This is a genomic window from Helicobacter sp. CLO-3, assembly GCF_001854545.1.
Classification (GTDB): domain Bacteria; phylum Campylobacterota; class Campylobacteria; order Campylobacterales; family Helicobacteraceae; genus Helicobacter_B.
The window spans coordinates 1-47,182 of the sequence record NZ_MLQN01000019.1 but is presented as its reverse complement, the minus strand read 5'-3'; the positions used below and the strand labels follow the sequence as shown (position 1 = coordinate 47,182).

Below are 47,182 nucleotides of genomic sequence, written 5' to 3'. Positions count from 1 at the left end.
AAAGTGGCGAAAAAAGTAAATCAAATGTGAATAAAAGAAACACAAATAAAATGTATTATCATAATGAAGTAAAAATGATAGGAATCTGGGGCAGTTTTGTAGGTGGATTTTGGGGGTAGATTTGGAGCTAGATTCTGGGATTGGATTTTGAGAGATTTTTGGATCAAAATTTGAGCGGATTTTGGATTAGATTTGGGGCTAGATTTTGGGTCAGGTTCTGGTCTAGAATCTAGACGAGATTTTGAGTGATTTTGGAGTTTTTGGTGAGCGGATTCTAGGCGTGGTTTAGTAGATGCTTTTAATCGTCATTGCGAGGATTCGCAGAATCTGAAGCAATCTATTTAGAAAAATTATGATTTTGTGATTTTGGCTATCCTCTGGATTGCTTCGCCTTGCTAACGCAAGTCTCGCAATGACGGAAAGCGCAGGTAGTGGCAAAAATAAATAAAGTAAGTTTCTTTAGCAAAGCGTCAGCTTCTTTGATGATGGCAGGAAATTAGATTCTAGAAAAGCCCAATCAATGGCAATCGAGGGTGCTTTTGTAGTTGTCGCCGTATGAGTAGCTGTCAATAATGCCTTCCCAGCGATAGGATTCTCGTGGCTTTAAATCTAGCTTTACGCTTTTGGTATATGCGGCTTGCGGGAGTAGCGTGTCGCGCAGGGCGACTAGCCTGCTTTGCGCGGGGTTTTCGTGCGTGGAGGTGATGGTTAGCATGCATTCTTTGATAGGCAGTTTGCCTCTGTTTTTTATCTCGACATCAAAGCTAAAACCGCTCGTATAGACAAATGGCGCAAAGCGCGCGTAATTTACCTCGATGGGATAGAGGAAGTGGCGCATCACAAACGCCACGCCAAAGGGCGTCGCGCACAAAATCGCCCCCTGAAGCACAAAGCAAAGCGCGAAAACGCCGCGATAGCGCCAAAAAATGAGCGAGAAAAAAAATACAAACACAAACACCAAGAAAAATAGCATAAATACCGCGCTTTCTGGCAGGGCGACATGCGCGCTTGCGGTGGTGATGAGTGATTTTAGTGTCAAAATCTCTTTCATGCAAGCCCCTTGTTTTGATTTTATCACTTTTTGAGTTAGCTATCTCGATGCCAGCGCATGGTTGGCGATATTTTGTGCTGTTTTGTGATATTTTTTGGTCGTCGTTTTGGGTTTTGGTGCTAATTATATCGTTTGCTAGGCTAATAAGCTTAAATCAAAGCGCGCTTGGGCGAAGCTTTGGCTGTGGTTTAAAGCTTGAATCGCCTTGCATCGCGCTATTTGGCTATTTTGCTTTTATGCTTTATTTGCCTTGCGCTGCGCCTTTTCATCGATGCCGCTAAGCCCAAAACGCCGCGCAAGCTCTTGGGAAATCTGCTCTGGGTGGATGTTGTTATACGCCAGCCCCACCATCACATGATATACCAAATCCGCGCATTCATACACGATTTGCGCCCGGTCGGCGTCTTTTAGCGCGAGCACGACTTCGCCGGCTTCTTCGATGATTTTTTTGCCAAAGGTATTGACGCCTTTTTCATAAAGCGATGCGGTGTAGGAGGTGTCGCCTTTGGCAAATTTGCGCTCCAAAAGCGTGTGGTAAAGCGTGTCGATGACGCCGTAAATGTCGTATGCGAAGGCGGAGTTTGGTTTTGGTACGGGGGTGGCTAAAGTGGTAGAATCCACAGAATTAGCAGAATCTAAATGTGTCGCGTAGTTTTTGGATTCTGCGCCTTCAGATTCTGCCTTTTTAGATTCTACTATTTTAGATTTTTGGCTAGCAGATTCTGCGCCAGCGGTTTTCGCGCCCAAATTCACACCAGAATCCACTTCGCCGATACTTTGAAAAAAGCAGCTTTTGTTTCCTGTGTGACACGCCGCACCCACCTGCTCTACCAAAAATAATAGTGCATCATTATCGCAATCCACAAACGCCGATTTCACGCGCTGTATGTGTCCGCTGGTTTCGCCTTTTTTCCAGATTCTGCCTTTGGAGCGGGAGAAATAATGCATCTGCCTTGTTTGCAGCGTCAATGCGAAGGCTTCTTTATCCATAAAAGCGAGCATTAGCACTTCTTTGCTCGTGGCATCTTGCACGATAGCTGGGATGAGGCTAGATTTTTGCCAATCTAGCTTTGGGACTTCTTGCTGCGCGCCGCTATCTTGTCGCGCGCTTTTTTGTAGTGTGCCATGTAGCGCGTTTTGCTGCGCGCCTTTTTTCAAATCCGCTTGCGCGCTTTGCCCTGCTTCTTGTCGCGAGTTTTGCAAAGCTTACTTGCCTGATATCGAGGAGTTTAGGCGCGGATTTTTGCTATCTACCCATATATTTGGCACAGCGCCGCCGGGTGTCAAGAAAATCTGCGCATCTTTGTTTTCTCTAAGCGCGTCGTTAAACTTGCCTTGCATCTCGATTTGTCGCAGCTCTAGCAGTCTTTGCGATAGGCTTTCGCTCACCAGCTGGTTTGCCCTAGCCTGCCCTTTTGCCTCGATGATCGCGGCATCTGCCTTACCTTGTGAGCGCTCGCGCAACGCACGCGCCTCTTCTTTTGCCTTCTCGGCTTCTTGTTTGGCTACTTGGACTTGCTCGATTTTGTTTTTCACTTCTGGTGGCAAAATGATTTTACGCAGCTCCACAGAATCTAAGCGCACCGGCTTATCGCGGATGGCGTTGATTTTGTTTTGGAAATTGGTAGCGATGAGGTTTGCTATCTCATCTCTTTTGCTTGGAAGCTCCTCGGCATGGTAGTTCCCTATCACGCTTCCCACGACCTCCAAGATTCCGGGCACGATGATGACCTCATCCCAAAGCGTCGTATATTCGCGGATAGTGTCAGAGACTTTGGCGCGGTCCAGCTGGTATTTTAGCGTAAGCTCGATAGCCACATCAAGCCCCAGCTTATCGCGCACTTGGATAGGGACTTTTTGTGCGATGCTTTGGTTATTTTTGCGCTCCATGTCTTCATTGCTCGTGAAATGCAGCGTTTTTACGCGCGTATCCACGATGATGACATGCTCAATCCCGGGGATGAAAAAATGCAAGCCCGCTTCAAGCGGCTGCTTTTGATACGCACCTAGATGCACTTTTATCCCCACTTCGCCAGAGTTTATCACTACAAAAGGTCGCGCCATGACAAAAAGCAGCGCCAAAATCACAACAATCGCAGCGATAGTCACTAGCTTGCCATTTATCATATTTGGCGGGATGTTTAAATTAGCATTAAAAGGATTTTTTTGAGAATCCGAATTTCTGCGCGGCGCGTTGTTGGGACCATCTCCGCGATTGTTGCGATTATCGCGGTCGTTGTTTGGCGCATCTTTTCTGTCTGGTGGCGTTTGATTTTTGCGTTTTAGATGTTCGTTTAGATCGATAGGCATGCTAATCCTTTGCTTAATTTAGTCGATAAAAGTTAGATATTTGGCATATTTTGGATTCTGGATTTTGTCGCCATTTATGAGGCTTGTAAATTCTGTCTGCAAAAGCTTCGTGACAGCGCCTGCACCACCAGAGCCTATGGTGTAGAAATCCACCTCTTTGATAGGCGTGATCTCTGCGGCTGTACCGGTGAAAAACGCCTCATCCGCGATATAAACCTCATCGCGCGTGATATTGCGCTCGATGACTTCGATGCCAAGATCCTTTGCCAGCGCTATGGTGGTGTCTTGCGTGATAGATTCTAGGGTGTAGTCGTGTGGCGGGGTGATGAGCTTGCCATCGCGCACGATGAAAAAGCACTCGCCACTTCCCTCCGCGACAAACCCGCACTCATCCAGCAGCAATGCCTCATCACAGCCACAAGCCAGCGCTTCGTATTTTGCCATTTGCGAGTTTAGGTAGTTTGCCGCAGCTTTTGCTTTACCCATAGTCGAGCGCACTGGATTGCGTGCAAAAGAGCTAGTTTTTACGCGTATGCCATTATTTATGCCATCTTCGCCAAGATACGCGCCCCATTCCCACGCAGCGATTATCGTCTCTACTGGCGCTTTGATATGCGACACACCCATCACGCCATAGCCTAGATACACTAGCGGGCGGATATATACATTGCTAGCAAAATCCGCGCGATTTGCCTTCAATAGCTCGATATGCGCGGCTTTTAGCTCCTCTAGCGAATAAGGGCAATTGATACGCAAAATCTTGCAAGAATTTAGCAATCGTTTGCAGTGCTCATCCAGCCTAAAAATCGCCAAGCCCTTTGGCGTCATATACGCCCTAGTGCCTTCAAACGCCGCATTTCCATAGTGCAAAGTATGACTAAGCACATGCGTAGTCGCATCTTTCCATGCGATTAGTTTTCCATTTTTCCAGATATAGGTAGATTCTTTCATCGGTTGCGCTCCTTGTTTTTGTTGTCGTAGCCTTTGTGCGATGATTTGTTGCTAGAGTTGCGACGATTGCCCCCGCCCTGTGCGCCATGTCCGGTTTGCCCGCCATGTCCGCTTGATTTACTATGTGATCTCGAGCGATGTTTGCTAGCGCTTTCTTTTTTAGATTCTGCTGCTATTTGCTCTAGGCTAGGCATACTAGCGCCTATTTTGTTGCCATCTAGATAATGCGTCAAAAGCTTCAAGCAAAGCTGTGTAGGCTCTGTCTGATCGCTTAGCTGGCTATATGCATCTATCGCTTCATCAGAAATCTTTATATCTAGGATTTTTTGCAGCTTTTGCGCCGGGTCAAAAGGCATCTCAAACAGCTCTAGCTTGCTGCCTATATCATCTTGGATTCTTTGCAGTTCTTTATACTCTAGCGGGCTTACTAGCGTGATAGCCACGCCCTTTTTGCCAGCTCTGCCTGTGCGCCCTATGCGGTGGATGTAGCTTTCTGGGTTTAGCGGGATGTGGTAGTTAAACACATGGCTTACATTACTTATGTCTAAGCCCCTGCTAGCCACATCTGTAGCCACCAGAATCCGCACTTGCTTGTTTTTAAAAGAAGTTATTGCATCGCGGCGCGCGCGCTGGTCTAGATCGCCATGCAGCGCGACAGACTCGTGCCCTTGCGCGCAGAGGAAATTATTTAGCGTGTCGGCTTCTTTTTTGGTGCGCGTGAAAATGATAGAACAAGAGGGATTTTGCGTATCTAGCAGGCGGATTATCGCTTCGTTGCGCTCGCTTTCATTGATGACATAGTATCGCTGCGCTATGTCGGTGTTGGCGACTTCGGTGGGCGTGATTTTGATGCTTGTGGGATTTAGCAGAATCTTATCGGCTAGTTCTTTTATGGGTTTTGGCATGGTCGCGGAGAAAAGCAGCACCTGAATATCTTCTGGCAAATAGCTAAAAATCTCTTCTATATCATCCAAAAATCCCATATCTAGCATCTCATCGCTCTCATCCAGCACGACTATGCGCGGGGCAAATCTCCGCAAGCGATTGTTTTTGAGATGGTCTAGTAGCCTTCCGGGCGTGGCAATCATGATTTGTGGATTTTTATCCAAAAAGCTTATTTGATGCTTGATATTCTGCCCGCCATACACGCAAATCGTGCGCGTATTGCAAAATTTACCCAGCTTAAACGCCTCATCGCTAATCTGCATCGCAAGCTCGCGCGTAGGCGTGATGATGAGCGCTTCTATCTCGCCGCTATTATGCAGGCTGTGGAGTATAGGCAGCACAAAAGCCGCTGTCTTTCCTGTGCCTGTCTGTGCTTGAGCGATAAGATCGCCACCTTTCAAAATTGCCGGGATTGCTTGAGCTTGTATAGGACTTGGCGTAGTGAAGCCTGCTCGCTCCACGCCTCGCAAAACGGGCTTTTTCAGCCCCAAATCAAGGAATGTTTTTTCATCTGACATTATGAGAATCTTTAAAGTTTGATAAAGGCTAATTATACTTTGTGCGGCTTATATTTTGCTTACAGATGCAATATGTGCCGCTTTGGCGATAGACTATTTGGATTCTACTTGACAAATAGAATCCACTAGACTTATGGTATTTGCGATAATCCCTTGACATTGCACTTGTGTGAGATTTTGCGCTCTATCTGGCACGCAGACATAGCGGATATTTTCATGCCCCCATCTGCCTCTATCATAGTCTGCGTATAGTCCTATAGCAGGGATTTTTAGCACATTTGCTATGTGTATCGTGCCGGTGCTTGGGGATATGAGGCAGTCCATTTTCTCAAGCAAAGCCACCAGATTTAGGAGGTTTGCGTCGTTGTGAAACACCGCGATGCGCTCGCGCACATTATTTGGCAGAGAATCTAGCGCACGGGCAAACGACTCCGCCACCGCTGGATAAGTCGCTATCACCACTTTATATGCGCTATTTTGGCTTATGCGCGCGATAAGCTCTAGCCAATACACGAGCGGAAGCGTGTGCGGGTTATTTACATTGAAAGGATTTATGAGGATTAGCTTTGGGCGGTGGCTAGTATGTGATTTGTCAAATAGTGATTTCTCGATAGGGGGGGGGGCAACAAGGCATGCGGAATCCATGCCCGATACACTAGCTTTAGATTCTACAGATTCTGCGCTAGCTTTGCCTGATATTACAAATGCTTTTTCTACGCCATGTTTTGCCAGAAAAACATCCACTTTTTGCTTCGCTTTATCATCTGCATAAAATCTAGCATGCGAGAAATCCACCTCGCCTACGCGCGCTTCATAGATTCTGGGGTTTATCCTGCGAGCAAAATAAAGCAGCAAATCATCATAATGTGTATTGGCGTATTTTGCGCTGGCATATATGGGGATGGTGCGCGTGCGCCATGATAGCAGGCTGATAGCTTTGAGCCCGCAGATGACGCGCCTAGCGCTAGTGGTGAGACAAAATCTAATAAATGCGCTTTTTGCATCAGCGACGATAAGATAATCAAGCGCACAGCTATTTATCGTAGCGATTTGCTCGCGCGATTTGGGGCTTTTGATGCTGGTGTCCGGCTCGCCCATGTCTAGATTCTCATCGATGAAGTCGCATTGTGAGTAAAGATTTTGCGTTATTGCATTGCCAAAAAGCACCAAGCGACAGCGATATATTTGTTTAAGCGCAAAAAGTGCTTTGCAATAAGCCGCGCTCGTCCCAAGCTCTTTTTTGCCACACAAAAATCCTATGGTGAGATTTTTACTATTATTTTGCGTGAGGGGCATTTGGCTCCTTTTTAAATTTTCCAGATTGCCTGTTGATATTGTTTGCTGATTTTGTTTGTGTCAAATCGTGCTTGTATTTTACTTGGTTTTTTAGCATTTTTATTTTTATGATTTCGCCCTTTTTTGACTGCGTGATTATTTTTTGCGTTTTGCGAGCTTTCTTTTGCCGCTGGCGTTGTCTTGCAGGCTTTTGTAGGCGCGATCTTGTTTGTAGTAATCGCGAAGCCTCTCATCACTCCCCAAAGTAAGCGCGTCTGGCTTTTGCGTGCTTAGGGCGTTTTCATAGGATTCTATCTTTTTTTGCACGACTTTGAGCGCTTTTTCATAGCTTTGCAAAGTGGCGATGATCTCGCGTTCTTGAGCCTTTATCATCTCAAGTCGCTGGGGGATGCTGCTATCGCCTAGCTTGCAAAGCTCGACAAACTCGCTGATTTTAGCGATACTCATGCCAGTCTCGCGCATGCACTGCGCCAGCGCCACCCATTGCAAATCGCGCTCTGAAAAATAGCGCACATTGTTTTCATCGCGCTCGATATGTGAAAACAGCCCGCGCTTCGCCCAATACCTAATCGTATGCGCGCTCACACCGGTTAGTTTTTCGACTTCTTTTATCGTGTATGCCATGCTTTTGCCTTGGATTTCTTAGATTTTGATGCATGCACTATCGCACAAAATTTTTATCTACTCACCACCAGCCGACAGAACTTTTGCCGGTGTCTAGTTTGGCAATTTGTGCGAGGTCGGATTCATCAAGCACAAAATCAAAGATATTTAGATTCTCTTTCAGCCGCTCTATTTTAGAGGTTTTTGGTATCGCCACCACACCGCGCTGTGTAAGCCAGCGCAAAGCCACTTGCGCGACACTTTTATTATGCTTTTTGGCGATTTTCATCAGAATTTCATTTGTGAAAAACCCCTTGCGCCCAGAATCAAAAGGACTCCACGACTGCAGCGCGCACCCACCATTTTCACGCATAAACTTTTGATACGCGCTGTGCTGCAAGAAAATATGCGTCTCCATTTGATTGACCGCAGGCATTATCTTGCAGGTTTTGATAAAGTCCAAATACGCCTTTTCTCGAAAATTTGAGATGCCAAGCGCTTTTAGCTTGCCTTGCGCGTAAAATTCCTCCATCGCCCTATACATCGCATCTCTTGATGAAAAATCGCGATGCAACAAAAGCAAGTCAAAATACTCCAGCTTCATCTCCGCCAAAGTCCTATCGATATGGCGCTTCGTCTCTTCATAACTCATATCGCTTGAAAGTTTTGTCATGATAAAAAGCTTTTCACGCGCCACGCCACTTTCACGCAAACCCTGCGCCACCTCGCGCTCGTTGTTATACATTTGCGCGGTGTCAAAGAGGCGATAGCCAAGCTTTGCCGCTTCTTTGACTACGCTGACACCTTGCGCGCCGGTGAGTGCGTAAGTCCCAAGTCCGATGAGTGGCATTTGCACGCCATTATTTAGCGTGATGGATTCTTGCTTTGCGCTAGATTCTGAAGTGCTGGTGGAATCCGCTTTACTAGAATCTAGTTTGCTAGAATCTATTTTGCCAGATTTGCCAGAATCCGCTTTGCCAGAATCTGTTTTAGTAGAATCCGCGCCTTTTGCGCCCAAGCTCGACAATGCCCCGCCAAATCCCAGCACCGCGCAAGCACCCACGCCGGCTTTGATAAAGTTTCTGCGATTATTGGGGTTATTAGAGTTATCGGGATTGCCGAAATTGTCGCGATTATTTGCCTTTTCCATTGTTAAGCTCCTTCAAAATTTTAGATTCTGCGAATTATACGAAACAATGCTTAACATAAATCAAAAAACTTGTATTTTTACCCAAATAACTTATACAACCGCCACGCGCTTTTTCCTATACTTCCGCAAACTAAAGCCAAAGGACACAAAATGAGCGAAAAAATGGTAAAGGGATTTTTGGTATCCAAAACCGACACAAAGGGCAAAATCACCTATTGCAATGACGCGTTTGTGGAGATTTCTGGATTCTGCGAGAACGAACTTATAGGCAAGCCGCATTCTATCGTGCGCCATCCGGATATGCCGCGCGCGGTGTTTGCGTATCTGTGGGAGCATATCACCAAAGGGCGCGAAGTAAATGTCTATGTCAAAAATCTCGCCAAAAATGGTGATTTTTACTGGGTGTTTGTCAATGTCACGCCTTCATTTGATGCGCGCGGGCAAATCATCGGATACTACTCGGTGCGTAGAGAGCCTAGCAGGGAGGGCGTGCAAAAGATAGGCGAGCTTTATGCAAAAATGTGTCAAGCAGAATCTAGCGGCGGGATAAAGGCGGGCGCGCAAGTGTTTGGCGAATTTTTCGAGAATCTTGGCGCGTGCTATGAGGACTTTGTCATGCATTTGCAAGTGGGCGAGAAGCTGGCAGACAAATAAATAGGTGGGCGAATAAATAAGCAATAACATAGCGAGCAAAAATAAATAAAAGGAGCAAAAATGATAATAGCTGTATGGATTTTAGGCGTTGTGTGTTTGGTGCTTTTGGCAGTGATGCTAGAGCAAGGCTATAGGATAAAAATCGCGCGCAATCATATGAAAAAGATTTTGGCGGTCGTCGATGAGATGAATGCGGGGAATTTCGAGCCGCGGATCACGGAGCGCTGCAATCTGGATGTTGGCAAAATTTCGCATGGGATAAATCAGATGCTAGATCAGCTAGAGACTTTTATGCGCGAAACTACAGCGGCGACTAGTAGTGCTAGTAGCACTAGATTCCGCCCATTTCTCACTAGCGGATTGCTGCCAAATCTAGGCAATGTCGGCGCGCAGATAAATAAAAGCGTGCATGCGATACAAACCGCGCTCGCCCTAAGCAAACACCAAAATCTCACCACCACGCTAAGCCAAATAAATGAGAATCTCAAGCAGCAGCGCTTCATGCAAAAAAGCTTCACCACCTCAAACACGCGCCTAGAAAATATGCTAAGCGTCGTAGAATCCACCGCGCAAAAAAGCGAGGCAAACTACAGCAAAATAGCAAGCACGCTAGAAGCGCTCGAGCAAATATCCCAGCTCATCTCCACAAACTCCTCTTACGCTGATGCCATAGCCAAGCGCAGCGAAGAGATGCGCTCTATCGTAAGCGCGATAGATGACATCGCCGAGCAGACAAACCTACTCGCGCTAAACGCCGCTATCGAAGCTGCGCGGGCGGGCGAGCATGGGCGCGGATTTGCTGTCGTGGCGGATGAGGTGCGAAAGCTAGCAGAAAAAACACAAACCGCCACGAAAGAAATCCAAACACAAATCAATGTATTTCAGCAAGATACCAACTCTGTGTATGACAACTCGCAGTCGATGAATGCGCAAATGGAGGCGTTTAACCAAATGATGGGCGATTTCAAAGAGGTGCTGCAAGAGACAATGGAGGGCTCAAACGCTGTAAGCAAGGATGCGAAATCTGTCATCTCTGGCTTGTCTGGGAATCTATTGATGCTTGATTATCTGATTTTCAAAGCAAATGCGTATGATAGGGTGCTAAATGGTAGCGATAGCGAGGGCATCCAAGATGAGCTGGCGGGGCTTTTTGGATGCTGGCTAGAAAATCGCGGGCAAAAACTCTACGCCAATAATGACGCGCTGGCAAATATCATAAGGACGCACCAAATAGTCATAGAATCCGCAAAAGTTGGCGTGCAAAAAGCCTATGACAAAGCGGATGAGGGCGCTGTGGTGCAGGATTTTAAAGCGATGGAAGCGGCTTCAAATGAGCTTTTTGCAAATATTGAGCGTTTGTCTAGCCTCTGGCGCGATAAATAGCCGGGAAATCATGATAGATGTTTGGAGGGGTGGATTTGGGTTTTTGAGTTTAGATTGTAGGTTTTTTGGGCTTTTTGGTTTTGGATTCTTGGTTTTTCATTCTGGATTCTGGGTTTAGATTCTGCTTTTTGGATTTTGCCTTTTAGATTCTAGATTTGCCAAAAGTGCCAAACTCAAACAAAGCGCGCAAGATATGCGCCAAAAGCTAGAATCTATATCCACACACCCGCGCCCGCCTTTTTGCCTTCTCGCCCTCGCACGCGCGCAAAAAGCCACACCACAAAATGCAAGCGCCAAAAGCCAGAATCCACCTAGCTTAAATCTTATTTAGCTTATTTAGCTCATCTATCAAGCAGCTTGCGCCCATCCAAATATATCACACTATCCTCGCTAAAAATATAGATATTTCTATGATATATCGCCAAAATCTCTTGGGTGAAGTCTGATTGCTTGGGCTTTTTTAGCAGGGCGCGGATGTCTTTTTCGCCACCAAAAGGACGCTTTGTATAAAGCAAAGTCGTGTCGCCTAGTGGCTGGGATTTGAGCTGTGATTTGCTGGCTAGCTTTTCTAGCGCTTTTGGTTCGTTTAGGAAAATGAAATGCGCCTCCGCTTCTGGCTCTACATAATCTCTCCCGCGATTGTAGCGCACTCTTCTATCGCTGCCATAAGGCGCTTGTGGCGTTTGGCGCGCTTTTGCCTTGCTAGCATTTGGCGTGGTGCTGTCTTTTGGTATCTGCTCTAGCAGTGATATATCATCCATTTTATAGCTTTTTGCTAGCTCTATGCCTTCTTTTAGGCTTTTTACTTTGGTAATCTGCCCTATTAGTGTCTGCGTTTGCGCTTGCCCGCTATTTTCTGCGCCGCTTTTATAAAGCGCAAAGCTAGTAGAATCTATCGGCTTAGATTCTAGCTCGCTAATGGCTTTTAGCACCGCTTTTGCCAGCGCATAATCTGGCGCATTTTTGCTATCATAGTCCCTGCAAGAGATGATATCATCCGCGCGCACGAAGCCAAAAGGCATGCACTTAATCCCATCTTTATCGCTCGCAAAGCCATAGCAAATTTGGATAAAATCTTTGGATGCGAACTCCTTGTTTTTGAGGGTGTTTTGCGCTGCGGATTCTGCAGGCCTTGTTAGCAGTATGCTATTTGCTGCGTCTATTTTGCTGATATAGAGTGTGTAGAGCATGTTTTTGGCTTTGTCAGAATCGCCTTGCGCAGAATCTATAGAGCCTGTAGAATCTGCAGAATCTTTGGCGATGTCGTTTTTATCAATCTCTTCTTTATCAATAGAATAAATCTCCAAAAACCCTTTACGCACTAGATTCTCGCTCATACATGAGCGCTCGTATAGTTTTTTGTGCGTTTGGGTATCGGTGCTTTGTGGTATAAATCCTGCATTATTTGGTGCTGCATTATTTGGTGCCAATCCCCTGATTTGCGCTGCTGCGTTAGTAGATTTTGACCCTTTGCTACTTAGAGAGACTAGCTTTACCTCAGGCTCCAGCGCCACATGCTCGCCCAAGCTATAATCTAGCGTGATATTTAGCGTCGCTGGGATCTTTAGCATGCCTCTGCTGCGCGCGATAGTCGCAAGGTTGGCACGATCCTCCGCGCTTAGATAATAATCTATCTCTTGACTTATGGGAAGCAGCGGCAAAACGCTAGAATCTGCTAGATAGATCCTCTCATCATCTAAGTTGAACTCTACTTTTATGCTATCTAGATTCTCTAGCGCATGGCTTATGTATGCGCGCTGTTTTATTCCAGAGTATTGATTGTCAAAAAGCGTGAGGTTAGCTTTTGCAAGATTTGCTGGCGTATCTGATAAAGCAAGCGTAGCGCCTTCTACTTTTGGTAAGTTTTTGGAGCTATTTTGCTTATTTATCGTGGATTGTAATTCATTTTCTGCAAAATATCCCAAAAATACACCGACTCATCGCGCACCACTATCGCTTGGTAGAATCTGCCTTTTTTGGATTCTGCCTTATTTTTAGATTCCGCTTGGGATTCTGTTTGCTTGGATTCTGCTCGAGGCCTTGATTTGGATTCTGCTTTGTTTGGCGAAGCGCTATTTTTTTCACCCTCCACATACCCTACCAAAAATATACGATCGCCCAAATAGCTTTCAAACAACACCTCTGGGATTGCCAGCAGCGCCATATTCGCAGTCGTAGCATCTGGCACTATCTTTTTGCCACTCGCTATATCATCGCGCGCTCTTTTAGATTCTGCTGTGCGCGGCAGTATCGCGCTAGAGCTCGCATGCACGCCTTGCAGGATGATTTCAGATTCTAGCAAAGGCTCTTTATAAAGCTTCAGCGCGCTATCACTATGCGCCAGCACCACCTCTTGAAATCCCAGCACATCATCAGGTATATCAGAAGTCGTCCAGCCCCACTGCACGATACCATTCCGCTCATTGCGCCCAAAGCCATAGCGCTTGCTTATTTCTTTGTATTGGCGCGCGCTGGATTTTGCGGGGCTAGATTTGCCTAGACTAGATTCTGCTGGTGACGATTCATCCGGTGACAATTTATCTAGTGATGATTCTTGCGCGCTTATTTTTAGTCGCATGATGTTAACATGCAAAGCGGGGTTTATGACTATATTGGTGCTTTTTGGGGTGATGCAGCGCACTATACCGCTATCATCTGCGATTTTTTGGCTAGAGTCCCCGCAAAGCGAAGATTTGTCGTTTCTGCCACTTCTGTCAAAATGGCTAAATGCAAATACTTGATTTGGCATGATGTAGTTTGGCGGTGGCGTGTTGCCAGACCTTGCGCCGCGATCTGCGAGGAAAAATACCTTATCGCTAGCGATAATCGCGCGCCCATAGACAAAATCTGAAGCGCTAGCCGCACTTGCAAACAGCAAGGCACTTAGCCAAGCAAAGCGCATAAAACGCATAAAGCGCACAAAATATGCGCCTAGCTGGTGTTTTACATATTTTACCACTGCTGGTATTTGTGCTGTTTGTGCTGTTTGTGCTGTTTGTGCTGTTTTTGTCATTTTGGCTACCTTTTTCTAAATGCACTAGATAAAGCCAAAGCGCGATAAACGCGCCCTACCTTAGCATTTCATGCTTTTGCCCTGCACTTGCCGCCCATTCATCCGCGCCTACTCATCCACCGCTTTGAAATGCGCTCGCTTCTCCTCATCCATATATTTGAAATCTATATCAAAAGGCAGCGTGAAAAATACCGGCGCATCGGAGTAGTTTGGATCGATTTTTGTCAGAGGGTTGCCTTTATTTAGCTTTTTTATCACAGATTTTTTGACAAATCCATTGAGCGGCACCCTCCCCTGCTCCACAAGAGAATCCATATACTCATACGCATCCTCTGCGGTTTTTTGTTTGGTGATGCCCTGCATCTGCGGGAAAACTATCACTTGATAAAACTTGCCATCACTGCTAAGCGCCACAGGAAACACGATATCGTCGCTTGATAGCTTATGCAGCGTATCAGAATCCACTTTTGGCAGGGCGTAAAGCGCGGCGTCTTTTTTAAATTTTGGCGCATAGGGCAGCAGACAGCCGACACCTTTGGCAGAAAAACACAGGCTTTTATCATCCATATCCAATATCATACTATCCGACATCCCCCAATACAGCCAAAGCCAAAAAGGCATGCTATCATCATAGCTGCCATCCGCCCACTGCATATTGACCACATATTCAGGCTTGGGAAGAAGCTGGCGCGTCAAAAAGCTGGTGTTATAAGGCTGCATTATAGGGAAATGCCATGCAGGAAAGTGCGCAAAAGTGTCATTGTCATGCTCTGCATAAGGCAGGTTTGACTTCAGCCATACAAACTGCATGTGTAAGCCCACTTCCTCTAGATCGGTGGTGTATCGCTGTGGTGTTTTGGGAGCTTGCTGGGTGATGCTTGCGCTTATGGGTTGTATGGTGCTATTTGCACTTGTGGTGTTTGTGGTGCTTGTGATGATGTTTGCAGCGTTTGTGGTGTTTGTGGCTTGTGGGCGCTGGCCTAATTCTGTGGATTCTAGTGCGCTTGTGGCGAGGAAGCATATCGCGATGCTAAGCGCGCAAGATGTTAATATGCGCGATATTTGCGACATTAATATGTGCTTTGTGAAACATTTTACGCTTTTTACGCCTTTTGCACTTTTTGCGTTTTTTGTGCCTTTTGTGCTGGGGCGGATTTTTGGATATTTGGTTATCATGTTTGCTCCTTTTTGCTTCTTTGGTTTGGCTGGATTTTGCGCTAGCTTTAAGCTGTCAAATTACCAGAATCTAGATTCTGGGTGCTTTGCATGGTTTTGCATAGTTTGGAATCTCAAACGCCAAATCTATGCAAAAAGTCTAGAAAATATCGCTCGCCAAGGCGCGATTTTATCTCGCCACTCATGCGATGCAGCGCGCTTTGGATCTGCAATAAGTGCTTTGTGTTGATATTGACATCCATATCGACGCCACTATTTCCCCCAAAATCTTGCGTGATGGCCAATGCTTTAGCCACATACTCCGCTTCATCAAACGCGCTTAGATTCTTAAAAAACTCTATCGCCACACTTTTGTAGCTAGCAAAATCCTCAAATAATCTATTTGCGCCAACTCCAGCGCGCTCAACCCCAGCGCACTCGGCACCACCCTCGCCCAAAATCTCGCCAAGCGCATGAGAATCCGCGCAGATCTCCTCTATCACGCCGCGCGTGGATTCTAGCTGATTTGCCACTTGCGCTAGCAGGCTAGATTCTGGAGTGCGATAGTAGCGCAGCGCCAGCCCACGCGATTTCGCCACATACTCGATGCGACTCTCGCCCTGCTCCATAGGAAAACTATCCGCCCAAAAGTCAATAATATGCCCATACACCCCGCTATCTACATAACCAGCGAAGAAAAACCTGCCGGAGAGCTCTGGCGCGATAGCATCTATTTTGCGGCGGATTTCTTGCTCATTGCCAAGCCCGCATGCAAGATATATCCAATCCTCGCGCTTTTCTAGAATCTCACAAATCGCGCGCAGATAAGGAGCAGAATCTATTTTGGTAAGCCGCCCTATCACGCCCATGATTTTTTTATCCAGCGGATATTTGGCGCGCTCGGATTCTATGAGCGCAGGCGGAAGTGTGGGTGTGTAAAACTCATCATCCATTTTCACCGGAATCCCATAAAAGCTAAAGCCCTCGTGGATAATCTCGCGCTGATTATCGCAAATATGCGTCATACGCGCATCAATCCCACAAATATCATACACAAAATTGCCATGCGTGTAAAACACCTGCACGCGCGCGCTCCTGCTAGCCAGCAGAAAATCACTGATCCCATAGCCATTATTTGGGCTGATAAGCACTTGCACGCCATCTTTTTGGATGATTTCGCGGAGTGCCAAGGCTTTTTGCAAATGCGAGTTGTAGAATCCTGCTTTGTTAAATCCTAGTCCGATGTCTATGGTTTCTATGTTTAGGCTAGCGATTTTAGCGAGGGGGATAGGGTTATTTTCTGATTTTTCTATGAGGCTCATGCAGTAGATTTTGATCTCATAACGCTTGGCAAATTCCTCATGTGAAAGGAGGTTTTTGAAAAGGCTGTATTCGATTTTGAAAGGGGAGTTTTCTACTATGCGATCGCGCAAAAATCCTATGACGATGCGCTTTTGCTTTTGTTTGGTGGGCTGTTGGGGTTGCTTGGGTTGCTGGCTAGCGGTGGATTCTAAACTAGATTCTAGTCCAGAATCTAGTTTTGGCAGAAATTTATCACTAAATGCCTTATATAGCGGCGTGGTTTTTCTAGAAACTTCATCATTAAACGCGCGCCATTGCTCTTGCGTGCTAAAGCTATTGCCACACATATGATAGATGAAAAACTGCATATACAGCACCTCATCAAGCGCGGATAGTAGTGCAAAATCTGGCGCGCCAGATTCTACGACACCAAGAGATTCCGCGCGCGCTATCATTCTGTATAGCTCGCTTTTCCATAGATCATAGAGGCAAAGCCACTCGCGATTGTTAAACAAATGCGGGATATTCCAAAAAATATGCAGCTGCCAATTGCAAATATTGCGCCGCATGATAGGACTACTCGCGCGCGCAAACGCACCATGAAGTGCTGGCTTTAGCAAAGAAAAGCCGAGTTTGAAAACCTCAAACGCTTCCATGATAAATTTGATGCATTGACTCGCTGGCAGGCTATCTATGCTAGTCAAAAGCATGTTCGTAGTAAAAAACATGAGGCTATCTAGCGGGTTGGTATCTAGCGCGTCGCGTGGCGCGGATGTCGTGTGTGAAGTGGCGCGCGTAGAGCAGGGCGCGGATGGTGCGGACAATATGGATGGTGTGGATTCTGATATGCTAGAATCTAATGCGCTGGCGCTTGTGTTTTGCAGGCTAGATTCTAGTGAGCTAGATTCTAGCGCGCTGTTTGGTGCAGGATTTGCAGAATCTATAGATTCTGGCAAGTCAGATTTTGGCGAGCTAGATTCTGCTATTTTGTCTTTGATTGTCGCGCTTGTTTCACATGGTGCGCTTTTTTGCATGCTAGCAAAAATGCTTCTGCTTTGATGCATCGGCGCGTATAGCACTCTGGCGATAGCACCAAGCTCGGTTAGCATCACCCATTCTTCTGGGCTTGTCATAGTTGCTTGACTTGCAACGCTGGCGTCGCTAGAATCCCGCGCTAGCATTTTATCTGCAAGGCGGATAAATGGCAAAAATCGCTCATCCAGCTCCAAATCCGCCGGCGCGATAAATGCCAAATACAAAAACGCAGAATCCAAAATATCGCCACTATCAAGAATCCCAAAAAGTTTGTCTCGAAAAATGCTAAAAATTTGTATAAAGATATCGTGGTACTGGGATATCTCTCTCAAAAAACTTGCTTGATAGAATATGCTTTGTGGCTTGTTATGAGTATCGCTAGAATCTATATTTTTAGATTCTGCACCAGATGCTGCATTGCGAGAATCTGTGCTGGCATTTTTAGATTCTGCACCACCTTCCACGCCCCCGCCGATAGCCTTGCCCGCTTTACTCGCCTTGCCCGCATTTTCTCTAGCCAAAACTTCGCGCGATTCTGCCACGATAGCACCGATGATGCCAAGCAGCACCGCGCGCAATTCTTGCTTGCTTTTAGCAGAATGCAGCATCTCAAGATATTTTTGCATGATGCGCCTATTTTGTTTTAGGCATTTGTGCTATCAAAACGCCTCTTTTGCGCTAGTTTGCACCGGGACATTGGTGTCTATTAGCCACATATATCCAAGCCCGGTTTGCTGCGCGTATGGCTTCACTTCCGCAGAAATATAGCCAAAATCATAATTCACGCTCACCACCTCGCCCACCGCTATGCCCTCGATAAATATCCCATCTAGCCCGCTGGTGAAAACCTGATCGCCTATGTTTATCTTTTTCCATGAGGGGATGAAATCCGCGGTGATATTATCGCTCGTAAGCGCGCTAGCATGCACGATAGCGGGCACTTTTTCATCACCCACATACACGCTATAGCTGCTTTTTTTGTCGCCATTTAGCAGCCCCATCAGCCGCCCATCCTCCATGATAGCAATGCCTAGCACCTTATTATCCTGCACCACGCCAAAGATTCTATCCTCTGGATAATCTTTCACATCAAAGTTTAGCCACACGCGACTATAATCGCCCATATTCACATAAGAATACGCTCTGGAGGGCAAGAATCTAGCATCATTATAAAACGCCTGCTGTGTGTCAAACACCACGAGATTATCAAGCTCATTTTGCGCGTGTTTTAGCTCTAGCTCTAGTCTTTCATAGTCTTTTAGCTTTTGTTCGTATTCTTCTATGGATTGTGCTTGAGAGATGTATTTGCGATAAGAAAGCGATATGGAATCTTTAGAATCTAGGACAAAAATCTTTATCCCATCGCCCACTGCTGCGATATGTCTTTGCAAAAACTTGCTAGAATCTACAGCGATAAAAACAATCGCTAGCAAAACAACGGCGATTGTCAAAGATTGGTAGCGCATGGGCGTCCCGCCGGCTATTCATAGCGACTGGTATTATGCAGGATGTCTAGCTCTTCGATAGCTTTGCCCGTGCCTTTGGCGACTGCTAGCAGCGGCTCATCGCCGATAAATACCGGTAGCTTAATCGCATCAGAGAGATACCTATCAAGCCCGCGTATAAGCGCGCCCCCGCCAGTAAGCGTGAGTCCATTTTCCACCAAATCGCCCGCAAGATCCGCCGGCACCGCTTCGATGACGCTTTTTACCGCGCCGCTTATCTCGCGCAACTGATCTTTGATAGCCTCGCGTATATCCTCGCTCGTAAGCTCTATGGTGTTTAGCAGTCCGCTTACTTGATCGCGCCCTTTTATCTGCATAGATAGCGGCTGCTCTAGCGGCGCTGCTGCGCCGATTTGGATTTTTATCTCTTCGCCCGCGCGCTCGCCGATGAGGAGGTTGTAATGTTTGCGCACATGATTTACGATAGCCATGTCTAGCTTATCGCCTGCTACGCGGATGGATTTGGATATCACGAGTCCGCCAAGAGAAATGACGCCGATCTCTGTCGTGCCACCGCCAATATCTACGATGAGGCTTCCTTGTGGCTCTTTGATAGGAAGCCCTGCGCCTATCGCTGCTGCCATGGGCTCTTCTATGAGATAGACTTCTCTAGCACCCGCACTCATAGCAGATTCTTTCACCGCTTTGCGCTCCACGCCAGTAAGCCCATAAGGCACGCACACCATGATGCGCGGGCGGATGAGCGATTTGCGGTTATGCGCTTTTTCGATGAAGTAGCGTATCATCTTCTCTGTCACATCAAAATCCGCGATGACGCCATCTTTCATCGGGCGTATGGCTTGGATTCCGCTTGGGGTTTTGCCTACCATTTCTTTGGCTTCATGCCCCACTGCTAGGATCTCGCCATCCCTATCGAAGCGATCCACGCGCACCGCCACGATTGAGGGCTCATTGATGATGATGCCCTGCCCTTTTAGCAACACTATCGTATTTGCTGTGCCTAAATCTATCGCAATATCATGCGAAAACATTCCAATAAGTTTGTTTAACAACACTTCTACGCTCCTTGAACTTTAGATATTTTTTTGCGCTTTAGCACGAGAGGTTTGGATTTGTGCTCGATGCAATCTTTGGTAATCACCACCTTGCAATTACGCATGGAGGGCAAATCAAACATAATATCCGTGGTAAATTCCTCGATGATCGCTCGCAGCCCGCGCGCCCCTGTTTTCCTAGCGATTGCAAGCTCTGCGATTTTCTCCACCGCGCCCTCCTCAAACTCAAGCTCCACATCATCGAGCTCAAAAAGCTTTTGATACTGCTTGATTAGCGAGTTTTTGGGCTTTGTCAGAATCTCTATCATCGCTTCTTTGGTGATAGGCTTTAGCGTGGCGATGATATGCAGCCGCCCGATAAGCTCTGGTATCAGCCCATAGCTCACCAAATCATCAGGCTCCACAAGCTCTAGCACATCCTCGCGCTCATCTTTTGTTTTTTGCGTCTGTCCAAAGCCTAGCGTATTGCTCCCCATGCGCCGCTTGATGATGTCACTAAGCCCATCAAACGCACCACCGCAGATAAATAAAATATTGGTCGTGTCTATTTGGATAAATTCTTGGTTTGGATGCTTTCTGCCGCCTTTTGGTGGGATATTTACCACGCTTCCCTCGATTATCTTTAGCAATGCCTGCTGCACGCCCTCCCCGCTCACATCGCGCGTGATAGAGCGGTTTTCGGAAAGGCGCGAGATTTTGTCAATCTCATCGATAAACACTATCCCCATTTGCGCCTTTTTCTCATCATTCCCCGCTGCTTGATAGAGGCGCGTTAGGATATTTTCCACATCTTCGCCGACATAGCCCGCTTCTGTGAGACTTGTCGCATCAGAAATTGCGATAGGCACATCCAAAAATCGCGCCAAAGTCTGCGCCATAAGCGTTTTGCCGCTGCCTGTGGGGCCTATCAGCAAAATGTTTGATTTGGAAATCTCGACATCATCGCTATTATTCGCGCTTGCCATATTGCTAGCGATTCTTTTGTAGTGGTTATAAACCGCGACAGAAAAGACTTTTTTCGCGCTATCCTGCCCTATCACATAATCATCCAACCTTGCTTTCATCTCTTTTGGTGTGGGGATGTTTTGCAAGGAGAATCTATCGCCATCCAAGCGCTCTTTGGAAGTGCTAGGCATAGAATCCATATCGATGCCTGATTGCGCGATGCTTTTGTATAGCCCGCCTATGCATGATATGCAGATATTGCTACCATTGCGCCCGCCAGCGCCTTGTATGACTTGGTTTGCTTCGCGCTCTTGTCCGCAAAAATCGCAAACTCGCTTCATTCTTTCCCCTTGCGTATTGGAATGCCGCGCTCGGATTCTACGACAAAGCGACAGATATTGGTGATAGATTCTAGCTCTGGGGCAGAATCTAGCTTTTCTTGAGCGAGTGCGCGCATAGAAGTCGCGGCAAAAAGCTCTTTGTAAAGGTGGCTTATCGCATCTATCTCTGTGCTTTCAAATAGCTTTCGCATGCGGTGTTTGTTTAGCCCGCGAATCACAGCGCGATTGCCCTCTGCCATGCAATAAGGCGGTATGTCTTGCGACAAAGCAGAAGCGCCCGCTATCATCGCGCCATCGCCTATACGCACAAACTGATGCACCGGCGTCATCCCGCCGATATTTACATAATCGCCCAACGCGATATGCCCGCCTAGCGTGGCGTTGTTGGCAAGGATGCAGTGATTTCCCACGACGCAATCATGCGCGATATGCACGAATGCCATGAAAAGATTGTCATTACCGATGATTGTTTTGCCGATGCCACCTTCCGTGCCGGGGTTAAACATACAATGCTCGCGGATAGAGTTGCGATCGCCGATGATGAGCTCTACTTTTTCGCCGGCATATTTTAGGTCTTGTGGTATCGTGCCTAGCACGGCGTAGGGGAATATGGTGTTATCCCTGCCGATAGTGGTGTCGCCTAGTATCGTCACGCCATTATAGAGTTTGGTGCCGCTGGCGATTTTTACCCCTTCGCCGATGACGCAAAAATCCCCGATTTCCACGCCCTCATCGATTTGCGCGCCTTTGGCGATGATGGCTGTTTTTGCGATTTTGCTCTGACTCATTGCTAGCCTCGTGCGCTGTTGCTGGCGTTGTCAGCGTTGTCATTATCGGCGACCATCGCTTTTAGCTCCGCTTCGCACACCATTTTGCCATCCACAAATGCTTTGGCATCAAGCGCCCACACCGCGCCTTTGTTTTTGATGACTTCTAGGCGGTATTCGAGCCTATCGCCGGGCACCACTGGCACGCGGAATTTTACCTTGTCTATCGTCATAAAATACACGATTTTGTTCTCCGCAGCAGCCAAATCATCGCCCCACATACTCATAAACGCCAGCACGCCGCCCGCTTGCGCCATGCCCTCAATAATCATCACGCCCGGATATATGGGCTTGTTGGGAAAATGCCCTAGGAAGATTTCTTCATTTATCGTCACATTTTTGTAGCCCTCGATAAACGCATTTGGCTGAAACTTCGTGATGCGATCGACAAGAAGCAAGGGGTAGCGATGCGGAAGGATTTTTTTAATCTGATTTACATCTAGTGTTATGTCTGTCTCTGTCGCTTTTGTGTCCGTCATGGAGTGCCTTTCAACTCGAGAATGCCTTTTTAAATCAAGAAAAAGTGCGCCATTATACATTAATATTTTCTAATTTTTGCTTTATTATGTTTTATTATTGTGATTATTGAGTTTTGGGGTGGGGTTTTGGAGCAAAATTTTGGCTTCAAGTTTTGGAGCTAAAGTTTTGGGGTGGGGTTTTTGGGGTGGGGTTTGATTTGCTGGGTTTGGTTGGCCGGATTTGATTGAATGGGTTTGGTTAGCTGGGTTTAATTTGAGAGGTTGGCAAATTTAGATTCTGCGTTTTTTGATTTTTTGCGTGGGCTTATGGTGTTTATATTTTGCGCTTTTGTTTTGTTGTGGTTTTTGCGCGTTTTGACTCAAAATATTTGATTGACTTTTATATGCTTTTCTAGAATCTTATCCCTAAAAATAGGTGAAATATATTTAAAAAGTGGATTCTAGATAAAGCGGTTTTGCATAGATTCTGCTATCAAAACGCGCTAGAATCTTGTGCTAGATTTTGAGCTAGAATCCATTTGCAAACTTGCGCGCCAGAATCCAAAAGCTAAAATCTAGAATCTAAACGCCAAAACTAGAATCCAAACTCCACAATCTAAACACCAGAATCTAAGCGCGCAAATCTAGCGCGCTGCTTCGGTGATGCAAAATACCTTCTCTTCTTGAAAAAGCGATTTTATCTCCACCTTTAGATTCTGCTCGGTTGGCTTATCTATGATGATGATAGGATTTGTCGTCTCGCTGCCACAAATACAAGCGCGGATATCTAGCTCCACTTCATAGCGTGGCGGATGATACAGCATATCTAGCGCTCTTTTATAGGCACTGCAAGCAAGCTTGTTGAAATCTTTCATACAAATAAACAGCGCATCATCCTTTTTGCCAAAGCCTAGATGTATATGCAAAGCATCAGAATCTGATTTTTCTACTTTTTCTGATTTTTCCACTTTTTTGGATTCTAGTCCAGAATCTAGCGCATTTGTATCTCTAAAACCTTGCAAATGTGCGGGAGAATGTGCGGACGAATATGTGGGCGAATTTGTTGGCAAATATGCTGGCGGATTTAGCAGATTTGCTCGTGCATTGTTTGGTATTTTTACGCTAGTTTTTATCCAGACGATAGCGCCGACCCTAGCACTCCTGCTATCAGAATGCGCCAAAATATAGCTAGGTATCACAGCATCATTATAAGAGATTTTACCCCATAGCAGACGATATATCCGCATTTTTCTCTGCGTCAGTATATAGTCCCTGCCATTTCGCTCCAAATGATTGCGCTTATCAAATGTCTCTTGTCGCTCCTCGATGCTCCCGGGCAGTGCGCGCCGCCCTATCTCGCTTATGGATTCTAGGCTAAATCGCTCTTGCTTCTCGCGCTGCTTGGTAAGCGCGTATTTACACCCGCAATAATTTTGGCGATAGAGATTATCCTTTTTGGCTAGCTCATTTTGACGCTGCACGCCGCCATTACTGCGGACATTTATCTTGATAAAATCCAGTCCATGCATCTGCGCTATTTGATCGCCTTGCTGATAAAGCACCTCTTGCTCTTTCATGGGGCTTGAGAGCAGAGTCGTGGTAAATCTCTGCTCGCCAAGCTCTAGCGCGATTTTTGCGCTTTCTTCTAGGCGGATATCAAAGCATCGCACGCATCTATCGCCCTTCTCCGGCTCATTTTCCAATCCGCGCACGCCTTCACACCAGCTCGTATCATCGTATTTGCCTTCAATCAAGCTAATGCCTAGCATCTCACAGCTTCTACGCACATCACTAAGCCGCAGGTCATGCTCGCTTTTTGGATGTATGTTTGGATTGTAGAAAAATCCGGTAAATTTCTCACCCGGAAACTCCTTCTGCAATTCGCTCAAAAAATAATGACTATCCACAGAACAGCAAATATGCACTAGCATTTTTAACCTCTTTTGTCGTTTTTATCATTGATGAAAAATACATACGCGCTGACACCACCTATCAAAACTGCCAGCAAAAACACCAGCAAAAATATTTCCAATGGCTCCATTTTCTCTCCTTTTGTGATTTGGTTTGTGGTTTGTTTATGGTTTTGTTTGTGACTTTGTTTGGCTTTTGGATTCTAGCTTTTGTGCGCTTGATGGCAGAATCTAGATTCTACCATTTGGCATAAATCCGCTGGTATAAATCCTGCGCTAGATTCTGGCTTCATATTTACTGTCACAAAATCCAAACACCAGAATCCGATACCAAATCAAGCGCAGAATCTAGCATAAAATCTGACACAAATCTAATCATAGTTTCATGTGAAACATTACATCAGAATATCGCACCAAAATCCAAATGCACCACAAATATTTTTTAGCCGCCTTAAACACATCTAACCAAACTTAGACATTTTCAGCCACCGCAAATATTTCAAGCGCATCGCCCAAAGCATTCTCATACTCCAACTTTTTCTTTGGCGAGCTTTTTCTCCCGCAGCTGTCCGCACGCCGCTGAAATATCCAAACCTTTGGATTCTCTAATAGTAGCAAGCAAGCCCTTAGATATCAAATAATCCGCAAAATCTTTGACCTTTTTCTCATCCGGGCGACCAAACTTCGAGCCAGTATGCGGGTTAAACAAAATCAGATTCACCTTCGCCTTGATGCCATTTAGTAGCTTTAGCAGTTTTTTTGCGCTCGCTAGATCATCGTTTAGATCCTTTATCACTAGGTATTCAAACATCACCCTTTTGCGCGCATCGATGGGAAACCGCCGCACCGCATCGATGATGCTCTGTATATTATACTCCTTGTTTATAGGCATAAGTTTCGAGCGTAGCGCATCATCCACCGCGTGCAGAGAGATAGCCAGCTGCACGCCTAGATTCTCCTCACCCAGCCTATCGATATGCGGACTCACGCCGCTAGTAGAGATCGTCTGCCGCTTGGGCGATATGGATAAGCCATTCAAGTCAGCGATGATTTGTATCGCGTGCGTCAGATTCTCAAAATTATTCAGCGGCTCGCCCATACCCATATACACTATATTTACTCGTTTTTCTGGTGCGAGGTTGTTGCGCCTTTTTAGCTCGAGCACCTGCTCGACTATCTCGCCGGATTCTAGATCGCGGACAAACCCGCCCTTCGCTGTCGAGCAAAAAGCACAGCCCACCTTGCAGCCGATTTGACTAGAGATGCAGAAGGTGTATTTTTCACTCTCGATGATTTTGCCCTCACTATCGAGCTTTTTATCGCGCATTTTTAGAAACACACTTTCAAATGTATGTCCATCTCGCGTTTGGAAAAGATATTTTTTGCTGCCATCTTTGCTTTCTTCTAGCGTGGCTAGAGTCAGATTCTGCGCGCTAAACTCCTGCGCCAACATCTCGCGCAAATCTTTTGGCAGATTTTGCATAGCGGTGAAATCTTTCTCATAGCGCACATAAGCCCAGTGATAAATCTGCTTGGCTCGATACTTCGGAATCTTGCGCGCGGCAAGGATGGATTCTAGCTCGGCGACGCTGTAGCTATAGATATTTTTTGCCATCGATATACTCTTCTAGCTTGGCTTTTGCTTTGGCATGGTTTAGCAGAAAATCGCGATGTGCGTTTTCATTGCAATAATTAGTGATACAAAACACGCCCAAAGTCGGGATGTTAAATTCTTGCGCCACACGCAAAACGGCAAAAAATTCCATATTTTCTAGCAGGATTCCAGCGCTCGTCATTTTGTTGGAAATATTGGGATTGGTCGTGATGTAGTTGGAGGAATTTACCAGCACTTCAGAAATGCTCTCCAATGTTTCCCGTGAAACAGCTTGATTTTCTATCGCGATGCAATTCTCCAGCGGCGTATAACACTCGCCAGACAAAAACCCGCTCTCTATCTGCGTAGCCTGCTTACTCGCGCACAAAGAAAGCAGCGGCAAATCATAAGAATACGCACCCGCCGTGCCGATGAAAGTCAGCTTCTCGATAGACTCTCGCAAACACAATCGCGTAAGCCCGATGCTAGCTTCCACCAGCCCCACGCCTATGGGTGTCGCGTATTTGATAAATTCATTTCGTCCCGCACAAATCAGCATATCAAGCCCTTTTAGATTCTGGTATTTTAGTATTTTGCCGCGCTTTGGATTCTGACATTTTGGATTCTCGCACCTTAAAATTTTGACATCTTTGGATTTTCTCATTCCAAAATTTTTTCATTTTTGGATTCTCGCGCTAGATTCTCACAGGGATGCCACGAGAATCTAGATAGCGTTTCAAATCCGCTATCGTGATTTCATTATTATGAAAAATGCTAGCCGCAAGCGCAGCATCCGCCACATCCATCTCAAAAACCTCCGCAATGTGCTCCATTTTCCCTGCACCACCAGAAGCGATGATAGGCAGACTCACAGATTCTCGCAACTGCGTCAGCGCATCGATATCATAGCCATTTTTCGTGCCATCAGTATCCATGCTCGTAAGCAGAAACTCGCCCGCGCCTTTATCCTCGCAGATCTTCGCCCATTCGCACATCTCTATACCTGTGTTTTCCCTGCCACCTTTTATATAGACTTCTTTTTTGGTGTGATGGATTTTTGTAGAGTTGGCTTGCGCGCCTCCATTTCGCCCACCTTGCAAAGCCCCCTCCCAATTTTCACTCCTCACATCGATAGCTATCACCACGCACTGCGAGCCAAATCGTTTCGCCGCCTGCTCGATGAGCTCTGGATTTTTTATCGCGGTGCTATTGAGGCTGATTTTATCCGCGCCCGCATCAAGCAGCAGATACATATCATCAAGCGTGCGTATGCCCCCGCCGATAGTCAGCGGTATATACACCTCTTTGGCGATATTTCGGATGAGATCAGCGATGATCTGCCGATGCTCAAAAGTCGCCGTGATGTCTAGGATCACGAGCTCATCCGCGCCCGCATCATTATAGAGCTTTGCTAGCTCTAGCGGATCGCCCACATCTTGCAAACCGACAAAATTCACCCCCTTGACGACCTTGCCATTTTTGATATCAAGGCATGGGATGATGCGCTTTGCTAGATGATTCATTGATGCCGCTCCTTTGCTGTCGCTCTATGATTTGCCGCTAGATTTTATAGATTCTTACCAAGTGCGGATTCTCGCGTAAATTTTGGCATAGATTTTCGCGCAGATTCTCTCGCGGATTCTCGCTGGGCTTTAAAATTATGAAATCATACTTATTATTTACAAATAATTAATGAAAAACTCGATACAATACGCGATATTTATTTGGCAAGCTTAAATTATTTGCCATATTCAGATATCAAAATCTTAAAATAGATTTACAAAACAAAGGTTGTATTTTTGCAAGCCAAAAAGAAATTCGGGCAGAATTTTTTAAAAGATCCTTTGTATCTGGATAAAATCCTCCAAGTGAGCTCCGAGCTGCTGCAGCATCGCAAGCTAGTAGAAATCGGCGTTGGTTTGGGTGATTTGTCAGAGCGGCTATTGCAGATCTCAAGCCTTACCACCTATGAGATTGATGCCGATCTGTGTTCTTTTGTGTTGCGGCGGTTTTCATCGCGTATTTTTCCGCACACTTTTAGCCTCGTGCAAAAAGATGTCCTATCTATCCCGCTAAACGCGCTAAATGCAAGCGCTGGCGCAGAATCCAAAAATATGGATTCTAAAAGCCTAGAATCTAAAGTGGAATCTAAACATTCGGATTCTGGCGCGCCAAACAAAGCGGAGCGAGAATCTCAAAGCATGCAAGAAGTGTATGCATGGCTGGCGGATGAACCCTATATCCTCGTGTCAAATCTGCCATATTACATAGCCACGCGCATCGTGATAAATCTGCTAAAAGATCCGCTATGCGAGGGCTTTGTGGTGATGACGCAAAAAGAGGTCGCGCTGAAGTTTTGCGCGGATGAGGGGCAGAGCGAGTTTTGCGCGCTTAGCGTGCTGGCACAAAGTGTGGGCGAGACGAGGCTGCTTTTTGAAGTGCCAAAAGAGGCGTTTGAGCCGATGCCAAAGGTGACTTCTGCGGTATTTTCTCATAAAAAATACGCTTCAAAAGCGCCGTGCGATTGTGCGATGCAAAGCATGCGAGTTAGCCAAGCTAGCATAAATAGCGCGCAAGATTTTACGCAAAAAGGCGAGATAAACGCGACTAGCCAAATGGAGCAAAAAAGCCAAAAAAGCAAGGCTGGCAAAAATAGCGAAACTAGCGAAAAAGGCGAAGTGGAGCGACAAAGCGGAGCGGAGCTAATAAGCAAAGCGAAGCTGGCAAGGCAAGGCAAAAAAGCAAGTGAGGTTAGCGAGGCGAGCAAAACTAGCAAAACGCGCGAAACAAACGCTTGGCAGATTTCAAATAGCTTTGAAAATATGCTAAAAGCGGCATTTTCCGCACCACGCAAAAAACTGCTAAACAATCTTGCAAGCCGCTATGACAAAGCGACGCTAGAATCCATTTTTGCGCGGCTAGATATCGCGCCAAATACGCGCCCGCATGAGCTTAGCACACAAAAGTATCACCAAATACACAACCAAATAAAGGAAAGAAAATGAACGAAAACACACCAAACAACACAGCAGAAAACCAAGGCGCGCCAGAGAAAAAGCGATTTTTTGGCAATCGATTTGGCGGAAGCAGAGATAATCAAGGTAGAGATAATGGAGGCAGAGATAATCGAGGCAGAGACAATCAAGAAGCCAACCGAGAATCTAGAGATTTTGGCAAAGATGCAAATAGAGATTCTAGCAAGGATTCTAGGCGCGATTTTGGCAGAGACAATCGAGAGGGCAATCGAGAATCTAATAAAGAAGGCAACCGAGAATCTAACAGGGAATTTGGCGGCGGGTATCAGCAAAATCCGCAAAACTCACAGCACGCGCAACGCAACCACAACCAGCGAAATGGCTACAAAAACGCGAACAACACGCACAACGCGCATTCACCAAACACCCGCGCACCACAGCAAAACCACGCGCCACAAAATATGACGCAGAATCCAAGCGCCCAAAATCCAAATATGCAAAATCCAAACGTACCACAAAACGCGCAAGATTCTGGCGCGCCAAAACAGCGCCGCATGTTTCCTAGACAAGGATTTAGCGCGCCTACATACGACACGCCAGAAGGTGCGCGCGAAGTGCAAGGGATCAATGAGCGCGGCAATCTCGCATTTCACAAAGATTTGAAACGGGGCGTAGAGACCAACACCAGAATCCAAAAAAACAGCCTAAACCCGCACAACAAGCTAAACCTAGACACCAAAGCAAAAGTGAAAATCACGCCACTTGGCGGGCTTGGCGAGATCGGCGGAAATATGATGGTGATGGAGACGGAAAACTCCGCGATTATCATTGATGTGGGGATGAGCTTCCCGGAAGAAAATATGCATGGCGTGGATATTTTGATCCCTGATTTTCAATACCTTGAAAGCATCAAAGACAAAGTCGCTGGCATCGTCATCACGCACGCGCATGAAGACCACATCGGCGCTGTGCCCTATCTTTTCAAAAAGTTTCAATTCCCCCTTTATGGCACGCCGCTCGCACTTGGCATGATAGGCAATAAATTTGATGAGCACGGGCTCAAAAAATTCCGCTCATGCTTTCGCGTGGTGCAAAAGCGCCAGCCTATCAAAATCGGCGAGTTTGAAATAGAGTGGATACATATCACACACTCTATCATAGATTCTAGCGCGCTTGCGATACAAACAGAAGCGGGGCTTATCATCCACACCGGCGATTTCAAAATCGACCACACGCCTATCGACAACCTTCCTACAGATTTGCACCGCTTGGCGCATTATGGCGAGCAGGGCGTGATGCTATTGCTAAGCGATTCTACCAACTCGCATAAAAGTGGCTGCACGCAAAGCGAAGCCGTCGTAGGACCTACTTTTGACTCTCTATTTAAAAACGCCACCGGGCGCGTGATAATGAGCACCTTTAGCTCAAATATCCACCGCGTGTATCAGGCTATCAGCTATGGGCTAAAATATGGGCGCAAAGTCGCAGTGATAGGGCGCTCTATGGAAAAAAACCTCGACATCGCGCGAGAACTTGGCTATATCGAGCTTCCGAGCAATATTTTCATCGAAGCGCATGAGATAGAAAAATACCCAGATCATGAAGTGCTGATAGTCACCACCGGCTCACAAGGCGAGACGATGAGCGCGCTTTATCGCATGGCGACAGATGAGCATCGACATGTCAAAATCAAATCCACTGACCTAGTCATCCTCTCTGCCAAAGCGATCCCGGGCAATGAAGGCTCTGTCTCTGCGGTGCTAAATTTCCTCATGAAAGCGGGCGCTAGCGTGGCATATCAGGATTTCAGCGAGATACATGTAAGCGGGCATGCCGCGCAAGAAGAGCAAAAGCTGATGCTACGCCTCACCAAGCCCAAATTTTTCCTCCCAGTGCATGGCGAGTATAACCATGTCTCAAAGCACAAAGACACCGCGGTAAAATGTGGCGTGCCGGAGAAAAATATATTGCTTATGGAAGATGGCGATCAAATCGAGGTAAATCCAAGCTTCATGCGAAAATGCGGCAATGTCAAAAGCGGCAAGGTTTTCATCGATAATCAAGTGAATAAACAAATCGATAATGCCACCGTGCAAGACCGCCAAGATCTCGCAGAATGTGGGCTTGTGAGTATCGTGGCGTTTATCAACAAAGCCGAGCAAAAAATCCGCTCGCTAGAAGTGGAAATGATAGGCGTGGTGAGTAGCGAAGAGGTAAAAGAAGTCAAAGATGAGATAATAGGCACGCTAGAAATGGCGGTGCGATCAGCGCGCAAAGAGCTTTTCAACGACAAAAAGCAAATCGAAGCAGAAGTGCGAAACATCGTGCGAAAGCTCATATTTAAGCGCATGAAAAAATATCCGGCGATTTTGACGCATATTTTTACGGCGTAGATTTTGTGGCTTAAGGGCGCGCAATTGTGGCTTAAAAGGCGTATTTGGCGCGATTCGGTGCGTGTATTTGGGTGCGCTTTTTTTGGCGTGGCTTGATTTGGGCGCTTTGATTTAAACAACAGGCGCGATTTAGATTCTGGCGCTAGAATCTAGAAGTAAAATCCAAACCAGAATCTAAAAGCAAAATCAAAGCGCGCTAATCCCAGCTAGATTCTAAGCGCCCAGCCACAGTCAGAATCCAAACCCAGAATCTAAGGAAAAAAATGCAAAAAGACATTTTCAAAAACCTCTCATTAGATTTTGCCAAAATAGCCGCCGAGACGCTAGAAAAAGAGGCGCAAGAATTGCTAGATTCTGCCAAAAAAATGACACAAATAAACTGGCAAGAAATCATCAAAGCCATACTAGAATCTAGCAGCAACGGCGGCAAGCTCATCGTGTGTGGCGTAGGCAAAAGCGGGCATATCGGCAAAAAAATAGCCGCCACGCTCGCAAGCACGGGCACGCCTAGCTTTTTCCTCCACCCCACAGAAGCGCTGCATGGCGATCTTGGCATGGTGGGCGCGCGCGATATTATGCTAGTGATTAGCTACAGCGGCGAAAGTGCCGAAGTGCTAGAAATCATGCCACATCTCAAACGCCTAAGCCGCGCGATAATCACGATGAGCAAATCAAGCGCATCGCCACTTAGCCAAATGGGCGATTATTTCTTGCCGATAGCTATCGGCAAAGAAGCCTGCCCGATAAACGCCGCGCCCATGAGCTCGACAACGCTAACGCTTGCTATGGGCGATGCGCTGGCGGCGTGCCTTATGAAAGCGCGCGAGTTTGACAAAATGGATTTTGGCAGTTTTCATCCCGGAGGTAGCCTTGGCAAAAGGCTTTTCATCAAAGTTTCTGACATAATGCAAAAAGAGAATCTCCCCATAATCGATGAAAGAACGCCGCTAAAAAGCGCGATAATCACGATGAGTGAAAAACGACTAGGAAGCGCGCTCATCACCAAAAATGACAAGCTTGTGGCGATTCTAAGCGATGGGGATTTGCGCCGCGCGATGATGAGAGAGGATTTTGATTTAAACGCGCCAGCGATTGAGTTTGCCACGCGCGCACCAAAGGTATGGCGCGATGAAAGTAAGCTTGCCAGCCAAGCGCTGGATTTCATCGAAGAAAACAAAATCCAACTGCTAATAGTCGTGGATAATGATGATAAAATACTGGGCGTGCTGCACCTACATACGCTCATACACATCGGCATAAAAGGAGATAAAAATGTTTGAAAGGATAAATGAAATCATCGCCAAAATCGAGGAAATCCGCGATGAAATCCAGATTCTGCTAGGCATGGGGAAAATCGATTTTGTGGATTATATCATGATAAAGCGCGGGTCTATGGATATGCCAGAAGAGCTGCAAATGTCGGTGCTAGAGCAGCTAAATGAGCAAGTAGATAGGCTAAAAGAGCAGATAGATAGGCTCAATAAAATCAAACGCGAGATGTTGGTGTTTTAGTTTATTTTGATGATTTTTAGTGATTTGATATTTTTATTTTGTGCGCTTTGTGATTTAGATTCTGGTTTTAGATAAGGTTTAAAATAGGGCAGGGCGGTTAAAATATATTAGCAAGATAAAGTGGCAGAATCTAAAATATTTAAAATCGCTTTAGATTCTGATTAGATTCTGGAGTCTTGGCTAATTTATTTTTATTTTTTATATGATTTATTTTTATTTTGTGCGCGATTTTTATAAAATCCACAAGGAATTTCATGCTTATGCTAAAATCTTTTGCGATTTTTCTGCTTGCGGCGGTTTGTGAAGTGGGCGGAGGGTATCTTGTGTGGCTGTGGCTTAGAGAGGGCAAAAGTGCGTGGATTGGCGTTTGTGGGGGTGCGTTGCTAGTGCTTTATGGTGTCGTGGCGACTTGGCAGGTGGAGGGATTTGCGCGCGTGTATGCGGCGTATGGCGGGATATTTATCGCTGTTTCTATCGCGTGGGCTATGGCGCTAGATGGATTCAAACCAGATATTTGGGATATCATCGGCGGGTGTTTGGCGCTGGCTGGTGCGTGGGTGATAATGTTTGCACCGCGATAATAAAAATGGATTCTAGTAAAAGCAGAATCTAAACGCGCTAAATAAAATAAAAAATAGAAAAAGTGAAAATAAATCAAAAAGAAGTGCAAAAAAGCTAAAAGCAAGGATTTAAAAATGGTGGCTCGAGGCAGAATCGAACTGCCGACACGCAGATTTTCAGTCTGCTGCTCTACCGACTGAGCTATCGAGCCAAAAGATACGATAAACACATACGATGCAGGATAAAAGCAAGTATCGCAGAATTTAAATCAAACTCGGATTTTGCCTTAATTTGTTTAAATGTTTGCTTAAAAATAACAAAAAGCTAGAAAATTTGATGCGTATGAAATAAATACAATGCCATAAGCGCGATGATACATTAGCAACGCGTGAAACGCATCAGCGACAAATGCGAAAAGTGCGAAAAAATGATAGTAGAATCTAAAACGCAAAATCACGCTAGATTCTAGCAAACAGCACGCTATTTATCGTGCTAGAGAGATTTCAAAAGCCAATGCCTAGAATCTAAAATGATTTTTAGCAAGGTTTTGGCAAAATGCGAGATTTTAATATTTTGCGAGGGTTTGAAGATGAATGAGTTTTTACAAAAAGCGCAGCAGCGAAGGGAGCAAAGAGAATCTAGTCGCGCCAAAAGAGCGCAAGAAGGGCAAAAGTTTGGCAAAAGGCTTGATGGCTATACGCAGGATTTGGAGAAAAATCTCAAAAATATTTTGGATGAAAATGATGCGACAAATGCCACAAATGAGGAAAAAAGCTTCGCAGAAGCACTAAAGGCAAGAAAATCGCAGGCGCATTTGCATTCGCAAACGCATTCTCAGGCACGAGCGCAGGCGCATTTTCAAACGCAAGAGCGAGCACAAAAAACGCTTTCTACAAAAACATTTCCAAAAACATCAGCGCCAAGAGTTTCCGAATCAAGAATTTCCAAACAAAAAATTTTAGAGGCAAAAATTTCAACACCAAATACACCCGCCCCAAAAGCGCAGAATCCCCAAACGCCCGCTCCCAAACAGGATTTGCAAAACACAAAAGATTCACAAATTGTAAAAGTTTCTAAAATTATAAAAGATTCAGAAGATGGCTGGGATTCGCAAATCACGCAAATTACACAAATCACGCCAAACGCGGAAGATTCAAAAATCGTATATCTACATCAACAAAATACATTCAAATCAAAAAGGGCAAATTTTGACATAAAATCGCGCCAAAAAGAACTCGCCCAAAGAAAGCTAATGAAAAATTTTATACAGAATCTAGAAATTTTTGCGTCCAAAAATTCAGAAGAAACAGGCAAAAATACCGCAACCAACAAGGGAATTCTTCATAAATGGTGGGTTAGGCCGCTTATACTTGCAATATATGTTTTACTCCTTTTATTAATGTTTTATATTTTGTAAATACGCGTCTAGCTCGTTTATAAGCGTTTCAAGTGAAGTGGTATTTTTTGTCTGGGCGTTTTTTATTTCTAGGATTTTAAAGCAGAGTTTTGCGGAGAGATTTTTTTGCTTTTCTAGCGCGCGCGTGAGCGCATTGGCCTTTTGTGTGATTTCAGTCTGCAAAGGTGCTTCAAGGTTTTCAAATCCTTGCAAAAAGTTTGCAGTAAGCTCGCTCAAAGCCTCTTGCAAGCGCGCTTTTTCTTGCTCTAGTTTTTGATAAATTGCGCTAATTTTTAAAAACGCGAGCTCTTGTGGATGAAGCGTTTTTTCAAGGTTTAGCTTAATTTGCTCCAAAAAATGCTCGCTTTGAGTCTGCAAAGCCTTTGCTTTATTCTCGCATTCAAAAAGGCTTAGCGCGCGTTCTTTGGGCTCTTTTTGCGCTTTGGCTTGATTATTTTGCACTTTGCTTTGGTTAGATTCTAGCGTTTTAGATTCTAATATTTCAGAATCAAAAATAATATTTTTATGCCTAAAACTTATGCCAAGCGCCTTCATAAGCTCCCTTGCCTGCGGGCTTATCTCAAGATGGTTTAGGTGATTGTAATACGCGCTAAAAAGCAAATCTTTTTCATAAAACGACAGCGCGAGGGAATCTATTTTTTCTAAATTTTTATTAAATCTTGTGATAAAATCAGCCAAAGTTTGCCTTATTTAAATGCGCAGCTTTCGCAAGATAAGAATCAAAAACTTTGATATTTTCGCGCATTTTTGGCAGCGCGTTTTGCTTGTATTCTTGCGCAGAATGCAAAGCATCCAAAACATCATCAAACGCGCCCTTTAGCTTCTCCATATCTAGCATCGCTTCACTTGCGCCCTCTTGGATAGCCTTGCCTTGCTCTTTTAGCGCTTTTGCATTATGCGCGATGAGGTCACTTGTCTGCTCGTTTATCCCCTGCACCGCGTTTAAAACGCGCTTTTGCTGCTCCAAGCCTTGCGCGGTGATTATCGCCACGCTTAGCGCATTGAGCGTCACCACCTTTGTGCGCTCGACAGCGTTGATAAGCTCTTTGTTATTATTTATAAGCGTTTTTAGCGCAAGCTCACCTTGCGTATGCACGGCGATTTGCTGGCTTAGATCGATGATTTTTTGCTTTAGCACAAAGAGAATCTGCTTTTCAAAATCCCCTTTCAAAGCGTCGTTTTCGATCTCTTTAAGCTTATTTTCCGCATACAAATCAGCTTCTTTGAGAATATCTAGCTTTGCTTGTAGTAGTGCGCTTAGATTCGCATTTTTCTCCACCTCAAGCGCAAGCGTGATATTATCCCTTGTCAAAATCTCTTTGCCTTCATCAAGCTTTGCCACAAGCTGATTCAAAAAGCTTTTATTTGTGCTAAATTTTTCAAAATATTTTTTAAATTTCTGCGTCTGCTTGCCAAAGATTTTATCAAAGAATGAGAGCTTAAAATTATGCGGATTGATAGAATCTATATTTGCCTTAATCGCATTTAGCGTCTCAAAAATAAATCCATCACTTTGCTCAAAATGCGCCACATTGCCCTTGATATTTTCACAAAGCGCGGCGGATTGCCTTTTTTCCTCTTTGTCAAATTCATCGATGATATCCCTTGAAAGCTTCCTTTCACTTAGCGCTGTATCAAAGCTTTGTATAAGAGCATTTGACATAGTTTTCCTTTCTGCTTTTTGTGTTAATTGTAGCATTTTATTTTTTGAAAATAAATTTTATGTTATGCTTTTTGGCAAATTTTGCTTAATAAGGATTGACTATGATAAGTTTTGTTTCGATTCTGGTTGGCGCTTTGCTGGCGCTGCTTGTGGTGATTGTTTTGGTGGCGCTGCTTTTCCGCCGCGTGGTGGCGACAAATGAAGTGCATATCATCCAATCTGCCAAAAACACCACTTCTTTTGGCAAAGACACTGGAAATGGCAACACTTACTATGAGTGGCCCTCTTGGGTGCCTATTTTTGGGGTGACAAAAATCGTTTTGCCTGTTTCTGTGTTTGACATAAATCTCAATGGCTATGAAGCCTATGATAAGGGCAGGGTGCCTTTTATCGTGGATATTACTGCCTTTTTTCGTATCAAAGATTCTAATGTCGCAGCCCAAAGAGTAAGCAGCTTTGATGAGCTTATCGAGCAGTTGCGCGCGATTATTCAAGGCTCTGTTAGGACGATACTTTCTTCTCATGAGATTGAAGACATCATGCACTCAAGAAGCACTTTTGGCGATAGCTTTACCAAAGAAGTGCGCGAACAGCTCGCAAGCTGGGGCGTTGAAACGGTTAAAAATTTGGAGCTTATGGATATAAGAGATAGCCAAGATTCTAATGTCATCCGCAATATCATGGAAAAGAAAAAATCTCTTATCGAAATGCAAAGTCGCGTCGAAGTGGCAGAAAATATCAAAAATGCTGAAATCGCTGAAATCAACGCCGAACAAGCCACGCAGATCCAAGAGCAAATCGCAAAACAAGTCGTGGGACTAAAAACCGTAGAATCTCAAAGAGAAGTCGATATCTCCGCGCAAAAAGCCGCACAGCTTGTCAAAGAGCAAGAAAAAGTCACCAAAGAAAAAGAAATGGAAGTCATCAAAGTCGCTGACATCAAGCGCGCAGAAATCACAAAAGATGTCAATGTCGTAAAGGCTGAAGAAATCAAGCAAACCGCCATCATCAACGCAGAAGGTGATAAGCAAAAAGATATCTTAAAAGCTGAAGCCCTGCTAGAATCTAAAAAGCGCGAGGCAGAAGCCCTGCTAGAAATGAAAAGCAAAGAATCAAAAGGTATCGAGCTAGAAGGTGCTGCAAAAGCCCAAAGTGAAAAGCTCATGCAAATGGCGCCAATCGAAGCGCAAATCTCACTCGCACAAGAAATAGGCGAAAATCAAGGCTATCAAAACTACCTCATCTCAATCCGCCAAATCGAAGCCTCTCAAGCCATAGGCATCGAGCAAGCAAAAGCGCTTGATAAAGCAGATATCAAAATCATCGCAAATGCGAGCAATGGCAATGTCAATGAAGGGCTAAAAAGTGTAAGTGAATTTTTCTCTGCAAAAGGTGGCACGCAACTAGGCGCGATGCTTGAAGGGCTCGCACAAAGTGAGCTAGGCAAAAACTTGCTAGATAAAATAAGCCAGAAAAAAGAGCAAAAATAGGTATTTTGGGCGTTTGGAGTGTTTGGAGCGTTTAGGCTATATTTGGCTGTTTGGGGCTGGGGCATTTGGGCTATGTTGGCTATGGGCGGCAAGTTTAGATTCTCGTTTGGATTTTTTAAATTCTAGAGTAAGGAGCGCGTAAATGAAGCTTATTTCTTGGAATGTCAATGGATTGCGCGCATGCATGAATAAGGGGTTTATGGAGTTTTTTAACGCTGTTGATGCGGATGTGTTTTGCATACAAGAATCTAAAATGCTACGCGAACAAGCAACTTTTGACTTCCCAAACTATGAGGAATACTGGAATAGTGCGGAAAAAAAGGGCTATTCTGGCGTGGCGATTTTTAGCAAAAAAGCGCCTTTAAATGTCGCCTATGACATGGGGATCACGCATCATGACAAAGAAGGGCGCATCATCACCGCAGAATATAATGACTTTTATCTTGTTAATGTTTATACGCCAAATAGCAAGCGCGAGCTGGAACGCTTGGAATATCGCATGGAGTGGGAGGATGATTTTCGTGCGTTTTTGAAAAATCTAGAAAAACATAAAGGTGTCATCGTGTGTGGCGATCTCAATGTCGCGCATAAAGAAATCGATCTCAAAAATCCAAAAACAAATCGCCGCAACGCAGGTTTTACAGATGAGGAGCGCGAGAAGATGAGCGCGCTTTTGGATTCTGGGTTTATCGATACTTTTAGGCATTTTTACCCGGACAAAGAAGGCGCTTATACTTGGTGGAGCTATATGGGAAAGGCGAGGGCGAATAACACGGGGTGGCGGATTGATTATTTTCTCTGCTCGCGCGCGCTAGAATCCAAACTCCAAAGCGCTGGAATCCACCCAGAAATACATGGCAGCGATCATTGCCCGGTGGAGCTTGTGCTAAAAGATGTGAAGTAGAATCTAGATTCTAGATAGAAAAACTAGGAAGCTATAAAAAATCTTTAGTGCTAAGGATGCTAGAGCCTAGAATCTAGATTCTGCATTCTAGCTATGATTTTATGGGATTTAAGAAGTTTCAAGGCATTTCAAGCATTTCAAAAGTTTTATAGCACTTTTGCTAATTATCGCTGATAACCGCACAGATTATGTTTAATTAGCTCAAAAAGTTTTGTAGCGTTAAACGCGCTTGAATGGCGTTTATTTCAACGATTTGCTATTTGATGAGTTTTGGGGTGTTTGGCGGGTTAGATTCTAGTATTTTTGGCGTTTAAAGCGATGTTTTTGGATGAATTTCGAATGCTGGTTCAAGATGATGCAATATAAAAGCTAGAATCTAATCTTTTTTCATAAAGCTAATGCCAAGCGCGACAATCCAGCCAAGCACGCTCCAGCCAAAGCTAATATTTATGATAAAAATTAGTAATTTATCCTTGTGATTTCGCATAACAGCGATAAAAGTAGGCAAAAAATAGATAAAAATCCCAACCATAAATGAAAACGCAAAAATCGCCAAAAAGCCAAAATCTATGCTCCTAGAGACGATCTCTACGCCATCAACGATAGTCACATTTTCTCTACGAAAAAAATCAAACATCAAATTTCCCTACTAAACTCATTTCAATCAATAGATTTTGCCTAAGATTTCACATAAACCCATAGATTTTGCTAAATCGCTAGATTTGCCAAACTTATTACTTCAAACGCTTAAAGCGCGCTACATACGCACCACGCACGCCAAAACACTTTTACGCGCTTCACGCGCTTACAGCTAAGCGCGCCTAGCAAACACTACTAAACGCACCCTACACATCAAGATGCTTCACATCTTTGGCATGCAGCTGGATATATTCCCTGCGCGGCTCTACCTCATCGCCCATAAATAGCGTGAAAATCTTATCCGCCTCTTCCTCATCTGGAAGCGTGACGCGCAAAAGCGTGCGATTGCTAGGGATCATTGTCGTCTCCCACAATTGATCCTTATTCATCTCGCCAAGCCCTTTGTAGCGCTGCATATCATAGCTTTGCTTGGTAGAATTCTCGATCTCTTCCAGCGCCTTTATAATATTTTTGCCCTCCAAAAACGCCAAATCGCGCTCTTTGATTCTATTATAAATATTGCAAGCTTCTTTGAAGAAATTGTTTGCAAATAGATTCTCATCGATAGTGATTTCAAGCAGTCCTGTGGGTGTTTGCACATAAAGTGAAAGGAAATTATCCGCGATGGTTTTGTTTAGGATATTGCACTCGATACTTGGCAAAAACTGCTCGATTTGCGCGAAAATCTGCTTATAATCCATATCGCGCACCTCTTCATTTTCTATCAAAAATCGCACGACATCTATCATCGCATAGCGCTTTTCTATCTCTCTTAGAATAGAGCGATAATGCAAAATCCACTTCAGCACCTCTAGCAATTCTTTCTCGCCTATGCCTTCAAATTGGAAATTTTCTATGCCATTTTTTATAAGAAACTCGCTTAGCTCTCTATCATCTTTTAGATAAAACTCTTTTTTCTTGTTTTTCTTAAGCTGCAAGCGATAAAGCGGAGGCTGGGCGATATAGACATAGCCTTCTTTGATAAGCGGCTTCAAATAGCGGTAGAAAAAAGTCATAAGAAGCGTTTGTATATGGCTGCCATCCACATCCGCATCCGTCATGATGATGATTTTATGATAGCGCAAACGCTCGAGGTTAAACTCATCGCCCACGCCACAGCCAAAGGCTGTTATCATATTTTTGATTTCATCAGATTTTAGAATCTTATCAAGGCGTGATTTTTCGACATTTAGGATTTTGCCTCTAAGCGGTAAAATCGCTTGAAAATAGCTATCGCGCCCCTGTTTTGCCGAGCCACCAGCAGAATCCCCTTCGACTAGATAGATTTCGCACTCTGTCGGATCCTTGCTCCTACAGCTTGCGAGCTTGCCCGGAAGTGTGCCAGTAGAGAAGTTTTCTTTGTTGCGTGTAAGATCGCGCGCTTTTTTCGCTGCTTCCCTGCCTCTGGCTGCCATGATAGCTTTTTGCATGATAGCTTTAGCATCGTTTGGATTCTCTTCGAAAAACTTGCTAACGCGCTCAAATGTGAGCTTTTGGACTATGGGCTTGACAAAAGAGCTACCAAGCTTGCCTTTTGTCTGCCCTTCAAATTGTGGATCGATGATGCGCGTAGAGACGATTGCTACCAAGCCCTCGCGCACATCATCACCAGTGACTTTTACATCTTTTTCGCGCGCGTTGGCATTGGATTCTATGTAGTTCATGATGACGCGACTAAGCCCCGCGCGGAATCCCGCCTCATGCGTCCCGCCATCAGGAGTTCTGATATTATTTACAAAGCTCAAAACCTGCTCATCAAAACCATTGTTATAAGTCAGAGCGATTTCTATCTCTGTCTCTTGCTCCTCGCCTTTAAAATAAATCACAGAAGCGACTTTTTCGCGTTTATTGACATCTTCGATAAATTGTATAATCCCATCATCAAAATGATAAGATTCTGCAAAGCCGCAGCGCTCATCGCTAAAATCTATCGTTAGGTTTTTATTCAGATATGCCATCTCTTTGAAACGCTTTGTCAGCACTTCTTTGTCAAACTCGATGACTTCCATTATCTCATCATCTGGGAAAAATTCTATTGTCGTGCCGCTTTTGTCGCTTTCTCCCACGATCTCAAGCTCGGTAGTGGGTATGCCTTTGGCAAACTCTTGGCGATAGATTTTGCCATTTTTGTAGATTGTCATTATCAGCTTTTTAGAAAGCGCATTGACAACAGACACGCCCACGCCATGCAAACCGCCAGAAGCTTTATACACTTCGCTATCAAACTTCCCGCCTGCATGCAGCACCGTCAAAACAACGGTCGCTGTCGGGATATGCTCTGTAGGATGCATATCCACAGGGATGCCTCTACCATTATCCTCGATGATAGCGCTTCCATTGTTTGTAAGCGTGATTTTTATGTTATTACAAAATCCAGCCATCGCCTCATCGACAGAGTTATCCACGACTTCATAAACCATATGATGAAGTCCATTGATATTAGTGCTTCCGATATACATCCCGGGGCGTTTTCGCACCGCTTCGAGTCCTTTTAGGACTTTGATGTTTTGTCCGGTGTATGTTCCTTTTTGTTGTTCGTTTTGCATTATTTTCCTTTGTTTATGGCTTTTTGGTTTGCTTTAGCTTTGTGGCGCAGAATCTTACTAGAATCTAGATTCTAGCTTTTAGATCCTAGCAAAGCACTGGCATAATGATAGTAGAGTAATTTTCATCTCTAAGCATAAAAGGCATATTCGCTTCATTTATCAAAATCTCAAACTCTGCCACATTGATATATCGCAAGAAATCTAAGATATATTGCGCATTCATCCCAAGCGTGATAGGCTCTGGTATCTCTAGTGGAAGCTCGATTTGCGTGCTAGCAGATTCTAGCTCTTCAGAGCTCATCGCTTCAAAAAGCAAGCCATTAGAATCTAGCGTGATTTTGACATTTACTGATAATGATTTGATGAGGTTTATCGCTTCTTCGATGTCTCTTTTTGGCAGTTTTAGCTGCATTTTGAAATCTTTTGGGATGATTTTCTCATAGTCTGGATATTTGCCATTTATGAGCTTGGTAGAAAACGCGTAATTTTGCGAGCGCACAAAAAGCATCGTCTGTGAGAAAAATATCTCAAAATCATCAGAAAAGAGCTTTTTTATCTCTAAAATCGCGCGTTTGGGGATGATGATAGAAAGTTGCGTGCCGATAGATTGGGTGTTTTGGCGGATTATCGCTAGTCTTCTAGTATCTGTGCCTACAAAGTTGCAATAATAATCTTTCACATCGATAAGTGTCCCTGTGAGCTCGATGCGATGATTATCTATTTTGTGCGCGCTAGAATCCGCTGCCACTGCCACTTTCTCGATTGATTTGATGAAATCGATAGAATCTAGATTTATCTTTGTGTCATTTTCGCTGATTTCTGGGAATTTTGTGGCGTTGTTGAATTCTGCTGCGTTAAATGTAGAAAGCTTAAACTTCGCCTTTCCTTGTTTTACAAGTATTTGGCTGTCTTTTGTTTCTAGTGTGACTTCGCCATCTTTTAGTTGTTTGATGATGGGAAGTATTTTTTTGCCCTCTATCGTAGCGATGCCATCCTCTGCGTTTTGCAAGATATCAATCTTTGATTGGATAGAGATCTCATAATCTGTCGCTTTCATAAGTAGCTTATCACCCATAGTTTCTAGGTAGATATGGGATGTGATTTGTGATGAGTCTTTTTTGTCGAGAAATGATTGGAAGTTGTTTAGGATCATTTCGAAGTTTGTCTTGTTTAGCGTGATTTTCATCGCTGCTCCTTTTTATTATGAAATTAGAAGTATTAGTAGTCTTCGTGAAAAAGTGAAAAACATATCCTAGCGCCCTATTTTGCGAGATTTGCTAAGTGATATTTTTGTCTTTGACTTTTCACGACATTTCACCGCGCGTATTATAGCAGATTATAGGCTTTTTTCGTTTTGTATTTTGTTTTTTAGCTCTTTTGAGAGTCGTTTTAGATTCTCATCGCTTTCTATCTTTTTGCTGATTTGGGTGAATGCCTTTGAAATCGCGCTGTGGTCTTTCATATTTAGCTTTTGTGCGAGCATCCCCATAGAATCTATCGATGAAGCGAGTGTTCTTGTGAGATAGATGACTAGATGCCTTGCTTGCACGATGCGCGAGGTGCGCGATTTGGAGATGATTTCGCTTGGTTTTACATTGCATTCTTTAGCGACGGCGTTTATGATTTTTTCTAGCCCGATTTCTTCATTGGCTTCTTTTTGGATTTCTTTTAGGACATTTTTTGCCATAGATATGCTTATGGGCTGGTTTGTTATGGAGTGCTGGAAGTTTAGCTTGAGTATTACGCTCTCAATCTGGCGGATGTTTTCATTTATGTTTTCTGCTAGGAAGTTTATGGTTTCTTTATCCATATTTATTTGGTTGTCGCGGCATTTTTGCTCGATGATGCGCACCTTTGTCTCTATCTCTGGGGGCTGGATTTCCATCATCATCCCGCCTTCAAACCTCGACCTTATCCGCTCCTCTAGTCCTTGGATTTGCTTTGGTAGTTTATCAGAAGTCATGACGATTTGTTTTTTGCTTTTATACAGCGCCTCAAAAGTGTTGAAAAACTCCTCTTGCAAGTTGCTCTTCCCGCCTAGAAACTGCACATCATCAATAAGCAGATAATCACAATTGCGATACACATCTCTAAAAGCATCCATAGTGCGCTGTTTTAGGTGTTTGTGGTATTCATTCATAAACTCTTCGGCGGTTATGTATATCACTTTTTTGCGATGTTCCATTGCAAAGTTGCCTATCGCGTATAAAAGGTGCGTTTTGCCAAGTCCGGTGTGCCCGTATATCAGCAGCGGGTTAAACGCGGTGGCTTGGCGCTTGGCGGCGCTTTCGGCGACGGTGAAGGCGTGCTCGTTGCTGCTTCCTACTACGAAGTTATCAAAGGTTTGTTGCGAGTTTAGGAAATGCTGTTCTTGTATGCGCTGGTTTTTGGCTTTTTGGCTTTTATTGCCTTGTTTTTCTTTGGCGACTTCGATTTTTACCTCGGTTTTGGTTTTATTGATGATTTCAAAGATATGCGCGATGCTTTCGGCGTAGCTGGTTTCTATCCATGTTTTTATGTAAGGGTTTGGGACGATAAATACGGCAAGGTTGCTTTTGGAGGCGTTTTCATCGTATTTCATCAAAGAAATATATTTATCAAATTCTTGAGGCGATACTTCTTTTTTGATATGCTGAAGCACTTCATCCCAAATCATAGATTCTCCTTGCTAGTTTGCTGTGCTGGTGTTTTGAATTTGTCTTGCTTTGGTTTGTCACATTGGCGCGCTAAGCTAGTGAAAAATATGTGAATAACTTTTATCATTTGCGTGAATAATTTAGCAAATTTAACGAATCTCATAGCGCTTATGCACTAAAATAGCGCGTTTAGAACGCAGGATTCTAGCAAAAACAATATGTGAAAAACATAAAACAAATATACAGGATTTGAAATTATGATAGTGCTTGGGATTGATCCGGGAAGCAGGAATTGTGGCTATGCTGTCATTTCTAGTGGCACGAGTGCAAATGCTGGCGCGCTGAAGCTCATAGAAGCTGGGTTTATCAAAATAAAAGAGCGTGATTTGCAAAGCCAGATTCTCGAATTTGTCGAAGGCATAGATTTGGTGCTAAAAGAGCACAAAATAGATTCTGTGGCGATGGAGGATATTTTCTATGCTTATAATCCCAAAAGCGTGCTGAAGCTAGCACAAATGCGTGGCGCTATCAGCCTAAAAATCCTGCAAGATATAGGCAACTTCGCCGAATACACGCCGCTGCAAGTGAAAAAGGCAATCACAGGCAATGGCAAGGCGGATAAAAATCAAGTGGCGTTTATGGTGAAGCAGATTCTAGGCATCAAAGCAGAGATAAAACCGCTAGACATCACCGATGCCATCGCTATTGCCATCACGCATGCGAGGATTCTAGGGAATACTAGTGGCGGGAAATAGTGTGAGATAGCGCGCGAAAATTTGCGGGATTTTAGAGAATCTTGCGAAATTTTGCAAAGCAGAGCTAGAGCAGGGCAGGGCGCTTGTTTGGCATTAATCTTGCGTTTGATTAGAATCTGGATTTTGGATTTGAAATTTGTTTATTTGAGTGGCAATCGGTGGCATAAATCGCAATATAAGCGTGAAAGCAGTATAATACCTCGCCCCAATTTATATTGGGGCGCATTCCAATGTAAAGGCGGAGTTATGAGGAAGCATAACAAAAGCCTTGCGTTTGCATTATATCTAAATTTCAAGCTTTTTGGCTTTAAAATTAGGATAAATGTTAAGCGCTAGGGCTTGCGGGGTTTTCTTAGCCCCGCCTTTCTTGGATTTGCTATTTTATCTCCGCAAAACGAGAATCTAAAATCTAGATTCTGCGCCTGCTTTACTTCAATACCTATTGCACTTCATGTTTGCTTTGCACCAGATACCCACTCTGCGCTCCAAAATTTACCCCAAAATCCACACAAGACACAGAATCTACATAAACTCATGCAGCGAATTTGCGCGCTTCATCCACTCTATGAGATCCTCCCAGCGCTCCTCTTTGATAAGCGTCTCCGCGTATATCATCTCCTTGCCAAAGCACTCGATAGAATCCAGCAGATTCTGCTTGTTTTGCGCAAACACATCGCGCCACATGATAGGCGAGCTTTTGGCGATGCGACTCATATCCTTGAAGCCCCCGCCAATGAGTGCCAAAATATTTTGCGGCTCTTCTTGTGAAAGCACCGTGTTTGCCAGCGCAAATGAAATCACATGCGGCAGATGCGAGATAAACGCCACATGCCTATCATGCTCTTTGGCACTCATTTTGATGATGCGCATGCCTATGTCATTAAATATTTGCTTTGCTAGTGCTACTTGCAGCTCGCCGCTATTTTCTAGATCTGCCAAAATCACGATTTTATTATAAAAAAGTCCCTCTAGCGCGGCATTTGGACCATAGTTTTCTGTCCCGCTCATGGGATGGGCGGCGATGAAGTTTTTGCGTATTTGCTCTGGCACGGCGCGGATGATTTGCTCTTTCGCCCCGCCTAGATCGATGATAGTAGTGGTTGAAGGCAGCGAATCGATGCTTTGAAGTATCGAGATTATCGCATCAAGCGGCGTGGCGATAAATATCACATCACATTTCAAAATTTGCTCAAAATCCACGCACTCATCCACTAGCCCAAGTAGTAGCGCTTGCTGGCAGTGAAGCGCATTGACATCATGCCCGATGATGCGCGTGAAGCCCTCGCTTTTGCGAAGTGCCAGCCCCATACTCCCGCCTATCAACCCAAGCCCTATAATCCCTGCTTGCATATGTGTCCTTTTGGTGATTTTTAGATAATTTTTTTACGCAAACAATTTGCAAAATCTAGCAAATAAAATGGGCAAAACAAAATCGTATTTTAGCTAGATTCTGCGATTTATACACAGCGATTTTGCACTTCTCTTATTTCGAATTTTTGTTCGAAAGTGTAAAATTGTTAGCTTGAAGCATTCAGAGAATAAAAATATATTTTGTTAAAATTATCTATAAAATTTTATTAATTTTTTGTTTCTTAAACAAAATTTCGCTTAATTTTTTTAAGAATCCTATACAGCCAAGGTGTATAGTAGCCAATCTTTGTAGTAAAGCGAACTTTTTGCATATAGGGCCTTAGTGGTTTTAGTAGTTCTCTAGTGCGGCGAGGATCTT

The 47,182-nt window shown here is 44.7% G+C and carries 39 protein-coding genes, 1 tRNA gene and 2 pseudogenes; 12 read left to right on the top strand and 30 right to left on the bottom strand.

Translation table 11 applies throughout. The annotated features are described in order from the left end of the window. Positions 1–517: 517 nt before the first annotated feature. From BKN38_RS06245 to BKN38_RS06205, 8 genes are all read right to left on the bottom strand, one after another. Complete coding sequence (locus tag BKN38_RS06245) at positions 518–1,051, bottom strand: DUF2393 family protein (protein ID WP_066455797.1); 534 nt, start codon at positions 1,049–1,051, stop codon at positions 518–520. A 234-nt stretch (positions 1,052–1,285) separates the two neighbouring features. Beyond that, positions 1,286–2,254 (bottom strand): phosphoribosyl-AMP cyclohydrolase, encoded by a 969-nt coding sequence (hisI, locus tag BKN38_RS06235; protein WP_324737445.1) that lies wholly within the window; start codon positions 2,252–2,254, stop codon positions 1,286–1,288. A 3-nt stretch (positions 2,255–2,257) separates the two neighbouring features. After that, complete coding sequence (locus tag BKN38_RS06230) at positions 2,258–3,361, bottom strand: prohibitin family protein (protein ID WP_066455793.1); 1,104 nt, start codon at positions 3,359–3,361, stop codon at positions 2,258–2,260. A gap of 18 nt (positions 3,362–3,379) precedes the next feature. Then, positions 3,380–4,312 (bottom strand): branched-chain amino acid transaminase, encoded by a 933-nt coding sequence (locus tag BKN38_RS06225; RefSeq protein ID WP_066455790.1) that lies wholly within the window; start codon positions 4,310–4,312, stop codon positions 3,380–3,382. Then, a complete protein-coding gene (locus tag BKN38_RS06220) occupies positions 4,309–5,775 on the bottom strand; it encodes a DEAD/DEAH box helicase (protein WP_066455788.1) in 1,467 nt (488 codons plus the stop codon). Before BKN38_RS06220 ends, BKN38_RS06225 begins: the two co-directional genes overlap by 4 nt. 93 nt (positions 5,776–5,868) lie before the next feature. Further along, positions 5,869–7,071 carry a glycosyltransferase family 9 protein gene (locus BKN38_RS06215; RefSeq protein WP_070957738.1) on the bottom strand — a complete coding sequence of 401 codons (1,203 nt, stop codon included), beginning with the start codon at positions 7,069–7,071 and terminating at the stop codon, positions 5,869–5,871. A gap of 135 nt (positions 7,072–7,206) precedes the next feature. Beyond that, positions 7,207–7,695: a MerR family transcriptional regulator gene (locus BKN38_RS06210; RefSeq protein ID WP_066455779.1), complete on the bottom strand. Its 489-nt coding sequence runs from the start codon at positions 7,693–7,695 to the stop codon at positions 7,207–7,209. Positions 7,696–7,756: 61 nt separating this feature from the next. After that, positions 7,757–8,824, bottom strand: coding sequence for an aldo/keto reductase (locus BKN38_RS06205; protein ID WP_233712860.1), 1,068 nt, complete (start codon positions 8,822–8,824; stop codon positions 7,757–7,759). 150 nt (positions 8,825–8,974) lie between these two features. Here BKN38_RS06205 and BKN38_RS06200 point away from each other — a divergent pair, with 150 nt between their 5' ends. Further along, on the top strand, positions 8,975–9,478 hold the full coding sequence (locus BKN38_RS06200) for a PAS domain-containing protein (protein WP_066455776.1): 504 nt from the start codon (positions 8,975–8,977) through the stop codon (positions 9,476–9,478). Between the two features lie 702 nt (positions 9,479–10,180). Further along, positions 10,181–10,861: pseudogene (locus tag BKN38_RS12300) on the top strand (methyl-accepting chemotaxis protein); the annotation flags it as partial. A 114-nt stretch (positions 10,862–10,975) separates the two neighbouring features. On the opposite strand, the gene BKN38_RS10655 reads toward BKN38_RS12300, so the two are convergent. The 14 genes from BKN38_RS10655 to hisF form a co-directional block, all read right to left on the bottom strand. Beyond that, the gene (locus BKN38_RS10655; protein ID WP_143000224.1) at positions 10,976–11,158 is read right to left on the bottom strand and encodes a hypothetical protein; all 183 of its coding nucleotides are present in this window, start codon (positions 11,156–11,158) and stop codon (positions 10,976–10,978) included. A 44-nt stretch (positions 11,159–11,202) separates the two neighbouring features. Beyond that, a complete protein-coding gene (locus BKN38_RS06190) occupies positions 11,203–12,786 on the bottom strand; it encodes a hypothetical protein (RefSeq protein ID WP_066455770.1) in 1,584 nt (527 codons plus the stop codon). Next, positions 12,747–13,874, bottom strand: coding sequence for a hypothetical protein (locus BKN38_RS06185; RefSeq protein WP_066455767.1), 1,128 nt, complete (start codon positions 13,872–13,874; stop codon positions 12,747–12,749). Before BKN38_RS06185 ends, BKN38_RS06190 begins: the two co-directional genes overlap by 40 nt. A 108-nt stretch (positions 13,875–13,982) precedes the next feature. Beyond that, positions 13,983–15,050, bottom strand: a complete 1,068-nt coding sequence (locus BKN38_RS06180; RefSeq protein ID WP_066455764.1) for a hypothetical protein — start codon at positions 15,048–15,050, stop codon at positions 13,983–13,985. A 113-nt stretch (positions 15,051–15,163) separates the two neighbouring features. Then, positions 15,164–17,992: a hypothetical protein gene (locus tag BKN38_RS06175; RefSeq protein WP_066455761.1), complete on the bottom strand. Its 2,829-nt coding sequence runs from the start codon at positions 17,990–17,992 to the stop codon at positions 15,164–15,166. A gap of 33 nt (positions 17,993–18,025) precedes the next feature. Further along, the gene (gene mreC / locus BKN38_RS06170) at positions 18,026–18,832 is read right to left on the bottom strand and encodes a rod shape-determining protein MreC (protein WP_066455758.1); all 807 of its coding nucleotides are present in this window, start codon (positions 18,830–18,832) and stop codon (positions 18,026–18,028) included. Positions 18,833–18,846: 14 nt separating this feature from the next. After that, the gene (locus BKN38_RS06165; RefSeq protein WP_066455755.1) at positions 18,847–19,887 is read right to left on the bottom strand and encodes a rod shape-determining protein; all 1,041 of its coding nucleotides are present in this window, start codon (positions 19,885–19,887) and stop codon (positions 18,847–18,849) included. 2 nt (positions 19,888–19,889) lie between these two features. After that, a complete protein-coding gene (gene clpX, locus BKN38_RS06160) occupies positions 19,890–21,173 on the bottom strand; it encodes an ATP-dependent protease ATP-binding subunit ClpX (protein ID WP_066455752.1) in 1,284 nt (427 codons plus the stop codon). After that, positions 21,170–21,961, bottom strand: coding sequence for an acyl-ACP--UDP-N-acetylglucosamine O-acyltransferase (lpxA, locus tag BKN38_RS06155; RefSeq protein WP_066455749.1), 792 nt, complete (start codon positions 21,959–21,961; stop codon positions 21,170–21,172). The genes clpX and lpxA overlap by 4 nt, the downstream gene beginning before the upstream one ends. A gap of 2 nt (positions 21,962–21,963) precedes the next feature. Further along, the gene (gene fabZ / locus BKN38_RS06150) at positions 21,964–22,479 is read right to left on the bottom strand and encodes a 3-hydroxyacyl-ACP dehydratase FabZ (RefSeq protein WP_066455746.1); all 516 of its coding nucleotides are present in this window, start codon (positions 22,477–22,479) and stop codon (positions 21,964–21,966) included. Between the two features lie 623 nt (positions 22,480–23,102). After that, positions 23,103–24,389, bottom strand: a complete 1,287-nt coding sequence (locus BKN38_RS06145; protein ID WP_066458534.1) for an epoxyqueuosine reductase QueH — start codon at positions 24,387–24,389, stop codon at positions 23,103–23,105. A gap of 502 nt (positions 24,390–24,891) precedes the next feature. After that, positions 24,892–25,983: a 23S rRNA (adenine(2503)-C(2))-methyltransferase RlmN gene (gene rlmN, locus BKN38_RS06140; protein WP_066458535.1), complete on the bottom strand. Its 1,092-nt coding sequence runs from the start codon at positions 25,981–25,983 to the stop codon at positions 24,892–24,894. Further along, entirely contained in the window at positions 25,964–26,626 is a 663-nt protein-coding gene (locus BKN38_RS06135) for a purine-nucleoside phosphorylase (protein WP_324737548.1), read from the bottom strand. The genes rlmN and BKN38_RS06135 overlap by 20 nt, the downstream gene beginning before the upstream one ends. A 31-nt stretch (positions 26,627–26,657) precedes the next feature. Then, positions 26,658–27,485, bottom strand: coding sequence for an imidazole glycerol phosphate synthase subunit HisF (gene hisF, locus BKN38_RS06130; protein ID WP_066458536.1), 828 nt, complete (start codon positions 27,483–27,485; stop codon positions 26,658–26,660). Between the two features lie 276 nt (positions 27,486–27,761). On the opposite strand from hisF, the pseudogene BKN38_RS11925 reads away from it, so the two are divergent. The 5 genes and pseudogenes from BKN38_RS11925 to BKN38_RS06105 all read left to right on the top strand — a co-directional run. Next, positions 27,762–28,475: pseudogene (locus tag BKN38_RS11925) on the top strand (rRNA adenine dimethyltransferase family protein); the annotation flags it as partial. Between the two features lie 488 nt (positions 28,476–28,963). Further along, positions 28,964–31,330, top strand: a complete 2,367-nt coding sequence (locus BKN38_RS06120) for an RNase J family beta-CASP ribonuclease (RefSeq protein ID WP_082942576.1) — start codon at positions 28,964–28,966, stop codon at positions 31,328–31,330. 263 nt (positions 31,331–31,593) lie between these two features. Continuing rightward, positions 31,594–32,610: a KpsF/GutQ family sugar-phosphate isomerase gene (locus BKN38_RS06115; RefSeq protein WP_066456285.1), complete on the top strand. Its 1,017-nt coding sequence runs from the start codon at positions 31,594–31,596 to the stop codon at positions 32,608–32,610. Further along, entirely contained in the window at positions 32,603–32,842 is a 240-nt protein-coding gene (locus BKN38_RS06110; RefSeq protein WP_066456283.1) for a DUF2443 family protein, read from the top strand. The genes BKN38_RS06115 and BKN38_RS06110 overlap by 8 nt, the downstream gene beginning before the upstream one ends. 260 nt (positions 32,843–33,102) lie before the next feature. Continuing rightward, positions 33,103–33,423: a YnfA family protein gene (locus tag BKN38_RS06105; RefSeq protein WP_216634159.1), complete on the top strand. Its 321-nt coding sequence runs from the start codon at positions 33,103–33,105 to the stop codon at positions 33,421–33,423. Positions 33,424–33,538: 115 nt separating this feature from the next. Here BKN38_RS06105 and BKN38_RS06100 read toward each other — a convergent pair. Next, positions 33,539–33,614: transfer RNA gene (locus BKN38_RS06100), tRNA-Phe, on the bottom strand. Positions 33,615–33,996: 382 nt separating this feature from the next. On the opposite strand from BKN38_RS06100, the gene BKN38_RS11115 reads away from it, so the two are divergent. Together BKN38_RS11115 and BKN38_RS06095 are read left to right on the top strand one after the other, a co-directional pair. Next, positions 33,997–34,194 carry a hypothetical protein gene (locus BKN38_RS11115; RefSeq protein WP_176754198.1) on the top strand — a complete coding sequence of 66 codons (198 nt, stop codon included), beginning with the start codon at positions 33,997–33,999 and terminating at the stop codon, positions 34,192–34,194. Between the two features lie 23 nt (positions 34,195–34,217). Further along, entirely contained in the window at positions 34,218–34,820 is a 603-nt protein-coding gene (locus tag BKN38_RS06095; RefSeq protein WP_176754197.1) for a hypothetical protein, read from the top strand. Here BKN38_RS06095 and BKN38_RS06090 read toward each other — a convergent pair. Together BKN38_RS06090 and BKN38_RS06085 are read right to left on the bottom strand one after the other, a co-directional pair. After that, complete coding sequence (locus tag BKN38_RS06090) at positions 34,800–35,498, bottom strand: hypothetical protein (protein ID WP_066456274.1); 699 nt, start codon at positions 35,496–35,498, stop codon at positions 34,800–34,802. The two genes, BKN38_RS06095 and BKN38_RS06090, sit on opposite strands and share 21 nt — an antisense overlap. Continuing rightward, positions 35,491–36,483, bottom strand: a complete 993-nt coding sequence (locus BKN38_RS06085) for a toxic anion resistance protein (protein WP_070957737.1) — start codon at positions 36,481–36,483, stop codon at positions 35,491–35,493. The genes BKN38_RS06090 and BKN38_RS06085 overlap by 8 nt, the downstream gene beginning before the upstream one ends. A 101-nt stretch (positions 36,484–36,584) precedes the next feature. Here BKN38_RS06085 and BKN38_RS06080 point away from each other — a divergent pair, with 101 nt between their 5' ends. Together BKN38_RS06080 and BKN38_RS06075 are read left to right on the top strand one after the other, a co-directional pair. Further along, positions 36,585–37,973 carry an SPFH domain-containing protein gene (locus BKN38_RS06080; protein ID WP_066456268.1) on the top strand — a complete coding sequence of 463 codons (1,389 nt, stop codon included), beginning with the start codon at positions 36,585–36,587 and terminating at the stop codon, positions 37,971–37,973. A 142-nt stretch (positions 37,974–38,115) separates the two neighbouring features. Continuing rightward, on the top strand, positions 38,116–38,877 hold the full coding sequence (locus BKN38_RS06075; protein ID WP_066456265.1) for an exodeoxyribonuclease III: 762 nt from the start codon (positions 38,116–38,118) through the stop codon (positions 38,875–38,877). 376 nt (positions 38,878–39,253) lie between these two features. Here the strand turns inward: BKN38_RS06075 and BKN38_RS11920 are convergent, their stop codons facing one another. The 4 genes from BKN38_RS11920 to dnaA form a co-directional block, all read right to left on the bottom strand. Continuing rightward, entirely contained in the window at positions 39,254–39,514 is a 261-nt protein-coding gene (locus BKN38_RS11920) for a superinfection immunity protein (protein WP_066456257.1), read from the bottom strand. A gap of 208 nt (positions 39,515–39,722) precedes the next feature. Beyond that, on the bottom strand, positions 39,723–42,062 hold the full coding sequence (gene gyrB, locus BKN38_RS06065) for a DNA topoisomerase (ATP-hydrolyzing) subunit B (RefSeq protein ID WP_066456256.1): 2,340 nt from the start codon (positions 42,060–42,062) through the stop codon (positions 39,723–39,725). 85 nt (positions 42,063–42,147) lie between these two features. Continuing rightward, complete coding sequence (gene dnaN / locus BKN38_RS06060) at positions 42,148–43,248, bottom strand: DNA polymerase III subunit beta (protein WP_066456253.1); 1,101 nt, start codon at positions 43,246–43,248, stop codon at positions 42,148–42,150. Between the two features lie 150 nt (positions 43,249–43,398). Beyond that, positions 43,399–44,718, bottom strand: a complete 1,320-nt coding sequence (gene dnaA, locus BKN38_RS06055; protein ID WP_066456250.1) for a chromosomal replication initiator protein DnaA — start codon at positions 44,716–44,718, stop codon at positions 43,399–43,401. A gap of 237 nt (positions 44,719–44,955) precedes the next feature. Here dnaA and ruvC point away from each other — a divergent pair, with 237 nt between their 5' ends. After that, positions 44,956–45,453: a crossover junction endodeoxyribonuclease RuvC gene (gene ruvC / locus BKN38_RS06050; protein WP_066456248.1), complete on the top strand. Its 498-nt coding sequence runs from the start codon at positions 44,956–44,958 to the stop codon at positions 45,451–45,453. A 522-nt stretch (positions 45,454–45,975) separates the two neighbouring features. Here ruvC and BKN38_RS06045 read toward each other — a convergent pair. Beyond that, positions 45,976–46,803, bottom strand: a complete 828-nt coding sequence (locus BKN38_RS06045; RefSeq protein WP_066456247.1) for a prephenate dehydrogenase — start codon at positions 46,801–46,803, stop codon at positions 45,976–45,978. Positions 46,804–47,182: the final 379 nt, after the last annotated feature.

Bases quoted from the DNA above. Each gene is read 5' to 3' on its own strand.
- BKN38_RS06245 (WP_066455797.1), bottom strand. From the start codon at position 1,051: ATGAAAGAGATTTTGACACTAAAATCACTCATCACCACCGCAAGCGCG.
- BKN38_RS06230 (WP_066455793.1), bottom strand. From the start codon at position 3,361: ATGCCTATCGATCTAAACGAACATCTAAAACGCAAAAATCAAACGCCA.
- BKN38_RS06225 (WP_066455790.1), bottom strand. From the start codon at position 4,312: ATGAAAGAATCTACCTATATCTGGAAAAATGGAAAACTAATCGCATGG.
- BKN38_RS06220 (WP_066455788.1), bottom strand. From the start codon at position 5,775: ATGTCAGATGAAAAAACATTCCTTGATTTGGGGCTGAAAAAGCCCGTT.
- BKN38_RS06215 (WP_070957738.1), bottom strand. From the start codon at position 7,071: ATGCCCCTCACGCAAAATAATAGTAAAAATCTCACCATAGGATTTTTG.
- BKN38_RS06210 (WP_066455779.1), bottom strand. From the start codon at position 7,695: ATGGCATACACGATAAAAGAAGTCGAAAAACTAACCGGTGTGAGCGCG.
- BKN38_RS06205 (WP_233712860.1), bottom strand. From the start codon at position 8,824: ATGGAAAAGGCAAATAATCGCGACAATTTCGGCAATCCCGATAACTCT.
- BKN38_RS06200 (WP_066455776.1), top strand. From the start codon at position 8,975: ATGAGCGAAAAAATGGTAAAGGGATTTTTGGTATCCAAAACCGACACA.
- BKN38_RS06185 (WP_066455767.1), bottom strand. From the start codon at position 13,874: ATGACAAAAACAGCACAAACAGCACAAACAGCACAAACAGCACAAATA.
- BKN38_RS06180 (WP_066455764.1), bottom strand. From the start codon at position 15,050: ATGATAACCAAATATCCAAAAATCCGCCCCAGCACAAAAGGCACAAAA.
- BKN38_RS06175 (WP_066455761.1), bottom strand. From the start codon at position 17,992: ATGCAAAAATATCTTGAGATGCTGCATTCTGCTAAAAGCAAGCAAGAA.
- mreC (WP_066455758.1), bottom strand. From the start codon at position 18,832: ATGCGCTACCAATCTTTGACAATCGCCGTTGTTTTGCTAGCGATTGTT.
- clpX (WP_066455752.1), bottom strand. From the start codon at position 21,173: ATGAAGCGAGTTTGCGATTTTTGCGGACAAGAGCGCGAAGCAAACCAA.
- lpxA (WP_066455749.1), bottom strand. From the start codon at position 21,961: ATGAGTCAGAGCAAAATCGCAAAAACAGCCATCATCGCCAAAGGCGCG.
- fabZ (WP_066455746.1), bottom strand. From the start codon at position 22,479: ATGACGGACACAAAAGCGACAGAGACAGACATAACACTAGATGTAAAT.
- BKN38_RS06145 (WP_066458534.1), bottom strand. From the start codon at position 24,389: ATGCTAGTGCATATTTGCTGTTCTGTGGATAGTCATTATTTTTTGAGC.
- rlmN (WP_066458535.1), bottom strand. From the start codon at position 25,983: ATGGCAAAAAATATCTATAGCTACAGCGTCGCCGAGCTAGAATCCATC.
- BKN38_RS06135 (WP_324737548.1), bottom strand. From the start codon at position 26,626: ATGAGAAAATCCAAAGATGTCAAAATTTTAAGGTGCGAGAATCCAAAA.
- hisF (WP_066458536.1), bottom strand. From the start codon at position 27,485: ATGAATCATCTAGCAAAGCGCATCATCCCATGCCTTGATATCAAAAAT.
- BKN38_RS06120 (WP_082942576.1), top strand. From the start codon at position 28,964: ATGAACGAAAACACACCAAACAACACAGCAGAAAACCAAGGCGCGCCA.
- BKN38_RS06115 (WP_066456285.1), top strand. From the start codon at position 31,594: ATGCAAAAAGACATTTTCAAAAACCTCTCATTAGATTTTGCCAAAATA.
- BKN38_RS06110 (WP_066456283.1), top strand. From the start codon at position 32,603: ATGTTTGAAAGGATAAATGAAATCATCGCCAAAATCGAGGAAATCCGC.
- BKN38_RS06105 (WP_216634159.1), top strand. From the start codon at position 33,103: ATGCTAAAATCTTTTGCGATTTTTCTGCTTGCGGCGGTTTGTGAAGTG.
- BKN38_RS11115 (WP_176754198.1), top strand. From the start codon at position 33,997: ATGAGTTTTTACAAAAAGCGCAGCAGCGAAGGGAGCAAAGAGAATCTA.
- BKN38_RS06085 (WP_070957737.1), bottom strand. From the start codon at position 36,483: ATGTCAAATGCTCTTATACAAAGCTTTGATACAGCGCTAAGTGAAAGG.
- BKN38_RS06080 (WP_066456268.1), top strand. From the start codon at position 36,585: ATGATAAGTTTTGTTTCGATTCTGGTTGGCGCTTTGCTGGCGCTGCTT.
- BKN38_RS06075 (WP_066456265.1), top strand. From the start codon at position 38,116: ATGAAGCTTATTTCTTGGAATGTCAATGGATTGCGCGCATGCATGAAT.
- BKN38_RS11920 (WP_066456257.1), bottom strand. From the start codon at position 39,514: ATGTTTGATTTTTTTCGTAGAGAAAATGTGACTATCGTTGATGGCGTA.
- gyrB (WP_066456256.1), bottom strand. From the start codon at position 42,062: ATGCAAAACGAACAACAAAAAGGAACATACACCGGACAAAACATCAAA.
- dnaN (WP_066456253.1), bottom strand. From the start codon at position 43,248: ATGAAAATCACGCTAAACAAGACAAACTTCGAAATGATCCTAAACAAC.
- dnaA (WP_066456250.1), bottom strand. From the start codon at position 44,718: ATGATTTGGGATGAAGTGCTTCAGCATATCAAAAAAGAAGTATCGCCT.
- ruvC (WP_066456248.1), top strand. From the start codon at position 44,956: ATGATAGTGCTTGGGATTGATCCGGGAAGCAGGAATTGTGGCTATGCT.
- BKN38_RS06045 (WP_066456247.1), bottom strand. From the start codon at position 46,803: ATGCAAGCAGGGATTATAGGGCTTGGGTTGATAGGCGGGAGTATGGGG.